Origin of the sequence: Clostridium sp. YIM B02569 (assembly GCF_022320765.1) — a bacterium.
Taxonomy (GTDB): domain Bacteria; phylum Bacillota; class Clostridia; order Clostridiales; family Clostridiaceae; genus Clostridium; species Clostridium beijerinckii.
In genome coordinates this window covers 57672-115342 of record NZ_JAKJJX010000007.1, presented here as the reverse complement: position 1 = coordinate 115342, position 57671 = coordinate 57672, and the positions used below count along the sequence as shown (strand labels likewise).

At 30.9% G+C, this 57671-nt stretch carries 47 protein-coding genes and 2 pseudogenes (1 of these 49 only partly in view); 38 read left to right on the top strand and 11 right to left on the bottom strand.

Annotation, left to right across the window (positions count from 1 at the left end; translation table 11 throughout):
• Nucleotides 1-33: 33 nt before the first annotated feature.
• The 4 genes from L3B96_RS08415 (at nt 34) to L3B96_RS08400 (ending at nt 7451) form a co-directional block, all read left to right on the top strand.
• On the top strand, nt 34-993 hold the full coding sequence (locus tag L3B96_RS08415; RefSeq protein ID WP_238860249.1) for a tRNA-dihydrouridine synthase family protein: 960 nt from the start codon (nt 34-36) through the stop codon (nt 991-993).
• Nucleotides 993-5033: a leucine-rich repeat domain-containing protein gene (locus L3B96_RS08410; RefSeq protein ID WP_238860247.1), complete on the top strand. Its 4041-nt coding sequence runs from the start codon at nt 993-995 to the stop codon at nt 5031-5033. The genes L3B96_RS08415 and L3B96_RS08410 overlap by 1 nt, the downstream gene beginning before the upstream one ends.
• A 50-nt stretch (nt 5034-5083) precedes the next feature.
• Nucleotides 5084-6160 (top strand): aldo/keto reductase, encoded by a 1077-nt coding sequence (locus L3B96_RS08405; RefSeq protein WP_238860245.1) that lies wholly within the window; start codon nt 5084-5086, stop codon nt 6158-6160.
• A gap of 628 nt (nt 6161-6788) precedes the next feature.
• The gene (locus L3B96_RS08400) at nt 6789-7451 is read left to right on the top strand and encodes a CAP domain-containing protein (RefSeq protein WP_238860243.1); all 663 of its coding nucleotides are present in this window, start codon (nt 6789-6791) and stop codon (nt 7449-7451) included.
• Nucleotides 7452-7614: 163 nt separating this feature from the next.
• Here L3B96_RS08400 and L3B96_RS08395 read toward each other — a convergent pair whose 3' ends face one another.
• The gene (locus L3B96_RS08395; RefSeq protein WP_238860241.1) at nt 7615-8331 is read right to left on the bottom strand and encodes a TetR/AcrR family transcriptional regulator; all 717 of its coding nucleotides are present in this window, start codon (nt 8329-8331) and stop codon (nt 7615-7617) included.
• Nucleotides 8332-8355: 24 nt separating this feature from the next.
• On the opposite strand from L3B96_RS08395, the gene L3B96_RS08390 reads away from it, so the two are divergent.
• A complete protein-coding gene (locus L3B96_RS08390; RefSeq protein WP_238860239.1) occupies nt 8356-9573 on the top strand; it encodes an alpha/beta fold hydrolase in 1218 nt (405 codons plus the stop codon).
• A 65-nt stretch (nt 9574-9638) separates the two neighbouring features.
• Nucleotides 9639-10190 (top strand): flavodoxin family protein, encoded by a 552-nt coding sequence (locus L3B96_RS08385; RefSeq protein ID WP_238860237.1) that lies wholly within the window; start codon nt 9639-9641, stop codon nt 10188-10190.
• Between the two features lie 171 nt (nt 10191-10361).
• Here the strand turns inward: L3B96_RS08385 and L3B96_RS08380 are convergent, their stop codons facing one another.
• A complete protein-coding gene (locus L3B96_RS08380; protein WP_238860235.1) occupies nt 10362-11813 on the bottom strand; it encodes an MFS transporter in 1452 nt (483 codons plus the stop codon).
• A 74-nt stretch (nt 11814-11887) separates the two neighbouring features.
• Nucleotides 11888-13189 (bottom strand): glycoside hydrolase family 28 protein, encoded by a 1302-nt coding sequence (locus L3B96_RS08375; protein WP_238860233.1) that lies wholly within the window; start codon nt 13187-13189, stop codon nt 11888-11890.
• Nucleotides 13190-13291: 102 nt separating this feature from the next.
• On the opposite strand from L3B96_RS08375, the gene L3B96_RS08370 reads away from it, so the two are divergent.
• The 3 genes from L3B96_RS08370 to L3B96_RS08360 all read left to right on the top strand — a co-directional run bounded on the left by L3B96_RS08370 (nt 13292) and on the right by L3B96_RS08360 (nt 16481).
• Nucleotides 13292-14275, top strand: a complete 984-nt coding sequence (locus L3B96_RS08370; RefSeq protein ID WP_171788198.1) for a helix-turn-helix transcriptional regulator — start codon at nt 13292-13294, stop codon at nt 14273-14275.
• Nucleotides 14276-14441: 166 nt separating this feature from the next.
• Complete coding sequence (locus L3B96_RS08365) at nt 14442-15413, top strand: AraC family transcriptional regulator (protein ID WP_238860231.1); 972 nt, start codon at nt 14442-14444, stop codon at nt 15411-15413.
• A gap of 186 nt (nt 15414-15599) precedes the next feature.
• Nucleotides 15600-16481, top strand: coding sequence for an SDR family oxidoreductase (locus tag L3B96_RS08360; protein WP_171788200.1), 882 nt, complete (start codon nt 15600-15602; stop codon nt 16479-16481).
• Nucleotides 16482-16805: 324 nt separating this feature from the next.
• Here the strand turns inward: L3B96_RS08360 and L3B96_RS08355 are convergent, their stop codons facing one another.
• From L3B96_RS08355 to L3B96_RS08345, 3 genes are read right to left on the bottom strand one after another with little or no spacing between them, the layout of a single operon-like run.
• On the bottom strand, nt 16806-17570 hold the full coding sequence (locus tag L3B96_RS08355; protein ID WP_238860229.1) for a class III extradiol ring-cleavage dioxygenase: 765 nt from the start codon (nt 17568-17570) through the stop codon (nt 16806-16808).
• 50 nt (nt 17571-17620) lie between these two features.
• Nucleotides 17621-19615, bottom strand: a complete 1995-nt coding sequence (locus L3B96_RS08350) for a methyl-accepting chemotaxis protein (protein WP_238860227.1) — start codon at nt 19613-19615, stop codon at nt 17621-17623.
• Nucleotides 19616-19637: 22 nt separating this feature from the next.
• Nucleotides 19638-20111, bottom strand: coding sequence for a winged helix DNA-binding protein (locus L3B96_RS08345; RefSeq protein WP_017210098.1), 474 nt, complete (start codon nt 20109-20111; stop codon nt 19638-19640).
• A gap of 318 nt (nt 20112-20429) precedes the next feature.
• Between L3B96_RS08345 and L3B96_RS08340 the strand changes: the two genes are divergently transcribed.
• A complete protein-coding gene (locus tag L3B96_RS08340) occupies nt 20430-21632 on the top strand; it encodes a plasmid pRiA4b ORF-3 family protein (protein WP_238860225.1) in 1203 nt (400 codons plus the stop codon).
• A gap of 187 nt (nt 21633-21819) precedes the next feature.
• Here L3B96_RS08340 and L3B96_RS08335 read toward each other — a convergent pair whose 3' ends face one another.
• A complete protein-coding gene (locus L3B96_RS08335; RefSeq protein WP_238860223.1) occupies nt 21820-22584 on the bottom strand; it encodes an EFR1 family ferrodoxin in 765 nt (254 codons plus the stop codon).
• A 204-nt stretch (nt 22585-22788) separates the two neighbouring features.
• Between L3B96_RS08335 and L3B96_RS08330 the strand changes: the two genes are divergently transcribed.
• The 4 genes from L3B96_RS08330 (at nt 22789) to L3B96_RS08315 (ending at nt 28538) form a co-directional block, all read left to right on the top strand.
• Nucleotides 22789-23346, top strand: a complete 558-nt coding sequence (locus tag L3B96_RS08330) for a TetR/AcrR family transcriptional regulator (protein ID WP_238860221.1) — start codon at nt 22789-22791, stop codon at nt 23344-23346.
• A gap of 452 nt (nt 23347-23798) precedes the next feature.
• Nucleotides 23799-24638, top strand: a complete 840-nt coding sequence (locus tag L3B96_RS08325; RefSeq protein ID WP_077831141.1) for a PRD domain-containing protein — start codon at nt 23799-23801, stop codon at nt 24636-24638.
• A gap of 293 nt (nt 24639-24931) precedes the next feature.
• Nucleotides 24932-26824, top strand: a complete 1893-nt coding sequence (locus tag L3B96_RS08320; protein ID WP_238860219.1) for a beta-glucoside-specific PTS transporter subunit IIABC — start codon at nt 24932-24934, stop codon at nt 26822-26824.
• 298 nt (nt 26825-27122) lie between these two features.
• Nucleotides 27123-28538: a glycoside hydrolase family 1 protein gene (locus tag L3B96_RS08315; protein ID WP_238860217.1), complete on the top strand. Its 1416-nt coding sequence runs from the start codon at nt 27123-27125 to the stop codon at nt 28536-28538.
• Between the two features lie 289 nt (nt 28539-28827).
• Here L3B96_RS08315 and L3B96_RS27220 read toward each other — a convergent pair whose 3' ends face one another.
• On the bottom strand, nt 28828-29778 hold the full coding sequence (locus L3B96_RS27220; RefSeq protein WP_275297135.1) for a carbohydrate-binding protein: 951 nt from the start codon (nt 29776-29778) through the stop codon (nt 28828-28830).
• A 74-nt stretch (nt 29779-29852) separates the two neighbouring features.
• Entirely contained in the window at nt 29853-31616 is a 1764-nt protein-coding gene (locus L3B96_RS08300; RefSeq protein ID WP_238860215.1) for a glycosyl hydrolase family 18 protein, read from the bottom strand.
• A 483-nt stretch (nt 31617-32099) separates the two neighbouring features.
• On the opposite strand from L3B96_RS08300, the gene sigI reads away from it, so the two are divergent.
• Both sigI and L3B96_RS08290 read left to right on the top strand, forming a co-directional pair.
• Entirely contained in the window at nt 32100-32852 is a 753-nt protein-coding gene (sigI, locus tag L3B96_RS08295) for an RNA polymerase sigma-I factor (protein ID WP_077830100.1), read from the top strand.
• 292 nt (nt 32853-33144) lie between these two features.
• Nucleotides 33145-34377, top strand: coding sequence for a family 16 glycosylhydrolase (locus tag L3B96_RS08290; protein WP_238860214.1), 1233 nt, complete (start codon nt 33145-33147; stop codon nt 34375-34377).
• A 219-nt stretch (nt 34378-34596) separates the two neighbouring features.
• Here L3B96_RS08290 and L3B96_RS08285 read toward each other — a convergent pair.
• A pseudogene (locus L3B96_RS08285) lies at nt 34597-34689 on the bottom strand (IS3 family transposase); the annotation flags it as partial.
• A gap of 134 nt (nt 34690-34823) precedes the next feature.
• Between L3B96_RS08285 and L3B96_RS08280 the strand changes: the two are divergent.
• Nucleotides 34824-36656, top strand: coding sequence for a glycosyl hydrolase family 18 protein (locus L3B96_RS08280; protein ID WP_238860212.1), 1833 nt, complete (start codon nt 34824-34826; stop codon nt 36654-36656).
• A 188-nt stretch (nt 36657-36844) separates the two neighbouring features.
• On the opposite strand, the gene L3B96_RS08275 is transcribed toward L3B96_RS08280, so the two are convergent.
• Nucleotides 36845-37324 (bottom strand): beta-1,3-glucanase family protein, encoded by a 480-nt coding sequence (locus tag L3B96_RS08275; protein WP_238860210.1) that lies wholly within the window; start codon nt 37322-37324, stop codon nt 36845-36847.
• A 259-nt stretch (nt 37325-37583) separates the two neighbouring features.
• Between L3B96_RS08275 and L3B96_RS08270 the strand changes: the two genes are divergently transcribed.
• From L3B96_RS08270 to L3B96_RS08170, 21 genes and pseudogenes are all read left to right on the top strand, one after another.
• Entirely contained in the window at nt 37584-38915 is a 1332-nt protein-coding gene (locus tag L3B96_RS08270) for a nuclease-related domain-containing protein (RefSeq protein ID WP_238860208.1), read from the top strand.
• A gap of 210 nt (nt 38916-39125) precedes the next feature.
• Nucleotides 39126-40256, top strand: a complete 1131-nt coding sequence (locus L3B96_RS08265) for a GGDEF domain-containing protein (protein WP_238860206.1) — start codon at nt 39126-39128, stop codon at nt 40254-40256.
• A gap of 162 nt (nt 40257-40418) precedes the next feature.
• Nucleotides 40419-41786, top strand: a complete 1368-nt coding sequence (locus tag L3B96_RS08260; RefSeq protein ID WP_238860204.1) for an AAA family ATPase — start codon at nt 40419-40421, stop codon at nt 41784-41786.
• A 160-nt stretch (nt 41787-41946) separates the two neighbouring features.
• A complete protein-coding gene (locus L3B96_RS08255) occupies nt 41947-42519 on the top strand; it encodes a DNA-3-methyladenine glycosylase I (protein ID WP_238860202.1) in 573 nt (190 codons plus the stop codon).
• A 119-nt stretch (nt 42520-42638) separates the two neighbouring features.
• Nucleotides 42639-43112, top strand: coding sequence for a YbaK/EbsC family protein (locus L3B96_RS08250; protein ID WP_238860200.1), 474 nt, complete (start codon nt 42639-42641; stop codon nt 43110-43112).
• Nucleotides 43072-43197 carry a hypothetical protein gene (locus L3B96_RS27215; RefSeq protein ID WP_257792335.1) on the top strand — a complete coding sequence of 42 codons (126 nt, stop codon included), beginning with the start codon at nt 43072-43074 and terminating at the stop codon, nt 43195-43197. Before L3B96_RS08250 ends, L3B96_RS27215 begins: the two co-directional genes overlap by 41 nt.
• 105 nt (nt 43198-43302) lie before the next feature.
• On the top strand, nt 43303-45177 hold the full coding sequence (locus L3B96_RS08245) for a sensor histidine kinase (protein WP_238860198.1): 1875 nt from the start codon (nt 43303-43305) through the stop codon (nt 45175-45177).
• 82 nt (nt 45178-45259) lie between these two features.
• Complete coding sequence (locus tag L3B96_RS08240; RefSeq protein WP_238860195.1) at nt 45260-46801, top strand: response regulator; 1542 nt, start codon at nt 45260-45262, stop codon at nt 46799-46801.
• Nucleotides 46802-46964: 163 nt separating this feature from the next.
• Nucleotides 46965-48194, top strand: a complete 1230-nt coding sequence (locus tag L3B96_RS08235) for a sugar ABC transporter substrate-binding protein (protein WP_078115332.1) — start codon at nt 46965-46967, stop codon at nt 48192-48194.
• Between the two features lie 82 nt (nt 48195-48276).
• On the top strand, nt 48277-49155 hold the full coding sequence (locus tag L3B96_RS08230; RefSeq protein ID WP_017210699.1) for a sugar ABC transporter permease: 879 nt from the start codon (nt 48277-48279) through the stop codon (nt 49153-49155).
• Between the two features lies 1 nt (nt 49156).
• The gene (locus L3B96_RS08225; RefSeq protein ID WP_017210698.1) at nt 49157-50002 is read left to right on the top strand and encodes a carbohydrate ABC transporter permease; all 846 of its coding nucleotides are present in this window, start codon (nt 49157-49159) and stop codon (nt 50000-50002) included.
• Between the two features lie 88 nt (nt 50003-50090).
• Entirely contained in the window at nt 50091-52133 is a 2043-nt protein-coding gene (locus L3B96_RS08220) for a glycoside hydrolase family 31 protein (protein WP_238860193.1), read from the top strand.
• Between the two features lie 168 nt (nt 52134-52301).
• Complete coding sequence (locus L3B96_RS08215; RefSeq protein ID WP_238860191.1) at nt 52302-52547, top strand: hypothetical protein; 246 nt, start codon at nt 52302-52304, stop codon at nt 52545-52547.
• Nucleotides 52548-52639: 92 nt separating this feature from the next.
• Complete coding sequence (locus L3B96_RS08210) at nt 52640-53533, top strand: AraC family transcriptional regulator (RefSeq protein ID WP_238860189.1); 894 nt, start codon at nt 52640-52642, stop codon at nt 53531-53533.
• Complete coding sequence (locus L3B96_RS08205) at nt 53506-53721, top strand: hypothetical protein (RefSeq protein WP_238860187.1); 216 nt, start codon at nt 53506-53508, stop codon at nt 53719-53721. The genes L3B96_RS08210 and L3B96_RS08205 overlap by 28 nt, the downstream gene beginning before the upstream one ends.
• A gap of 416 nt (nt 53722-54137) precedes the next feature.
• Nucleotides 54138-54950, top strand: a complete 813-nt coding sequence (locus tag L3B96_RS08200) for a phage replisome organizer N-terminal domain-containing protein (RefSeq protein ID WP_238860185.1) — start codon at nt 54138-54140, stop codon at nt 54948-54950.
• A gap of 14 nt (nt 54951-54964) precedes the next feature.
• Nucleotides 54965-55258, top strand: a pseudogene (locus tag L3B96_RS08195) (hypothetical protein); the annotation flags it as partial.
• Nucleotides 55259-55654: 396 nt separating this feature from the next.
• A complete protein-coding gene (locus L3B96_RS08185) occupies nt 55655-56068 on the top strand; it encodes a hypothetical protein (RefSeq protein WP_238860182.1) in 414 nt (137 codons plus the stop codon).
• Nucleotides 56049-56543 (top strand): HNH endonuclease domain-containing protein, encoded by a 495-nt coding sequence (locus L3B96_RS08180; protein ID WP_238860180.1) that lies wholly within the window; start codon nt 56049-56051, stop codon nt 56541-56543. The genes L3B96_RS08185 and L3B96_RS08180 overlap by 20 nt, the downstream gene beginning before the upstream one ends.
• Nucleotides 56544-56558: 15 nt before the next feature.
• Nucleotides 56559-56990 carry a hypothetical protein gene (locus L3B96_RS08175; protein WP_238860178.1) on the top strand — a complete coding sequence of 144 codons (432 nt, stop codon included), beginning with the start codon at nt 56559-56561 and terminating at the stop codon, nt 56988-56990.
• Between the two features lie 28 nt (nt 56991-57018).
• Nucleotides 57019-57671, top strand: the 5' portion of a protein-coding gene (locus tag L3B96_RS08170; protein WP_238860176.1) for an ATP-grasp domain-containing protein. It continues 484 nt past the right edge of the window; 653 of the gene's 1137 nt are visible here — the first part of the coding sequence; its start codon is at nt 57019-57021; its stop codon lies beyond the right edge, outside the window.

Here is a 57671-nt window from a genome sequence, read left to right as displayed (position 1 = left end):
TTGAAAAATTTGGTTGAAGGAGGATAATACCATTTGGAGATAAAAGAATTAAGAGTTGGAAATATAACTTTGCCAAACAATGTTCTTATGGCACCATTAGCTGGATATACATGTTACCCTTTTAGAATGCTGTGCAGTGAACTAGGTGCAGGGCTTTGCTATACAGAAATGGTAAATTGTAATGCACTTAAATATAAGGATGAAGCAATGCATAAATTGCTTTTTACAACATCTCATGAAAAGATAAAGGCAGCTCAATTAGTTGGGTCTGATCCAAGGATAATGGAGAAAATGGCTAGAAGTGAATATCTTTCTGAATTCGATATTATAGACATAAATATGGGCTGTCCAGTACCAAACGTATTTAAAAGCGGGCAAGGAAGTGCGCTACTTGGGGATCTTAAAAGAGCAGCCTCCATTATTAAAGGCTGTAAAAAGAGCGGAAAAGTAATTACAGTTAAAATCCGAACAGGAATAAAGGAAGATGCAATGATAGCTGGTGAATTTGCAAAAATGTGTGAGGATTCAGGATCAGACATGATTGCAGTGCATGGAAGAAGCAGGAATATGATGTATTATGGTACTCCATATTATAATCAAATTGAGCAGGCAAAGTCAGTAGTTAAAATTCCTGTAGTTGCAAATGGAGGTATCTTTTCAGTAGAAGATGCTGAAAAGATGATGTGTCTTACGGGAGCTGATGGAATTATGATAGCAAGATATGCTCTTGAAAATCCATTTATTTTTAGTGAGCTCATACATAAAGAGATTACGAAGAGTAAATATAGAGTAATATCAGAACAGATTGATTTAACATCAAAATATTACGATGAAATGTTTACGATTTTATATATAAGAAGGCTTGCAGCTTACCTTATGAAAGGAAACACAGCCGCTAGACAATATAAAATTGAATTATATAAATGTGGAAATATAGAAGAACTTAAACTCATTGTTAAAAAAATATTTTGTGAAGAAAGAGAGAATAGTTGATGGAAGAAGGATTTATTATTAATGAAGGGATTTTAGCAGCATATACACTTAGGGATGCAGTGGTTAGAGTTCCAGATACAGTTCATGTAATAGGAAAAGGAGCCTTTAAAGGATGCGCTTCTATTGAAGAAATAATTCTTCCTGAAACAATAACAAGCATTATGGACACTGCCTTTAAGGGGTGCAGGAAGTTAAGAAAAATAAATTTTCCTTCAGAGCTTACGTATATTGGGGAGTATGCTTTTCATCGTTGCCATTCTTTAGAGAGTATAGAGCTTCCCAATTTAGTGAAGAAGCTTAATAGTTGTGCTTTTTTATATTGCGATAGTCTTGAATATGTTTCTATGCCTGGAGTAATACATTTAGACAGACATGTATTTTCAAATGATGAAAATTTGAAAACTATTGAGGTTTCAAGCGAATTAGATATATCAAGTATTTGTGATGTTTTTACAGGCTGCGGAAAGGTTTCAAGAATAAGCCTAACAGACGGAAATACCTTTGAGATTGAAAGCGTAATTGATATTATAGCATCTCATTCTGATATGCATCCTGTAGTTAAAGCTATTGCTACAGATATATACAGGATGATGGAAATTGACAATGGGATTCTTACAAGATTTCTTATAAATGCTAGGGAAATCGGAGTGCCAAAGGGAATAACAGGGATAGGAAAAAGCTGTTTCTTTGATAAGAAAGGTGTAGTGTCTGTAAAGTTTCCTGAAACCTTAGCTAATATTGAAAGTAGAGCCTTTAGAAATTGTATTAGTTTAGAAAGGATAGAATTTGAAAGTGAGAAGGTAGCTATAAGTTCTGATGCCTTTAAAAACTGTACAACGCTAAAATATATCACATTATCTGATGGAAAAACATATGAACTAAAGGGTCTGCCAAATAGAGATGATGATGGGATGCCGGAAATAGTAAGAACAATTCATTCCCAAATACTAAATAACTTTTTTATTAGCGGAACTACCTTAATGAAGTATAGAGGGAGCGAAGAAAAGGTAGCTATACCAGAAGGCATAACTGTAATTGGAGAGAAAGCATTCGCAGGCAATGAAGCAATTGGAAAAGTCATTTTACCACAATCTATAAAAGAAATTCGTGAAGAAGCTTTTACTGATTGCCTGCTTTTACAGACAATTAATCTTAGGGAGGGACTTGAATATATTGGTGAGTCCGCCTTTGAAAATTGTGTAAAGCTTATACGTGCAGATTTTCCAGAATCTCTTACTATAATAGAAAAATCAGCCTTTAACAGGTGTAGAAAATTGAATGAAGTGTTTTTTGGAAGCGGAGTTAAGGAAATAAGGAACTTGGCTTTTTATGGATGTAATTCACTAAAAAATGTGCAGCTGCCAGAAAAATTAGAGAGTATAGGTGATATGGCATTTTATAAATGTCTATCTTTAACTGAAATCCATTTACCAAAGTCTTTAGGTAAGTTAGGGAATAATGTATTTACAGCTTCTGGCATAAAATCAGCAGAAATAAATTGCGATTTAAGAGAGTGTGGAACAGATATTTTTTCAGAGTGTAATAAATTAAGAAAATTAACTTTCGGCGAAGGAGTTAAGGAGGTTTTCGATAAATTTGCATTTAAATGCCCTTCACTTAAATATGTTAATCTTCCTACTTCAATTGAATGTATTGGTAGAAATGCCTTTGAAGACAGCATTTACATGAAGGATAAGACTCAAAGTGCTGAAATCAGCCATATATTTATGGATGGAACTAACTTTTCGGGGGATATTATAATTCCTGAGGGAGTAACTGCCATTGCAGGAGGAGCATTTTATGGTAACACTCAGGTTACAGCTATAACACTCCCAAAATCCCTTAAGAGAATTGGCTCAAGAAGTTTTTGCGGCTGTACATCTCTTAAAAATGTCATAATTCCAAGCAGCATAACTGCGTTGGACGAAGGCGTTTTCGCATATTGTACATCTTTAGAGACTGTTGAGTCTTATGGAAAAATAAAATATATAGCTGATAATGCTTTTTACGGGTGCAGTGCTTTAGGAAAGATTCCTTTAATAGAGGCAGCTTATATAGGACAAAATGCATTTAGTGGTTGCACAAATCTTTACGATATGGATGTAAAGTGCACTAATATACAAGCAGATGCTTTTAAAAATACAGGATTCTTGGAAAACTTAAAAAATAGATCACATCTAGCTGTAGTATCAAATACTGTTGTTGATGGTAAATCTTGCTATAAAGAGGTTACTATACCAGAAGGTGTAGTAAACATTGCACCATATGCTTTTGCAGGCAATGAAAATATAACTAGTGTAGTACTTCCTAAAAGCCTTGTTTTTATAGGTGAAGGGGCATTTGGATGTTGCAAAAATCTAAAAGAGGTTATCCTTCCAGAAGCCTTAAAATATGTTGGAAGGAAAGCTTTTCAAAAGTGCATATCTATTACAAGGGTTTCAGGTAAGGCAGAGGAAATTTTAGAAGGAGCATTTTCCTATTGTATTAATTTAAAAAATGTTGCTCTTGAAGGGGTGACTTTCTTTGGAAACGAAGCCTTTTGTGGATGTGCAGGGCTTGAGATTTGTGAGTGTAAAGCGCTTAGAGTAATAGGAGACAGTTGCTTTGAAGAATGTGAAGCCTTAAGAAAATTCGATTTTACAGAGGTTAAAAAAATAGGAGTTAACGCTTTTAGTGATTGTAATTCAATTAAAAATATATCACTTAAGGCAGAGACTAAAGTTTATGCTCATGCTTTTGAAAATTGCGGAAATCTAGAAGAAATAATGGTGTCTCATGAAGGTTTTAGATATGGAAGCTATGCTTTTGCAGGATGCACGGCACTTAAAGTAATAGGTATTGGTGATAATAGATATTCTGTAAAAAACTATTCAGTTATTTTTAAAAGAAGCCTGCCAGATAGCGTAAAAGCAATATATAATAGCGCAATGAGCTGCTTTAATATAGATGAAAATCTCTCTTTGTTTGGGTATTTAAATAAAGGACGTTTTATACATATTCCAAAAGGAATAAAGACAATCGAACGTGAAGTGTTTAAAGATGCCATGAATCTCGAAGAAATATATATACCTGAAAGTGTAGAGTATATTGGTGAAAGAGCTTTTCATGGGACAATGTGGTTAGAGAAACAAGGTGAAGTTTCGCCTATGGTAATTGTTAATAACATACTAATAGAGGCAGCTTCCTGCAAAGGAAAAGTAGTAATTACTGATTATATTAAAATAGTTTCAGGCTGGGCCTTTGCAAATTGTTTTGAACTTGAAGAGGTTGTCTTTTCTTCTGATAAAACAGTTATAGAAGAATACGCCTTTAGAAACTGCATTAATCTAAAGAAGGTTATTACGCCAGATGGAAAAGATTATAACTTAACAAAAATTACAGATAGAAATGATGAAATGCTGCCTAAGAGTGTAAGACAGATTTTTATGGATTGTTTGAATTGCTTTAAAACAGATGAGAATAATGCTCTTGTTGAATGCACAGGTAATATAAACGACTTGATATTAATAGATGGAATAACTGAAATTCATAATGAGGTATTTAAAGATAGCAATTTACTAACCTATATAACTTTAACAAAAGATGTTAAAGCAATTGGTAAAAATGCCTTTGAGAATTGTAAATGGCTTAGGTCTGTAAAGAATGCTTACAATGTAAAAAGGATAGAAAAATTCGCATTTTCAAGCTGTTATTCACTAGAGAGTATAGAGCTTTCAGACAAACTTGAATTTATAGGAATGAGGGCCTTTGAAAACTGCTCTTCCTTAAAAAGTATTGTAATACCAGAAGGAATCACAGAAATTCCTGAAAAGGCATTTTATAGATGTAAAAGCTTAGAGAGAATTTTCCTTCCATCAACGCTTAAGACTATAGGAAAAGAGGCCTTTGCATTTTGTTATGAATTAACAGAGATAAACTTCCCAAAGAAGCTTGAAATAATAGATTCAAGAGCTTTTGCCTGGTGTTCAAAAATTGATAAAAAACATATATCAGAAAATGTTTTAATAAGTGCTGATGCCTTTAACTTTGGTAGCTTCTAATCTATGAAATCTAAGAAGTGTAAACAAGAAAGCAAGAGAGGAGTTAAAGGATGAAATACAGAAATTTGGGAAGTACAGGACTTAAGGTATCTGAAATAGCTTTTGGAACAATTCCTATCCTTAGTGGGAATGCGCCTGTGCTTCCAGATTACTTTAGTCCAGATGAAGAAACTGCAATACAAATCATGGAATATACCTATAGCCTTGGCTGCAATCTTTATGATACAGCAATTGTGCCTGAATATGGAGATGCAGAGATTAAACTTGGCAAATTTGCTGCTCATATAGGCAGAGAAAAAATTATCATTTCAGATAAGTCAAGATTTTTTAATGGAGATGAGATGTATAAAGCGGTTAATCAATCCCTTAAAAATCTTGGCACTTATGCAGATATTTATTTTGTGCATCAAGTAGATGAAAGCAATGAAGATATTACTTTTGGAAGATATGGTGCTGTAGATGCATTAAAGGAACTTAAAGCAGAGGGGAAAATTAAATTTACAGGGGTTGCCACTCACTACTATGACATATTGTTAAGAGGTGCAAAGGATAAGAGAGTTGATGTGCTCCAAGGAAGTGGAAATATTTTTGAAAGAGGCATGCTTGATAGAATAGAAGCTGAGGCTTTATTTAGGCGAAAGGGATTTATTCTAAATAAAGTATATGCAGCAGGCATACTACCAGCCTTCTTTCCGATTAAAACACTTTTATCAGGTGCACTTTCATACCCAGTATCAAGTGCCTTAATAGGCATGGGGAATATTGAACAAGTAAATCAAGCAATGCTTAGTGAACCTAATAATTATGAAAGACCGACTTTTCATCAAGTAATGTCACAATTAGAAAAGAGTTTTAAACCAATTCCGTGTGATAGGTGCCAGAGATGCAGGTGCATATATGGAACTGAAATACATGTGGTCTTTAGACAATACAATTACTATTTTCTTGGTAAAGATTACTGGGCGCTTAGAAAACTAGATCTTGGCATAAGAGAAAGTGCTGGTAAGTGTAAAAAATGTATAGATTTATCATGTTTAAAAAAATGTCCCAAGGCAATAAATATTCCTGAAATTATGCAGATGATAAAGGAGCTAGTAGAAATTCATGTTAGAAAATCTTTAATATAATACAAATGTTTGATGAATAGTAAATTTCTGGGAGCTTATGTAAATAGGCTCTTATTTTTATAGGAAGAGACAAAGATAACACATAGACATCCCTTATAACATTCAACTATAAAACTATTAAAGGCTGAAGATAAGCAATTTCATCAGCCTTAAAAATATTTATAACGTTTTCTTTGAAAGTTTAGAAGTAAGATTAAGCTATGGTACTTAGTCAGTCTTTATTGATACATTTTAAGAATGGAAATATGATGTTTGGGTTAACAGTGCTAAATGAACAAGTATTTATACAATTTAACCATCTAAAGGCAATGAATGAATTTTTAAATAAATCACAAATAAGAAAATAATAAATACTAAAGAATATAGAAAAATATAGGGGAGTATCCTTGGCACTTTAAGATGTTAAATGAAATCATTGTGCATAAAGAAGCATAAGATAACATACTGAAGCATGTCTAATTCAATATCGTTTAAATCAATAAATTGAGAAGAAATCGTGTTGAATATTGTCGAAAAGATGATAAGATAGAGACATGTCCTTACTCGAAAGCAACAAAAACTTAAAAAATAATTTTTGTTTAAATAAAAATTATAAGGACAAATAAAACATATAGAAGGAGAAAAACTAATGAGAAAGAATGGTTTAAGAAGAATAGTAACTACAGTTATTGCAGCTACAACAATAGGGAGTTTCTCATCATTAGGAGTATCTGCAGCAACAATTAATTCAAATGTTAATGATTATAATAATGTTAATATAAATAATCTTTTAAATACAAACTTATTTATGAATACTTCTAATGGAAATAATGTTAATAATACAGATGCAGTTTCAAAAAGCGGCACAAATGCAACATCAGTAAATGTACAGGGGCTACCTAATCTACCGACCAATTATTCAATCAGCATGCAAAATTCTGCTGAGGATAAGATTCTTCAATTAATGAATGAAAAAAGAAAAGAGGCGGGGCTTCAGCCATTAACTATAGATAATACATTAGTACAAGTTGCACGATATAAGAGTGACGACATGATTCAAAATAACTTCTTTGATCATACAAATCCAGACGGAACAAAGTGGACAAACTGGTTACACACAATAGGATATACTTATACTACAGCAGGAGAGAATATTGCATATAACACTTCTGACCCAGTTGAATTATTTAATCAATGGTGGAACTCACCAGGTCATAGAGCAAATATGATGAATGAAAAATATACTAAGGTTGGTATAGGTGTAATCTACGGAAATAACAAATACATGGGAACTCAAGAATTCTCAAACTAATTATTTATTAATAAAAATTAAAGAGTAATAGCCTTAATTTGAGGCTATCCAAATTAAATATAAATTTAAACCACTACATTTTGTAGTGGTTTAAATTATTTTACATGTTTCAATCATTAAACTAACGACATAATTTTATAAATGCAAAATTTGAGTCGCAACATTAATTTTTATTCAACATTCCTACATAGCCATTCTTAAAATAAGATCTAAACAAATAAGACATTTTTTCTGAATCAGGAGTACATTTTGACTTTAACCACCAATCAATAGTACCGATTAAAGCATTAGCGGTAAATAAGAATGCCATTTCCTGTATCTCAGGGGAGCAGTCTTCGTTGCTTACAATGAAAGAGCTTCGTAAATTTTCACGTTCTCTTAACATTGAGATGATGTAGCTGCGCAGTCTAGATATAAACCATATGTTACATGAATCATCAAGCATTGCCAGATATAATCTACTGTTTTCAGCAAAGTGATCAAATAGTTTCACCCATGGATCAGATCTTTGTTCTTCATTAAGATACTTAAGGCTGGATTTTGGAAGGCCTAAATCTTTCTTCATTTTTTCCATTGCGTCTTCAAAGATATTTAGTACAACGTCGTATTTATCCTGATAATACCTATAAAAGGTAGAACGATTAATCATAGCTCGATTAGTGATATCACCAACTGTAATATTATCGAAATGTTTTTCAAAAATAAGATCAATAAGTGAATCTCTTATCTGCTGATGTGTTCGTTTTGTTCGAATATCATGTTTATTCTGCAACATTTTCACTCCTTTATTGTATATAAAACGAACTATAAGTATTGTTGGTTGAATATAAATTTGTATCTGATATATTTTAATTATAGCAACAACGTGTTGTATAAACAATAAATACTGTAAAGGAGAATGACAATGAATAATTTAATTTTTGAAGATGATCAATTTGCATCCAAGGTATTAGGACTTCTTGGAGATACTGCCTTCAAAGCTGCAGATATAGGAGAAGTAGTTTCAACAGCAGAGAAAATTAAAGAAGGAGACTATCAAAGCTGGTGCGAAGAATGGACTAAAACAGCTAAGCGTTTGCAAAAAGTTGCAGAGGATAGCTACTCAGATGGCCACTTGATCAGTGCAAGAAAAGCCTATCTTAGAGCTTCTAATTATTATAGAATTGCAGAATTCTACCTTCATGAAAATCCAGAAGACCCAAAGATAGAGAAATTATATAGTGCAAGCCTAGAGTGCTTTTCACATGTTATGAAGCTGAACAAGCCTCTTATTGAAGAAGTGAAAATTCCTTATGAAAATACAACACTTCCGGGACATTTTTATAAATTAGAGGATTCAGATGAACCAAAACCAGTTTTAATTGCTATGACTGGCTTTGATGGAACAAAGGAAGCATTTTACGGAGTGGCAATGGATGCACTTGAACACGGTATGCATTGTATTACTTTCGAAGGGCCAGGACAAGGAGAAGCAGTACATAAGCAAAAACTATTTTTTAGACATGACTACGAAAAAGTTATAACTCCAGTTGTAAACTATCTGCTTACAAGAAGAGAAGTAGACCAAAAGAAAATTGTCTTATGGGGACAAAGTTTAGGCGGGTATCTTGACCCTAGAGCAGCAGCTTTTGAAACTAGGCTTGCAGCTTGCATTGCAAATGGAGGAGTATATGACTTTTTGGGAGGATTTACAAGTATATTTAATATGCCAAGAGCAGAATTTTTAAATTTCGCACGTTCTGATTCAGAAAGACTTAATAAAGCTATAAAAGAAATAATGGAACTAAGCTCAAAAGCGAAATGGAGTTTTTCACAAGGCATGTATGTATTTGGTGTAAATACCCCTGCTGAATTCATCCTAAAAGTTGGTGATTTTTATATGAAAGGATTGGCAGAAAAAATACAATGCCCTACCTTAATCGTTGATTCAGAAAATGACAAACTTCTTAGAGATCAAGCAAGGCAATTGTATGAGGAGCTTAACTGCTATAAAGATTTTACTTTATTTACAGCTGAAGAAGGTGCTGAATTCCACTGCCAAGCTGGAGCTAAATTAATCGCAAATGAACGTATTTTCAGTTGGATTGAAAAGATTCTTAGGGATATAGATAATCAACTTTGAACTTAGACTTATGTGTTAATAAGCCGAAATTATATACATTTTTATATTATAAGGAGAGATGCGAAATGTCAAAAGTGGTTATTTTTAAAGGTAGTCCAAGAAAGAATGGATATACAACAAAATTATTAGATCAAGTAGCAAAAGGAGCAAAATCAAAAGGCGCTGAGGTTATTGAATTTGATTTAAATAATACTGGAATTCGTGGATGCCAAGGATGCTTTTATTGTCGTACTCATGATGGATGTGCTGTTAATGATTATTTACAACCAATGTATAAGGCTATTGCTGAGGCAGATGCCATTGTATTTGGTTCCCCAATATATATGTACCAAATTACAGGTCAGGCAAAAACTTGGTTAGATCGTACGTTTCCAATGGTTGAAGAGCTTCTCAATAAGTTTATTCCTAGACATCCAGGTAAAAAGTTAATAACTATATTTGCTCAAGGAAGCTTAGATCCTAAAAAAGGTGCAGAAGCCATTAAATATGTTAATAATATTTTTGACGTATTTGGTTGGAAATTAGAGGATTGCATTCACTACTGTGGAACTGATGATGAAATTTTTAATGAGTTATCTTTAAGCGCATTTAAAGATGGGGAAAATTTAGTTGGATAAATGCATCATGAATTAATGTTAGATAAACTGAATTGATCCTTGAAAATTGAATAATGTGTCTGCTAATAGTCTTGTATCATTTTTAACTATAAAACTATAAAACTATTAAAGGCTGAAGATAAGCAATTTCTTCAGCCATAAAAAAATATTTATAACGTTTTCTTTGAAAGTTTAATTAGAGACATTCCATATCTTTTCGTATTTATATCCAGTTAAATCTTCAACAACACGCTTTGTTTCAATAGTAACGTCATTCTTTGAACCACCTGATTGAAGACGGTCCATTTCATCTTTGATAATTTTATGTGTATGTGGATTAAGATTAAAGGTGCGTATTAAATACATTGAATAAATAAAGCAAATAAGAGGAATGATGGCAAATGAAATCATAATTCCAATTTTAGCAGGATCAGTTTGTGTGCTTAGATGTTTGTCAAAGCCACTGAAATCTAAAATCCATCCTATCATTGCTGAACCTATAGCACCTGTTATTTTACGTGTAAAAGTTTGAACAGCTGCAAAAGTTCCTGCTCTTAACTTAGTAGATACAATTGTATCTACATCCGGTACTAAAGGTATAACATTCCAAACGGTGTATTCTGCAGTTTGACGGCCAACCTGCCAAAGTGCTGATAAGATAAAAATTAAAACAAACATAATTTTAGCATCTAGGTGTGTTCCTGAAAAATATAGTATTAAATATATTAATAGAACGAAAATCTGTATTGAAAATGCTGAAGTCCAAAGGAATCTAGGTCCTTTTTTATACATAAAAACGGTTGCAATAGGTACAACAATCATCCCTAGTATAGACAGACTTGAAGCAGCTTGGGCATCTGATTGGCTGATTCCAATAAGAAACATTGTATAGAAGAAGAAAGCTGTATTAAAGCAGTCTTTTCCAAAATAAGATACAAAGTAAATAATACAAGTTCGTCTGCAAGACTTTGTTTTTAATACTTGACGATAATCATTTATTACTTCAAAAAAGCCTTTTTTCTCTTTTTTCCTATTTACTGACTCAAAATTTTCAACGTGTTCAGGAGAAAATTCCCATGTTGAAAAATATGTTATTAAAGTTCCAATAGAAAGGGCTATTCCAAATATAATACCAGAAATAGTATAAGCGCTTCCATTATTATCTCCTAAAACTTTTAAAAGAATAGCAGGAAGACCTGTTACAGCAAAGGTTCCAAAGGCTGAAACAAACATTCTTACAGAAGAAAGTTTAACACGCTCTTCAGCGTTTGCAGTCATTTCAGTTGCGAGGGTTTCATAAGCTATATTATCAAAATCTTGAGCAATTTCAAGAAATAAGAGAACTAGAAAATACCAAAGATAAGATCCAGGATGAATTGTAAATAAAAGTGGGAAACATATAGCTGTTAAAATTGCGCCAAATAAGAATAAAGTATGACGGCGGCCAAGTTTTCGTCCAATGGCAGTTGAAAATAAATGGTCGCTTATTCCACCAAGCACACCGCATATTATCATATCAAGAAGTTTTAATATAAGTAGCATTGTTCCAACAATACCTGCATTTAAATTTGCATAAGTTGTTAAAAATATCATTAAGTATGATCCGACTAAAGTTCCCCATGCAGATCCATTTAAATCGTTCATTCCATAACCTAGGCTTCTAAGAAAGGTGATTTTTTTAGGAGTATAAACCCACGGTTGTTTTTTTGATTCCATAATTATATTTCCTCCCCGTTAATTAATAAGTTTTTTACATTTATCGTTTTAATCCCTCGATTTTCATCATGAAATAAGCCCTTTGTAGGCTCAGTATTCCAGGTTTCAAGCAGATTATCATTAGATGCAAGACTCCAGTTAAAATTATCAATTTCAACATGCTCAATAGGGCTTTCTGGAAGACCTACTATAAAAGCTGCTGTTGATCTGATATTTACCGCATCTATATTTTTTATTTTAATGTTTTTAATATGAGGTGTAGTAGATTCTACAGGCTGATTATTAACACTTAAAATATATTCTTCCTCATGTGAAAGAACTCCGGGTGCAAAATACATTCCTAAAACAATAGGGCACCAGCATCCGTCCATTTTAAGATTTTCAAGATTTATATTTTCAATAGTGCCTCCACGTCCACGTCTGCTTTTTAGGCGAATTCCACGTTGGGTTCCAATGAATTCACAATTTTTCACATCAACATCTTTAATGCCTCCTGCAGTTTCACTTCCAATAGCAATTCCTCCATGGCTGGCTAAGATCTTGCAATTACGCACTTTGACTTTTTCAGTTGGAATATTTACTCTCAAGCCATCTATGCCACTACCTGATTTTAAAGTAACTGCATCATCACCTACATCAAAGAGACAATCTTCAATAATAACATTTTTACATGAATCAATATCAATTGCGTCTGTGTTAATAGCATCAGCAGGATTTTTTATAATCATGTTCTGTATAATTATATTTTCACTGTAGACAGTATGTAAAGTCCAGAACGGTGAATTCTTAAGAGTAAATTTCTGAGCTTTAATATTTTTACATTTCCAAAACTGAATGAGAGGTGGACGGAGAAACTGTGTAGAAGGTCTTGCACCGCCGCCTGTACGATTTTTATAATCAGGATTAAGCTTTGCTAAGCGTAATTCATAGTTTTCTCTAGGTTCAAGCCTGTCCTCTTTTTCGATATTGGAGAATTTCTCCCACCAGGATTTACCGTTTCCATCGATTGTACCTGAACCTGTGATTATAATATTCTCACATTCAGCTGCATATAGAAGGGGATGCATTGCATAACATTCAACTCCTTCCCAGCGTGTCCAAATAGGTTCGTAAATGTTTGGGTCATCAATAAATTTTAGAACAGCACCTTCCTCTAAGTTTAATGTTAAGTCAGAAATTAAGTTTATAGGTCCAGTTTCTGTTACACCTTTAGGAATTATAAGTTCCTTTTTCCCATCCTTTTTACTTAGGAAATCGATAGCTGATTGAATGCTTTCGAAATCACTTGCAATAACTTTTATCATAATAATTATTCCTCCTTTTGGTTAAATTCTATAAAAATACGATAGCGTTTTCAATGACGTTATGTTACAATGGTGGTAACAAAATTACAGGTGGTTTTATTTATGCAGAAAAATGTTGAAGAACTGTTGTATAATATGAGTTTAGACGAACTTGATAATATTAAAAACTTTAGAAAAGTAACAAAAGTTAAGAAAGAGACTTATACAAATATCGAACGTAAAATGATTATAAAGGATGAGTACTTTTTAAAAAATCGTAAAGTATATATAAGCAAACACTCACGCTTTGCGGATTTCCCTGAGCACAGTCATAATTTTTTAGAGCTAAATTATATGCTTTCAGGGTCAGTTAAGCAGATTATTAATGGCAACGAAGAAATATTACATACAGGGGATATTCTTCTCATGTCTAAAAATGCTGTTCATTTTGTAAGTGCCCCAGGAGCGTCAGATCTTCTTATAAATTTGATGTTTCCAGTTGAAAACATTGATTTTGAAAGTTTAGAGAGCATTATGCATAAAAATAATTATGTTTTTAACTTTTTACTTGAGAATATGACAAATAAAAAGGATTCTGCTTATATCATTTTTAGAAGCTCAAAACATGATGCCATAAAGCATTTGTTAGATCAGATTATTGATAAATATTACTCAAATAGCCACTTTGCTAATGAGATTATAAGATTAGATATTTCAATTTTATTTATGGAACTTATTGAAAACGTTCCTTTTGAAATCCATAAGAATACATATCAGCAGAAGGAGAACAATCTTATATTTAAAATTCTTAGGATGATACATGAAGAATTTAGAACAATTACGCTAAGTAAGCTTGCAAAAGAGTTTAACTATAACGAAAATTACCTTAGCAATTTGATAAAAAATAAAACAGGTAAATCCTTTAAAGAAATTCAGACCAAAGAACGCTTAGAAAGGGCAAAACTGCTTATTGAAAGTACAGATTTAACTATTGATGAAATTATTTATGAAGTAGGGTGGTTAAATAAAAGTCATTTTTATAAGAAATATAAAGAATTTTATGGAGAGCCTTTGAAAAAGTCAAGAAATAAAGAGTTAACAATGTAAAAATGAAAGAATTTAAGCAAAAGATATTATTATTTGTGAGAGTTTTTGTAAAAGTGAGCTCTCATTTTTTATGAAATATAATCTTGTATCTGTTACTATAATAAATATTACTTATATTTAAATAAATTTAGATAGATGATTGGTATTTAGGAAGGGCGATTTAGTAATGTTAGATAAATATTCTGAAGAACAATTGATAATTAAAGAGCAAGCATTAAATAAAACAGAAATAAATAGGTTGATTCAATTAATATACAACCATTCTCCAAAGAATGGTACTTTTAGTCACAGTATTCCTGGCTTGCATACCAGGCGCTACTCGAAAATAAGCAAAGATTGGGAAAAATCATTTTACGCTCCTTCTGTGATAATTGTTGCACAGGGAGTAAAGGCTGTTAGGATAGGAAAGGAAACTTTTCAGATAGACAAAGGATGTATGCTCATGCTTCCAGTTGGGGTACCTGTTGCGCTAAAGACTATACAAGCAAGTTATGAAAAGCCTTTTCTAGGAATTGGATTAACTCTCGAACCGGAAAAAATAGCAGAATTTGTTCAAAAAGTTTATCCAAATGGTTTGCCATCTGTTAAGACGAGGAATGTTGGATATACAACAGATGCAGATGAAGGTATCATAAATTCAGTTACTAGACTTTTTGAATGTTTGGAAAATTCTAGTGATACAGAATTACTTGCGCCAATTATTAAGGATGAAATCTTGGTGCGTCTTTTACGCAGCTCAATTGGCATTCAAATTGCTGAAATAGGCTTTGCAGATTCTAAGGTTCGGCATATTGCGAAAGCTATTCAATGGCTGTTAAGTAACTTCTCAATGCCAATGAAGGTTTCGGATTTAGCAATGATTTCAAATATGAGCGTTTCTGTTTTTCACAAGCATTTTAAAGAGGCAACATCTATGAGTCCATTGCAATATCAAAAGATACTGCGCTTACAGGAAGCTAGACATCTTATGTTATCTAGGAAAATGGATGCAGCGACTGCATGTCAGTTGGTAGGGTATGCAAGTGCATCACAATTCAGTCGGGATTATAGCAGTTATTTTGGAAATCCGCCAAGAAAAGATATTGATATATTATATAATCAGCTTAAAAAATCTGATGAATCAAAAGATACTGAATAGGAGAAGTATATTTACGGCAAGAGAATCAGGCAATAAGTTGAGAGGAAGTGGCAACAATTTTTTGAGTACTTATTCTATAATAAATCCAGAGTAGTTCATCTGACTAAGTTAAATACTACTTATTTTAATGAATTTTATATAAGGATGATGTGACTCTAAATTAATAGGATTTAGGAGGAATTTATAATGCGTGTTTTTGTTACAGGAGCAACAGGGTTCATTGGTTCTGCTGTTGTTAAGGAATTGATTGGTGCGGGACATCAGGTTGTTGGACTTGCACGTTCTGATAAGGCAGCTGAAGCACTTTTAGCTGCAGGTGCTGAGGTACATCGTGGTTCACTTGAGGATCTTGATAGTTTGCGAAGTGGAGCATCTGCTGCTGATGGTGTTATTCACTTAGGATTTAGCAATGATTTTTCAAACTTGGCTGATGCAGGAAAAAAAGATTGTCTTGCCATAAAAACACTATGTGAAGCTTTAAAAGGATCAAATAAACCTTTAGTTACTACTTCAGTTATTACGCTTCTTAAGTCAGGGCGTATTGGAACAGAAAAAGATGAAGCTGATCCAAATTCTGTAGGAGCACCACGTATTGCTTCGGAGGAAGTTGCACTTTCATTTGCTGATCAAGGTGTACGTGTTTCAGTTGTGAGGCTTGCGCCATGTGTGCATGACGAAAATCGTCAAGGTTTTGCTACAGCTTTGGCATATATTGCTCGTGAAAAAGGAATTTCAGCTTATGTTGGCGATGGACTTAACCGCTGGCCAGCTATACATAGGTTAGATGTGGCAAGGTTATTTAGAATGGCATTGGAATCTGCCTCTGCTGGTTCATGCTTGCACGGTGTTGGTGAAGAAAGCATACCTTTTAGAGATATTGCTGAAGCAATTGGAAGCCGCCTGAACTTACCAGTAAAAAGTATTTCTAAAGAAGATATAGATAAGCATTTCGGATGGCTTGCACAGTTCGCAATAACTGATAATCCAACGTCAAATGTGCTTACACAAAAGTGGTTAGGGTGGAAGGCTGAAGGATCAACATTGATTGCGGACTTAGAAAAGAAATAAATCTAATATACTCTTTTTAATAAAATTTGGTAAACTAGGCGTTTAAAAATGAATATTAGGCGAATAGTTATATCCAGTTAAATCTTCAACAACATGCTTTGTTTCAATAATAACATCATTCTTTTAAGAATTAGATTGAAGACGATCCATTTCAGTTTTGATAACCTTATGTATATGTGGATTAAGATTAAATGTACGTATTAAATATAAATATATTGAATAAACAAAAAAGATAGGAGGATTAATGACAAATGAAATCATAAATCCTCTTATCAAAAGAACTAAAATCTAAGCTGAAAAAGCTGAGATTCAAGGCAGAACTGTCTAAAATTCATAGCAAAGATAACTTAAGTTTCCTAATTGATAATCTCTAAATATAACTCTAGGGGTTAATTCTGAACTGCTGCCTAAAGCTATAAATAGTGGGACAAGATGATCTGCAGTTGGAACTGCTAAGTTAGCATGAGGAGCATATTTTTTATAGTTATTAAGGGCATTTATGTCCTTGTTTCCTATCTTATCAATCAACCAATCATCAAATTCTTTAGACCAAGAATCAATTGCCTTACTATCAAAATTAACCAATCTTAGATTATGAACTGTATTTCCACTTCCAAGAATCAAAATATCTTCAGCACCAAGTTCTTTTAGTGCATTGCCTATTTTAATCTGCTTATCAATAGGTAGAGTATAATTTATAGAAACTTGAACAACTGGTATATTAGCTTTTGGATAAAGATGCTTTAAAAGAGTCCACGCACCGTGATCCAAGCCTCTTGTTAGATCTGTTTTTACATCAATACCTGAATCTATTAATTTATTTTTAATTTTTGTTGCAATAGTGCTAGAACCTCGTGCAGGGTATTTAATTTTATAGAGTTCTTCTGGAAATCCATAAAAATCATATACAGTATCATATATATGATCAGAAGCAGAAATAGTAAGTGTTTCAGTTGTCCAATGGGCTGTGAACACAACTATAGCTTTAGGATTAATAGATCTTCCAAGGTCATTTAAAAATTTAGTATACACGCTTTGCTCAATTGCCATCATAGGTGAACCATGAGCTAAAAATAAAGGTTTAATCATATAATAAACACCTCCAAATATTTTGTTAAATTAAATATATTCCATAATAATTAAACTATAAATTTATTTTGCTCAGTGATTAATTTTTTTGTCATATTATTTAAGGTAGCAGAAGCTTTTGCTACTTCATTAGATAGCTTGTACATTTCGTCAGTAGAAGCAGATATTTCTTCAGATGAAGCTGATATTTCTTCGGCTATAGCAGATGTACTTTCAATCTTATCAAGAATATCATCCTTTTCTTTATTTATTTCTATAGTCGCCACATTTACAGTTTGTACTTTTGGAATTACAGTTTTAATAACATCAATTATATTTTCAAATGAGTTTATAGTTTCATTTATAATGCTAACTTGATTGTTAAGATCTGTGGTCATGCTATTTGTATCATCTTTTATTACAGTAGTATCATTAGATATATCAGATACTAATTTACTAATATTTTGAGATGAAGACTTTGTTTGCTCTGCCAAGACCTTCACTTCATTTGCTACCACTCCAAAACCCTTTCCGGCTTCACCAGCATTTGCAGCTTCTATAGATGCATTTAATGCTAACAAGTTAGTTTGATCAGCTATTGAATTAATAATTTGTACTATGTTATTTATTTCTTTTATATTGCTGCTAAAAGTAATAATTTTATTAGATAAATTTTTAAAGGATAAACTTATACTGCTTACTGTATCCATTAATAACTTCATGCTTGAGCTGCTATTATTTGCAAGCTCATTCATTATTATTGTATTTTTATCTATATCTTTAGTGTTAATTACAATATCTTCAAGTTTACTACTGAAGATATTTAAAGTTGTAGTGATTTCCATTAGGTTATTCGCTTGAGAATTAATTCCACTTGCTACCTCTTGCATTGAATTGGCCACATTATTAGAAGATAAGACCATATTTTGAGATATAGTTGATAAATTACTTGAGTTTTCATCTATTATTAGAGAACTGTCCTTAGACATTTTAATCATATCTCCAATTGAGTTTTGCATAGTATTCATAGAGTTAGCGATATCACCAATTTCATCTTTAATGTATAAATATTTTTCACTTATCTTATTAGTGAAATTTCCAGTAGCCAATATGTTTAAGGAGTTAGAAGCATATTGGATTCTTTTAGATAGTCTATTTGAAATAATATAAATTACAAGAATTCCAATAACCAAAAACAATATAGATGTAAGGGTTATTGAGAATTTTAGGGAGCTAAGTTCTGATAGAAGTTCAGATTTCTCTAAAATAACAACTACAGACCATTTTTCTTTTTCGATTGGAGCAAAACCTCCATAAGATTCTTTTCCACCAAAAGTATATAAACTCAAACCAGTTTCGCCAGCTATCATTCTCTTTTGCATATCAGCGATACCTTTTAGGCTAGGATCTTTTTCTGCTTCTTTTATAGAATTATATTGATTTAATGGCATACTTGAATCCTTATAAGCAATGCTATTGCTTTGACTGTTAATCATATAGGCACTTCCAGTTTCACCAAAAGAGATCTTCTTAATCATTTCACTAAGTTCCATTCCATCTCTAACTGATACTAACACGCCTATAATAGAGTCATCATTTTTTATTGGTACTGAATATACCATTGTCATTGCAGTTTTGTCTTCATTAACTTCAGGATCATTAATAAAATTTTCTCCAGACATTGATTTTTTAAAATAAGTAGTATCTTTTATATTAGTTTGTTCACCAGTAGTATATATAATGTTTCCATTCATATCAGCGTATCCCATTTTAATACTGCCATTTCTTTTTGCTTCAGCTTTTAAAATAGTCATTAATTTATCTGGAGTATCATTGCTTAATGAAGCAGTCTTAGCAGTAACTTCCAGTGAATTTAATTGATTATCTAAATTAGCTTGAACAGTATTAGAAGCCTGGATAGCTATTTCTGGTAATGTCTTTTTAATATTTGATATTAAAGCGTTAGATGCATTAATATAAGAAATAATTCCAAATCCAGTGCTTACAACTAAGAGTAATATACTTATCAGAATAATTAATTTTGATTTTATAGTTTTTAAAAACATAATTTAATCATCTCCTTAATATTTATTTCATAGTTTTCTTATCTTCATATAGATCTCGCATTTTTATAATCAAGTTCTGAGCTTTTAATAGTGATTGAGATAACTCAGCTATTTCTTCATTAGAAAGAACATTAAATCGTTCTGAAAAAATATCCTCTCCAGCTGCAGCAACAGATGAAATAAGATTTAATGATTTATTTGATAGTGATAAATAAACAATTCTTTTATCTTTTTCATCTTGTTTTTTTATCAAGTAACCAAGATTATATAAAGCATTAATACTTCTGCTTGTATTTGGTACAGATATGTTTAATTTTTTACTTATTCTTGATGCTGTAGTAGTACCTTCAAAATGAATAAAATTCAGTATTTTTGAAAGAAGGGGAGTTATTTCTGTATTAGTTAGGTCTGGAATTAGATCTATAAACTCAACATTAAATAAACTATAAAAGTTAACCATATTTAAAATTAATTCTCTATTATCTTTTTTAGTCATATGAAAACTCCTTTGATAATTATTATTAATTAAGATATATTATAACAATATAGTTATCATTTGACAACTACTTTATAAGTTTTATATAGAAATTATTGACAAAGACAAAGTGGAAAAGATTTATTCTAAAAAGTCGCAGATTTTCTTAAGATTTCAGAAAAAGAACTTATGAATATGTATATTGAAGAAGATTTTGGGAAATATGAAATTAAGCAAATACTATGTTCTTTTTTAGAAAAGATGGAAGCTGTGAAGTTTAACCTGATAAATAAAATTCAATCATAAATAAATATAAAAACTGAGGATGGATCAATAAAAATGAGTAATATTAACAGTTCAATAAACGATTTTGAAAAATTTATAGAATTTATAGAAAATGAAAAGCCTATACTCTCAGCGACTCAGGAAGTATTAGGCAGAAAGGATTGCTATAATCTAAACATGATCCTTGAAAATAAAAAAGATGTAATAAATCCTAGTTATAATCAAGATAAATATTTTGCAATAGACTTGATGTTTTCACTAGTTCTTGCAAGTAAGCTTTATATAAAGGCTAACGATGAAAAGGGAAAAGTAAGACTCTTTAAAACAGATAAGTTAGAAAGCTTTCAAAATTTAAATGAAGATGAAAAATATATTTTCTTACTCCAAACTTATTGGACTAAATATGATTTTGAAATAAAATTTGATAGAACTCATAATATAGCAGCTTTTTACAATATTTTAGCTGAGATAGCTAGTGCTAAACAAGGAGATATAATTGTAAAAGATGAAATGGATATTTCAAATGTAATGTATTCAACTGGGGCTGCATTTTTTCATCATTTAAAGTTCTTTAGTTTTGGTGAACTGGAATTAATTAATGGTGCAAAAACAAGGTATGAAGATACGATAAAAAGTTTTTCTCCAAATGAATTTGGGATTAAAACAAGTATATTACTTCTAACAAAGGCTATTCTGTATTGGAATAGAGAAGATGTTCCAGTATTACTAGAGCATTATAATTTAAAAGTTACAACTAACAAAAACGAAAAAGCATTTGACGTTTTTAAAACCATCTTTAAAGGGAACACTGTTAAAAATACATTAGAGGAAGAAAGTAAGATAAATAAATGTGGAACGTATATTTTTAAAGTAAGTTTATCAAAGACTGTATGGAGAAAAATAAATTTAGCATATAAGCATACTTTTGGAGATTTACATAATGCCATTCAAGAAGCCTTTGAATTTGATAATGATCACTTATATGCATTTTTTATAGGAGGCAACAGAAGAAAAGGAATATACTGTAAGTATGCAGAGTATGAAGGACCTGTAGCGGAAACTACAACTATAGCAAGTTTAAATCTTTATAAAGGAGAAAGACTTCTATACTTATTTGATTTTGGGGACGAATGGGAATTTAATGTGGAGCTTGCCGAAATAAATAAAGAAACACCAGTTCCTTTAAAACCTATGATTATAGAATCAAAAGGAAAGTCACCTCATCAGTACAGTGGAGGCTGGGGACTTTACGAATAACACAATTGTAAATAGATACTATTATTCTAATAATAGTTTTTCAATACTAGGGGTGCACGGATAATTTAAAAGCACCCCAATGTTAGGAATCAAGATGTATTTTAATTTTAAACTAAGGTTAGCCTTGATAGGTTTCTTAAGGCAGCACATAAATATCTAACCAGCATTAATTACATTTTCTACTTTCTTAATTAGTTTGATTATTAGAAGCAATTATTTCTTTAAGCTGTACATTTTGATTTATGAATCTAGCTTTGCTTTTCTCAGATTTCAAATGAATTGCATTTTGAGGGCAATGATGTATACATGCTAGACATACTTCGCATTTATGAGAAAACGTAGGTTTGTTATTAACTTTAATATTATTTGCAGGGCAAACCTTTTCGCATACCTTACAGCTAGTACAATTATCAGTAACAATAAATCTCTTAGCTGCAAAATTATTGCTGATTTTATCTGCAAAGCCACGGCCGTATTTAGATAGAGTATTTGATACGATTCCTTTTTTCACAAGAGAATTTCGTCTATTTGTAATATCAGCTATTATTTTACTCAGTTTTTCATCAATAACTTCTGGATTCTTATTTATTATCTCATCCTCCATCTTAAAGGCTGAAAGAAAATTATCAACCATCAGTATTTCATTTGTATAGTTGAACTTGATTCCAGATTCCTTGGCCACAAGCTCCATATGCCTTAACCCAGAGAATGCATTACCACCATATGTCATAATTGAAAAGAAGTAATCAGCTTTAAATTTTGACTTTTTTATAAAGTTACTAACTATTTTCGCCATTCCGAATCCATGACAAGGAAATACAAATCCTATAGCATCATCCTCAAATTCATATTTACATTCTTTTATCATTTGAGGTATTGAATACAATTCTCCACCAATCTTTTTTGCAACATATAAACTATTTCCTGTAGCAGTAAAATAAAATATTTTCAAACTAATTCCGCCTTTCATTATTTCAACGAATATTGATTTTTCAACACTTGTTCAATATAATAAATTTATCAATTAAGTTAATTCAATTCAATAGTTAAAACAATGAGATTTGTTTATTAATGAACAAAACACATATAAATGTTGATTATTATAAGATAAATCAGTTTACAGGAAGTAGATTAGGTACATAAAGGAGATATTTTTATGGATAGACGTATTGAAAAATCAAAACAGGCTATTATGGGTGCTTTTATCAAACTCATGTCGGAAAAAGATTTTGAAAAGATAACTATTAACGAAATTGCAGAAGAGGCAAATGTAAACCGTGGCACTGTATATCTGCATTATGAAGACAAATTTGATTTGATGAATAAATGTATAGATACTCATTTAAATCAATTATGTGACAGTTGTATTTCAGATGGAGAGAGCAGCAATTTTGACTCCAAAGCTTCGCTACTTCAGACGTTTCAATATCTAGAAAAGCATGCCATTTTCTATTCAAATATGCTCACTAACAAAGCTATGTCTGCTTTTAGGGAACGTATTTTAACAATGGCTCTTAAAAGTATGGAAGAGCATCTTGACATGACTGGAAGTAATGAAAATATAAGCAAGGATATAATTGCTCAATATGTTGCTTCAGCTGCTGTTGGTGTAATGGAATGGTGGATTGTAAATTCAATGCCTTATCCAGCAGCATATATGGCGGAGCAGTTGTGGCAATTATTAAAGCGAGAACAAATAGCGGGATACATATGATTATTTGGTTAAATTGCTATATTCAATGAATCATTTAATGAGTATTTTTTCGGAATTACTGTCTGGTCAGCGGAACTTATTGAAGCGGGTTATTATTTTAAAGAATTAAAAGCCTATCTGATTTTTCTAAATAGGCTTTTGGAAATAATATTAAATTATAAGAATTCTAATAGTTAAAAAGAAACTATATATAGAAGTTATTGATAATTCATGGAAAACGATTGACAGGCTAAGAATCTTATGATATCCTTAACATAAATTAAAAGGAATGTTACTGGTTATGCAGGCTTTACCATTTTATAGATAGTATTTAGTAGTATTATCTGTTGTGGTATGGTCTTTTTTTGTGTCACAATAATAAAAGCTACTTTAAATAAAGCACTTTAAATTACAATTTACTAATAGCTAGTGTGTCTTTTAAATTAATTAACTTATGCCAAAGGGGAATATTTATGAAGATAGAGAAAGTAATTAATAACAATTTAGTTCAATCTTTTGATAATAACAATAAAGAAGTTCTTGTTATGGGATGTGGACTTGGATTTAAGAAAAAGGCTGGAGAAATTATTGATAAAGATAAAGTTGAAAAGATTTATTCTCTTGAAGATAAAAACTATTCAAATAAGTTAATAGAATTGTTGTCAGATATTCCTTTAGAAGTCATACAAACAACTAATGAAATAGTATCTTATGCAAGATACTCTCTAGGTAAGAAGCTTAATGATAATATTTATATTCTATTAACAGATCATATAAGTTTTGCAATGGAAAGAGTTAATAAAGGATTACAATTTAAAAATGCGTTATTATGGGAGATAAAAAGATTTTATAATCATGAGTTTTTAATTGGTAAAGAGGCTCTTCAAATAATTGAAAAAAGATTACATGTTGATTTACCAGAAGACGAAGCTGCTAATATAGCATTACATATTGTAAACGCTCAATTAAATTCTAGTAATATAGATGATACTATGAGCATGACTAATATGATTCAAAATATTTTAAACATAGTAAAATTTCATTATAAGTTAGAATTGGATGAATATTCACTTCATTATGAAAGATTTATTACTCATTTAAAATTCTTTTCACAAAGAATTTTTAGAGGAAATGAAATTGAAGATGAGGATACAAGCCTTTCTAAAATAATGAGAGAAAAATATAAAGAAGCATATAAATGTGCAGAGAAAATTAAAAAATACGTAAAGAGTGAATTTAATTCTGAGCTTACTGATGAAGAAATGATGTATTTAGCAGTTCATATTAACAGAGTTACAAAGCAAACTGAATAAAAAACGGACTGTTAATTTGCAATGCAATCTATACCTGAGAAGTGTAAAATGAGCGCTCTTTTATGATTCTTAGATATTTTTTATAAAATTATAAACAAAATAAATCTAAATGCAAGGTAGTTACTGTAAGCAGAAAAACTGTGTTACGGGCTTTACTTCATTAAAATTAATTCCAAAAAATTTATCCGGTAGCTAGTATCTGTAATACTCTAACTTTTAAGTGAAGTTAACGGCTACACGCTAATGGATAAGTTAATCTAAAAATAACTTAATTTTAAATGGAGGATTATACTATGGATTATTCAATAGTTGCAAAAGAAATAATAGAAAAAATAGGTGGAGTAAATAATGTAAGTAGTGTTATACACTGTATGACAAGACTTAGATTCACCCTAAAAGATGAAAGTATTGTAAATGATGAACAAGTTAAAAAAATAAAAGGTGTAATGGGCGTTATGAAAAAAGGCGGTCAGTACCAAATAATTATAGGAAATGAAGTTTCTAAATGCTATAAAGAAGTATTGAAACTTGGTAATTTTAGTGATAGTGCTAATAATACTGAAAATTCAAATGAAAAGCAAAATATAATTACGAAAGTTTTAGATGTAGTATCAGGAAGTATGTCAGCTACTATGCCAGCAATAATTGGCGCAGGTATGGTAAAAGTGCTAGTAGTGTTACTTACAACTATTGGATTCTTATCGAATACAACCCAGACTTATACCATATTATCAGCACTTGGAGATGCAACGTTTTATTTCTTGCCGATGATACTTGTAATCTCAACTTCTAAAAAGTTTAATATTAATCCATACACTTTTGCAGCAGTAATAGGTGTTATGGTATATCCTGATTTTGTAAAATTACTTGGTGCAGGATCACCTGTATCATTTTTAGGATTACCAGTTACAACAGCAAGTTATGGGTATTCAGTTATTCCTGTTATCCTAATGGCTTGGGTAATGAAATATATAGAAGAAATTGTAGATAAAATTACACCAGCAGTTACAAAGAACTTTTTAAAACCAATGTTAATATTACTTATAGCTATGCCAATTGCAATAATAGTTGTTGGACCACTTGGATTCTTAGTAGGTAAAGGTTTATCAACAGTTATGTACACAATTCAAGATAAGGCAAATTGGATTGCATTACCTTTAATGGCGGCGTTTATGCCACTTATAGTTATGACAGGAATGCATTGGGCATTCGTACCTATGGCATTAACAGCTTTAGCAAACCCAGGATACGAAACATTATTATTAGTAGCAATGCTTCCATCTAATTTAGCACAAGGAGCATCAGCACTTGCAGTATCACTAAAGTCTAAAAATAAAGACTTAAAACAAGTTGCAAGCGCATCAAGTATTTCAGCTTTACTTGCAGGGGTAACAGAACCAGCAATGTACGGTGTAACTATAAAATATAAAAAACCTTTAATAGCAAGTATGATAGCAAGTGGTATAGCAGGTCTATATGCAGGAATTGTAGCTTTAAAAGTTTATGTTTTTGCAACACCAGCACTTATATCAATAGTTCAGTTTATTGATCCAAATGGTAGCTCAAACTTTATTAATGCTTTAATAACAGCAGCTATTGCAATTGTAGGTTCATTTGCATTAACATGGATTATTGGATTTGATGATCCAGCAAATGAAGAAATTGAAGAAAGCTTAATTGAAAACAAAATGGAAGTTAAAGAAGCTGTCTTAGATAAAGCTGAAACTAAAAGCGAAGCAATAATCTTAGCTCCAATTGAAGGGAAATCAGTTTCATTAAGCCAAGTAAATGATATAACATTCTCAGAAGAAATAATGGGAAAGGGTGCAGCTATAATACCAAGTAAAGGCGTAGCAGTTTCACCAGTTAATGGAGTGATTTCAGCATTATTCGAAACAAAACATGCTATAGGAATTACAGCTGAAGACGGAACAGAAATTTTGATACACATAGGATTAGATACAGTAAAATTAGGTGGAAAGCACTTTACAGCTCATATTAAGAGCGGAGATAAAGTAAAGATAGGAGACTTATTAGTTGAATTTGATATTGATGCAATAAAAAGAGAAGGATATGAAGTAATAACTCCAGTTCTAGTTACTAATTCAAGTGATTACAAGGATGTATTATCATTAATAGATAAAGATGTAAAAGAAAAAGATGAGTTAATAAAAGTAATAATGTGAAACTTGATTTAGATGAGGTTTGATCCTCATCTAAACCTTAGTTGGACTATACCCTCAAGGGGTACAATGTATAGGAGCGTGCAGCCTTAGATCTCTCTTAAATAAGCGAGAGTGTTACGTATGCTAGCTACTGGATAAAATAAAATCAACAAATAATGCTAGTTAAGATATTTTTGGATATGCTTACTAGCATTATTACTAAAGTAAATTTTGAAAATTTAGTATTCAATACAGAGTATATAAACATTTTATAGGAAAATATAAATATTATAAATTATAAAACATAGGAGGAGAAGTTATGTCAATTAAATTTCCAGAAGGATTTTTGTGGGGAGGAGCTACAGCTGCTAACCAATCTGAAGGTGCATATAACGAAGACGGAAAAGGATTATCTACTCAGGATATAGCACCTAAAGGTGTGATGGGAGCTTTAACAGATGAACCAACAGAAGATAATATGAAACTTATAGGAATTGATTTTTATCATAGATATAAAGAAGATATTAAGCTATTTGCAGAAATGGGCTTCAAAGTTTTCAGACTATCTATTGCTTGGTCAAGAATATTTCCAAATGGTGATGATAAAGAGCCGAATGAAAAGGGATTACAATTTTATGATAATGTATTTGATGAGTTAGCTAAGTATGGAATAGAGCCGCTAGTAACAATTTCACACTATGAGACACCACTTGCACTAGCTAAGAATTATGATGGCTGGGTAAATAGAAAGCTAATAGGCTTTTTCGAAAACTATGTAAGAACCATATTTAACCGATATAAAGATAAAGTAAAATATTGGCTAACTTTCAATGAAATAAATTCTGCAACTCATTTTCCTTATATGAGCGCTGGAATATGGACCCCAAAAGAACAATTAAACAAGCAGGATTTATATCAGGCTATGCATCATGAACTAGTAGCAAGTGCACTTGCAGTAAAAATTGGTCATGAAATAAATCCAAAATTCAAAATTGGCTGTATGATTCTTGGAGTACCAAACTATCCATTAACACCAAAACCAAGTGATGTACTTAAGGCAATGGAAGCAGATAGGGAGAATCTTTTCTTTGGAGATGTTCATGTAAGGGGAGAATATCCAAGATATATGAATAGATTTTTTAAGGAAAACAACATACAAATAAAAATGGAACCTGGTGATAAAGAAATACTAAAGAATACAGTAGATTTTGTTTCGTTTAGTTATTATATGAGCTCGTGTGCAAGTGCAGATCCTGAAAAGAATATTAAAGGAAAAGGAAATCTCATTGGTGGAGTACCAAATCCATATTTAAAGGCTTCAGATTGGGGATGGCAAATAGATCCAGAAGGATTAAGATACATGCTTAACTTATTCTATGATAGATACCAAAAACCATTGTTTATAGTTGAAAATGGTTTAGGAGCTGTTGATGAATTAATGACTGATGAAAATGGAAATAAAACAGTAAATGATGATTATAGAATAAACTACTTAAACGATCATTTAGTTCAAGTAGGAGAAGCAATTGAAGATGGTGTTGAAGTTATGGGATACACTACATGGGGTTGCATAGATTTAGTCAGTGCATCAACAGCTGAACTTAAAAAGAGATACGGATTCATCTATGTAGATAGACATGATGATGGAAGTGGAACTCTAGAAAGATATAAGAAAAAGAGCTTTTATTGGTATAAAGAAGTTATTGCTACAAATGGAGCTCATTTAAAAAAATAATAATTATAAATGAAATATATAGGGCAGTGTAGGAATTAAATTTTCTACGCTGCTCTTTTGGTTAAATTTAAGCAATTAAGAAAGATAGCATTACTCATTTTTGTTACTCTACTTGGTATTGTAACATTTGCAAATTGTCCACCATTTAGCCCATAAATTTAAAGAAACACCCTTTTCTCAAAGAGGGTGTTTCTTTAAATTTATAAGTTAACTGTATTTTCTAATCAGTTGCTATATATAATTCTAAAATACTTTTGATTCTAATGGACTTGTCCATTTACTTTGCTTACTAGTTTTTTCCACCATAGCTTTTATATGTCGCATACACTGCATTTGCATATTGATCTGCTAGAATTGGACGGCCATATGAATCTGTAGCTCCTGGATACCAGTTTGGTCCTCCATTGTAATGTAATAGACCATTGTATATATTACCAAATTGCTTAATGTTATCATTTATAATCATTGATCCCATATATACTTGGTCTTGAAGATTACTATGATTGTAGGCATGTCCATATGTTGAACTGAACTCACTTGAATAAGCATTTCTAGTATTTGGTTCTACTTGCATTAATCCGTCTCCAGAAGATGGACTACCACCTAAACCTGCTCCATAATTAGATTCTTTTTTAATAACAGCACATATTAATAAAGCAAAGTCTCCATTTTTACCAAATTTCTTATCAGCATTAAGTGCATATCCCCATATATCATTTGGAGCTTCAGCAGGCTTTGATACTGAGGGGTTTGTTGGATTTGTAGGGTTTGTTGGATTTGTTGGGGTTGTAGGTCCTGCTCCAATCAATTCCCAAACATCAGCTGAACCAGGCTTATCACCTTGAGTCCACCATTTAGCTTTGTAATTACTGTTCTGATAAGAAACAATATCACCAGATACATAAGCTTTACTACTGTCCCAAGCAGCATAAGTATTATTACTAGGGTTAGATGGTGCTGTTCCAATCAATTCCCAAACATCAGTTGAACCGGGCTTATCACCTTGAGTCCACCATTTAGCTTTATAATTTTTACCTTCATAATTAACAGTATCTCCACTTACATAAGCTTTGTTGGCATCCCAATTAGCATAAGCTACAGATGCAGAGACAATCACTGTGGAAGCCTTTGTTGTTGTTGTTGTTGTTGTTGCTGTCTTGGCTAATGCTGACATTTGTGGTAATGCAAACGATAATACTACAGCGAAAGCAAATAACTTTTTTAATTTCATGTATTTCATAATACATCAACTCCTTCTATATATTTTTGAAATGTATATAAATTATACGTTCCCACTTAAATGTTATTATTTAATTAGTATTTTGGATTACTTGGTGTAGCGGCTCCAATTAATTCCCAAACATCAGAAGTACCGGGTTTATCACCTTGAGTCCACCATTTTGCTTTGTAATTGTTGTTGTTATAAGAAACAATATCTCCATTTACATAAGCTTTACTACTATCCCATGCAGGATAAGAAGTACCAGGATCACTTGGGTTTGTTGGATCCGTTGGATTACTTGGATTAGTTGGGGTTGTTGGATTAGTTGGTGTAGCGGCTCCAATTAATTCCCAAACATCAGAAGCACCAGGTTTATCACCTTGAGTCCACCATTTTGCTTTGTAATTGTTGTTGTTATAAGAAACAATATCTCCATTTACATAGACTTTACTACTATCCCATGCATGATAAGAAGTACCAGGATTACTTGGGTTTGTTGGATCCGTTGGATTTGTTGGGTCGGTTGGAGTTGTTGGATTACTTCCGCCAGAAAGTTTATTTGCCATTAAAGTAGTTAATGGGAATCCATTTGGGTCGTCTCCTGAAACTTCCCAAGCAATCATTCCGCCATAACCGTTATTTAATACGTAATTACATCTTTCTGTAAGAGATTCTTCATCTTCATATGTGTACATAATTCCTTGTGATGCATTATATAGATAAGGAACTTTAGCATATGGATCTCTATATTTTACGTAACCTGATGTTTTTTCCAATTCCTTCATTTTGAAATAAGGGTTTTGTCCACCTGGAGATTGTGCATTATCCCATGTACCTACTGGTGCACCATTTGCAGAAGCAAATAATCCAGGTAGGCTTCCACCATTGTTCACAACATTTTTCCATCCTCTTGAATAGAATGGTGTTCCAACATTTAGTTTGCTTGCAGTTATATTATAAGTATCCCTGTACAATTTCATTGCTGAATCAGTATTATATTTATTTTTTATATCTACAGGAGAAGTTCCAGATGGATCATTAGGATTTGGATATATTGCAGCATGATGATTAGTAGTTGTTTCCCAAGCCCCATGCATATCATAAGTCATAACGTTTATAAAATCTAAGTATTGAGCATAAACGTTAGGTTCAGTATATTGTGCTTTATCATATCCAGATGGTGCTGCTATTGTAAGCATTTTATTAGACAATCCATTATCATTGTAAGCTTTACGTATTTCACGAAGAAGTGAAGTAAAGTTTTGTTTGTCCTCTGGTCCACCTGGGCAACCTTTATCAAATTGGTCGTTTGGATCTGCTTTTCTATCAATACCAGGGAATTCCCAATCGATATCAATTCCATCTATGAAGGGATATTTTTTTAGAAAATCTACCACACTGTTTATAAATACAGCACGAGAACTAGAACTTGATGCTATTGCATGGAAATTAGCACCCCTTGTCCATCCACCTACTGATATAAGCACCTTTACATTTGGATATTGAGATTTGTAATACTTATATTCACCCATGTGTCCTCTAAGTTTATCTGCATCCCAACCTTCAGAATGTGGGAAAGATTTATCAAAATCTGCATAAGAATCAGTAGAATTGAGTTTAAAGCTTGAATCTACTTCAAAGAATGCATGATTGATTACAGTGACCTTGTCCCAAGGTAATTGATCAACAGATATGCTGCTGTGAGCTGCGTTGTAGGTACCCCAATTAGGAAAATAAACTACAACATTTTTTTTATCAGATTTTTCTGCTGCTTTAGGCATTAGTGTTATTTGCGTGAATGTAAGTAGAAAGACTACAAAAAAAGCAAGAAATTTTTTTAATGTTACGTGTTTCAAAACACATCAACCCCTCTCATATAATCATTAAAATTTTTTGGAAAGTAATTTTAATAATAAATTGTTCACCCCCTTTAAAGCAGTAATAGAGAATTTTTTCTTGCGTAATAAACAATAAAATATTTCACGCCTATATTTACTGTCTATTACTTTGTAAAAAAGTAAAACTGTAGGAAATTTATAGAATATATGACTGTACTATATTCAATACGAGAAATGTGTAATTTTTGTGTGGGACAGAATTAACTTTTTTTAGTAAAACATTAAAATTTAACCACAACAATATATACAAATGTAATAAAATGTAATATAATTACTTATATTGTAAAATATAAATATTTATAAGAGAGGAGTGTAATAAATTTTATTTTATTATTTATAAAACCTATATATTAGAGCAAAGTTAAGTATATGAGAATGGTATATTTTGGTCGTTACGGTAATTGGTATAAAGAGGTATTTATTATGTAGGGGGGAAAAGTATTGTCAGATAGTAAACTATTTTATGATGATACTAAAGATAACAAATCAATATATGGATACATAGAAAGAATTAGAAACGGTGACGTTAAATTAAAAGATAAATTAATAAAAGACTATTTACCATTTATAGGTAAGTCTGTGTCTAAAGTATCAAAAAAATATGAAGATATAAGGTACAGCGATATATTTAGTATAGGAATGATAGCTTTTAATGAGGCGTTAGATAATTATGATGAAAATAAAGGAAAAAACTTTTTCGCTTACTGTGACATGATAATAAGAAGTAGAATTATAGATTATTATAGAAAAAGTGAAAAAGAAGAAAAATCATATCCATTTACTTATTTTGAAAATGAAGATGAAATTAATTTTGAGGAAAAATATTTAAGCTCTAATTCGTTTAATCAATATGAGAATATAGAAACACAGGATGAGATGGAATTCTTTCAAAAAAAGTTGAGTGAGTTTAATATAAACATATATGATATTGGAGAAGAAATTCCCAAACACAGGGACTCTATTATTATGTGTATAAAAATTGCAAAAGAATTATGTGATAATGATTACTTATATGGAAAATTGATTCGAAATAAATCCATTCCGTTAAAGGAATTAGTGTCAATGGTTCAGGTACATAAAAGAACCATTGAGAGAAATAGGAAATTCATAATTGTAGTGAGCTTGATATTTAAAACAGAATTTACGTATTCAAAGGAATATATACAAGATTTTTTTAATGGATCTAATGTATAGGTAATTGTAGTAATAACAATTTTATTCAAGTGTGTCTCAGAAAGAATAATGATCTTTCATGCATTCGATTATACAATAAATGTATAATTTGTTCTAATTTATAATTTATCCCACTTAAATAGAATCTTTTTACGTATAATATAGTGTACGTTAAAAGTAATTAATTTAGGAGGTGATATGAAAAAAGTTCAGCAAAAAGGTAACAAAGTTTAATAAAATATTTATGTAAATAAGGGGGGAGTAAACTACTACTACTACTACTACTAAAAATAGAGGTATAGGGGGAATTTTTATGAAAAGAAAAAAACAACTAATTATGTCATTAGTTATTTCTTCACTTATGGTTTCATCATTTATTCCAACAGTTACAGCGAAAGCTGATACAGGATGGAATCTTGCATGGAGTGATGAATTTAATGGAACAAATATAAATACGTCAAATTGGAAATATGAAACTGGCGGAGACGGTTGGGGTAATAATGAACTTGAATGTTATACCAATCGTTCTGAAAATGCAAGAATTGAAAATGGAAATCTTGTTATAGAAGCAAGAAAAGAAAATTATAATGGGATGAATTATACTTCTGCCCGCTTAAAAAGCCAAGGATTAAAAAATTGGACTTATGGAAAAGTAGAGGCAAGAATGAAGTTACCAGCTGGACAAGGTGTATGGCCTGCATTTTGGATGTTAGGAGAAAACATTTCTCAAGTTAGTTGGCCAAAATGTGGTGAAATAGATATTATGGAACATATAAATAATGAAAGTGCAATCCATGGAACTATACATTGGGATAGCACTGGTAACAATACGCATGCACAGTATGGCGCTGCTTCACCTAATATCGATGTAACTCAATATCATGTATATTCAATTGAATGGGACGTTTCATCAATAAAATGGTTTGTAGATGGAACACAATATTTAGAAGCTAACATAGCAAATAATATTAATGGTACTGAAGAATTCCATAAACCATTCTTTATATTATTTAATCTAGCAGTTGGAGGAAATTGGCCAGGTAATCCTGATGGATCAACTCCATTTCCAGCTAAAATGTATGTAGATTATGTTCGTGTATATCAGCACGGGGATAATAATCCAACACCAGCACCTACAGCACCAGCTGTTCCAAGTGGATTGTCTGCAGCTGCTAGCAATCAATCTAGTATTAATGTGTCTTGGAACGCATCATCAGGTGCAACAGGTTATGATTTAAAAGTTGATAATAACATTATTAGTAATGTAACATCACCTTATGTTAATAGTGGTTTAACTGAAAATTCAACACATACTTATGCTGTTAGAGCTAAGAATGCTAATGGAACAAGCAGTTGGAGTAATTCTATCAGTGCCACTACTAAGGCTTCAAGCAATCCTACTACTGGAAGCTGGGCTCCTAATACTGCATATAAAGTTGGTGATATAGTTTCTTATAATGGTAAGAATTATAAATGCATTCAAGCTCATACTTCATTGGTAGGATGGGAACCATCAAATGTTCCTGCTTTATGGGTATTAATATAAATGCATAATATGTAGACTTGGTATTCCATGAAAAGGATACAGCACTTACAACTAATCAAGTAAAGGCTAAGGTTGATAGTTATAGAAATCAAGTTGTTACATTTAAAGATACTGTAGATTAATATTTTAAGTTACGTATAGTAATGGATAAATATTAATAGATTAAATGTATATAAAAGAGAAAGCATACACCTTAAAATAGATCTCTATAAAAAGGGGCTATGCAGCTTCTAAAAGATGATTTCTGTACTTTTCAGGAGTCATCTTTTTTAGATTTAACTGTGAATGGCTAGTATTATAGTAGATTATGTATCATTATGCTTCTTCATATGTTCGAATTGCAATATGAATATTAATAGGGAAATTAAATGTTTTATAAAAGGGTTCCAGTTTACTGATATTTTTGGCAAAATAAATAAAATCTTAAAGTGAGGGAGAGAAAAGTATTGAGTAAAAACAAGTTTTTTAAAAAGGTAGTTTCAGTCATGGCTATGGCAAGCCTTATGGTTACAGGAGTGGTATTAGGTAATTCAAATAGTGCATCAGCGGTAACAAGCAGTAGTATTCCCAATCATGTACTAGTAGGCTACTGGCACAATTTTAATAATGGGTCAGGAGACATTAAACTCAAGGACGTTTCATCAAACTTTGATGTTATTAACCTTTCATTTGGAGAACCAACATCTGTTACTTCGGGGGATATAAGGTTCACCCCATATAATGAAACAGAGACTGAGTTTAAAAGTGATGTTCAATATCTTCAAAGTAAAGGAAAAAAAGTATTGTTATCTATTGGAGGACAAAATGGTGAGGTTCAACTAACAAGTTCCACATCTGTTAATACCTTTGTTAATTCTGTAAGTACTATTATTGATAAGTATGGATTGGATGGATTGGATGTAGATTTTGAAGGACATTCGCTATATTTAAATGCAGGGGACAAAGATTTTAAAAATCCAACAACACCTGTTATAGTTAATACAATTAGTGCTTTAAAACAATTAAAGACTAAGTATGGTAGTAAATTCGTATTAACTATGGCACCTGAAACATTCTTTGTACAACTAGGACATACGTACTATGGTGGATTAAATTCATATGTCGATAACAGAGCTGGAGCATTTTTACCAGTAATCTATGGACTTAGAGATGAGTTGAACTGGCTTCAAGTGCAATATTATAATTCAGGTTCAATAAATGACATTAAGGGTAAAGCTCAATCAATGGGAAGTGGAGAATTCTATGCTTCTTTAGCAGATATGCTTTTAACAGGTTTTAATGTAAATAATGATTCTAATTATTTCTTCCCAGCATTAAGACAAGATCAAGTAGTTATTGGTGTTCCATGTTGTAATTCTGCTGGAAATGGATATGTTTCAAATGCTGAGGTACAAAGTGCTTTAGATGGATTAATCAATGGTGGAACAGTTGGAAGTTATAAGATTAACAATAAATATCCTAATTTAAGAGGTCTTATGACTTGGTCAATAAATTGGGATCAATATACAAACTTTAATTGGTCTAATTATTTTAGAGGTTATTTTAATAATTTAACTCCACCTTTAAATAAACTTAATGCAGCAGTACTAAGCTCTTCAGAAGTTATTAATGGAAGCTATTCTATATCAGCAGTAGTTCCAGCTTATAATACTGCAACTTCTTATAAGATTTATGAGGGAACAACAGTAGTAGCTTCAGGAAATTTAACAGCTGGACAACCTACTAAGACGCTTAACTATAATGCCATATCAAAAGCTCCAGGGGCATACATCTACAAAGCTGAATTAAGTGATGGAAGCAATACAGTTACTTCAAATCAAATAACTGTAACAGTTCCAAAAGCAGGAGATAACACATTACAACCAGCAATATTATCTGCTAGTTCAGTAAATAATGGAGCATATACTTTAACGGCTGTAGTTCCAAAAAATAATACTGCAACAAGCTACAAGATATATGAAGGAACAACAGTTGCTTCTACGGGAGCTCTAACTTCAGGTGTAGGAGAAGTTAGCATTTCTTATGCTATTACTAATAAGGCTAAGGGAAGCTATGATTATACAGTGGTTCTATATGATAGTACAAATTCTATTAACTCTAACAAAGTTACAGTAACTGTACCAGATTCTGAATCTAACAATGCATGGGTTGCAAATCATGCATACAAAGCTGGAGATATTGTAACTTACAATGGCGGTACTTATAAATGTATTCAGGCTCACACTTCATTAGTAGGTTGGGAACCAAGTGCTGTACCAGCTTTATGGCAAATTCAATAATAGATAAAGGGAGTTGTAGTTTTATGTAAAAGAATGAGCTAAGATTATCTTGGCTCATTTTTTTGAATTTGCATGTAATATAAAGTATTTTAGTTTGATGAAAGTAGTTAAGAAAATAAAAAAGATGCTGCATCAAATTTTGATACAGCATCTTTTTACAAATCTTATGGTCTAATTTATTTAATTTATTACCAACCTACATTAATTATTGCATACTTAGGGTCAGCTACATGCAATGTGCTGCTGAAGTCGAAAACATCATCATAGCAGAAGCCATATGATTTGTTTTCATAAGAATGATCATGCCAGAATTTTGCGAAGTAATTAGCAGGAGCATCTTTATAGAAATAGGCTGAGTTATTCCAGTGTGCAGGATCAAGCATAACATGTCTGTTAAAGGCTGCACAAACCTGTGCTTTGATGGCTTTTTCATCATCATTTCCACCATCAAAGATTCCATTTCCTAATAAAACTTCTTGTGTACTTGGTTTCCCATGTATATAAAGATTATATGCACCACCATTTTTATTAAAGACAAAATCATTGCCTACAACATGTCCACTATAAGTTCCTCTGTCACATGTAAAGGTTAATTCATGGGTTGCGTAATAGTTATATACTATAGAAAATCTATGGTAAGACTTAAATATAGTAAATATAAAAATCATGGGCGATTATGAGATATAAAATGTACCGTATAGGATAGATAATTAAAAACACTAAAATGTCTACCCATAGGCAATGTGGTACTGAGCACAAGCAACAGCGTTATGAGTTGTAGTAAATATGAGGGCTTGAGGGCAAAATGATTTTTTGATAAAACTTTATATAAGCATCAATTATTTATGTTAAAATATAGTTACTATGTATAGAATATGTAATTTGATTATTTGATTGCTAAATTAAGGGTAAAGGGAGAGAAATTATATGATAGAGTTATATATTATAATAATTTTAGTAATTATTATTTCTTTAACATTAAAGAAGAGTAAGTATGATAAAAGCAATTACAAAAAAGAATCAGGCAATGGTTTCTTTGGAGTTATGATGGACAAGGGCAAATATGGAGAGTATCTATCCTTCAATGTTTTAGAAAAAATAAAAGGGGAGCATAGAATACTTACTAATGTATATTTACCAAAAGAAAATGGAGAAACAACAGAGATTGATTTAATATATTTGCATGAGACAGGAATTTATGTTTTAGAATCAAAAAATTATAGTGGATGGATTTTTGGAGATGAAAAAAGTAAGTATTGGATGCAAACTTTAAAGAATGGACAGAAGGAAAAGTTTTATAATCCAATAAAGCAAAATAATACTCATATAAAATACTTAATAAAATTATTGAAAGTAGACGAAAAGTTAGTAAAGTCAATTATAGTTTTTAGTGAGAGATGCATTATAAAGAAAATGGAAGTTCATTCAGAGAATGTAAAAGTTATTAATAGATATACCTTAAACAAAGCGATAGAAAAGCTTATAAGTAATTCTCCTAAAGTATTTGCAGCAGGTGAGATTATTGAGCTATATTATGAATTAAAGTCTTATACATGTGTTGGTAAAGATGTAAAAGAAAATCATATAAAGCAGATTGAAGAAAAACAGAATTTGAAATGCAATTCAATGAATTCGGGTCTAATAAAAGAAGATATTAAAAGTAAGAATATTGATAGAGAAATTATAAATAATGTAGAAGAAATTAAATTAGTGGAAAAAGAAATTAATAATAAAAGTGAAATTGAAGAAAAACAAGATAAAGTGACCATAGATATAAATAGAAATGATGTATGTATAGGAAATCTAGTTACAAGAAGAATTAGAGAAAAGTTAGATGAATCTGGTGGACATGCATCTATTAAATTATTTAGAGGTGATTCTTGTGAAATAAGTTACGATTCAAATAAAAATGGACTTGTTTCACCTAAGATACCTGTTCCAGATCAATTAACATGGGAAGCATTTAATGCAGCCGTAGAAGTTGTAATAAATAATGGAGGGAAAGCGCCAAAAGGAAGTGCCAGATCAAAGGGAGCTAGACTTGGAAATGATAAGCTTCCAATGAATTCGGTGGAAGGCTATGTTGCACATAAGGTACATGGAGTTAAAGAAGGGCAAAGCGCATTTGGCCCAGGCTTTGTAATATTTGCAATTTTAGATTGGGCAGGCATATGCAATAATGAAAAAGGGTTCTTAACTATAAAGTCTTCATTCTTGATGGAACTTGAAGAAAATAAAATTGAAAAGAAATTAATATAATGATTATTTATTTATATTTTAAAATATAAAACTGAATCGAAACTTATCTGTATTAGTATTATTGTAGTGGTATAATATGATAAAGGTAATTTTATACACATTAAGGTCGAGATATTTTTAAAAATTGGAGTTATAAAAGAATCATTAAGTATGATCTATGAATAATTATAAGTATATCCTATATTTTAATAGAAATGGAGTTAATATATTATGGCAATTTTTTCACCGGTTCAAGTTAATATAGTTTTATTTATTTTATTGCTTATTTTATTTGGACATACTTATTTTAATATGAATAGAAAAAATATAACCAATAGATTATTTATGTGGACCATGGGGTTAACAGCATTTGCCATAATGCTAGAGATTTTAAGCGTTATATTAAATAATCCAAATTTAAAACAATTTATGGTAATGCAAAAGATTGTCAATGTTCTTGGATTTTCAGTGACTCCTATCATTCCATTTCTAGGATATATATTCAGTAAAGAATGGGTAAATAGGTATCAGAAAGATAAAATCAAACTAAATAAAATACTTTTATTACCGCTACTCATAAATGGGATAATGGCATTTATAAGCTATAGTGTAAACGTGCTTTTTTATGTAACTAGTGAAAATACTTATGAACGTGGACCTTTATTTTTTATATTACCTTGTGTAAGTTACTTTTACTTTGGGTACAACTTATATTTTATTTACAAACAGCGTAAAAGGTTTTCTTGGTGGGAGCTTCGTATATTTAATTTATTCTATATTGCAGCAGGAGTATTTACAGGTATTCAGGTTGTATATTCTAGTTATCTAACTATTTGGAATGGAACTGCAATGATGATAGTTATTATTTATATCTTCATATTAAATGATCAGGTACATAGAGATAGGCTGACGGGATTAGAAAATTATTCATCCTATGAACGCTATATTGAAAATATATCTTTTAAGAGGATTAATAAGCTTTTTATAATTAATATTGATATAGATGATTTTAAAAGTGTTAATGATAAATTTGGGCATAAGGAAGGCGATGAAGCACTTAAAATGTTTGCTAATCTACTAATTGAGAGTTTCTCGCTAAGAAGAAAAAAATTAATACGTGTGGGCGGAGATGAATTTTTAATTTTATTAGAAGTTGAGCGGCAAGAAATAGTTGATAATTATATTCAAAATTTAAATAAAAACATTGAGGCATATAATAAAACTAAAGAGAAACCATATGAACTTAAATTCAGTTATGGAGTGGCATGCTGTAGTAACGCTAAGGAAGATATCCATGACATTTTGAAATGTGCAGATAAATTGATGTATGAGCAAAAGAAAAGTAGAAAGATGAAGCTATAATTTGACACGTAAAATTAAAAAAGATAAGAATTTAGAAAATTACAAGCTTTATTGCTGGTATATTTAAATAGTGGTAAAATTATTATTGAAAAATAAATTTTAAGATATAATTTAGTAGAAACTAGACAAGATTATAGCTTGAATTGTAAGGAAGTGAGAAACGTGGAAAAACAAATAATAGATCTTAAAAGAGATGCATATAAGAAGCTATTAGAGTGGAAAAATAATCATAATAATAAGGTACTATTAGTAGAAGGTGCAAGACAGGTAGGAAAAACTTATTTAGTGAAAAAATTTGCGAGAGAAAATTATAAGCATTTAATATATATAAATCTGTTGGAAGAAACAGGAGAGGACTTACTTACAATTTATAATATAATAAAAGAAGAACGTCTATCAGGAAAATTAGACAGGGAAAAAACAAATACATTAAAAGAGATGTTTAAGAGATTCTCTAATAATTTTGAAGACAATGAAGAATGCATAATTATAATAGATGAAATACAAGAATCTTATAAGATTTATAATATGATAAGGCAATTTGCAAGGGAATTTAAGGCACATTTTATCATGACTGGAAGTTATTTAGGAAGAGTTGTTATGCAGAAAGAGTTTTGGTCTCCAATGGGTGATGTAGACTTCCTTGAAATAAAGCCATTATCATTTACTGAATTTGTTAATGCGCTTAATTTAACACAATCTTATGAGTCATTAGATTTGTATGGAGATGGCGATAAAAAGGATTATGATTTATTTTATGATAAATATAAAGATTACTTAGAAGTTGGCGGTTATCCAGAGATAGTATGCGAATACTTAAGAAACCATAAGGAAAATATTAATGATTTGTTTGAAAAATTATTAAGAGTATTTTGTGAAGAATCTTCAAGATATTTTGATGGAGATATATTGACTACAAGAGTGTTTGAAGACTGCATAAGCGCAATAATTGAAATTCTAGCTAGAGGGAAAAAAGGCATTAAGGAAAGCAGTTATACGGAAGAATTACAGCAAATAATAACCAAACAATATTCAAGTAATATCACGAAGGAAAATTGTAATAGAGTACTTCAATGGTTTTACACGTCAAAATTTGTTAAAGACTGTGATAAGCTTATAGATTTTGAATTTACCAATATAAAAAAGAGGCAAAGATATTTTTTGTCAGATGTTGGTATGGCAAATTATGTGATGAAAAAAGCAAACCTATTAGCATCGGAATCTAGCGGGTTATTAAATGAAACGTTTGTTTACCACTGTCTTTTGGATAAGATATCTACAGTTCCTATGTTTGGGATTTATGGTGATGGAGAGCTTGATTTTGTCTACAGAGATAGGGAAAACGGGCATGTTTACGGAATAGAAGTTAAGGCTGGTAAGAATCCAGGTAAAACTATAACAAAATCATTAGCTAATGGAAAAATTAATTTTGCAGTTTATCTAAAAGGGGTAACGCAAGGTGGAATTGCAAACAAGACTTATACAATTCCAATATTTTTATTTCCAAGATTTGAGTTTAGAAAAATATGAAGATATTTATGATAAGAGTTTATGTAATGTAAGCTCTTATTTTATGGTAAAATATACTTATAATATAGATTAATTAACACTTCTACGTGTTTATAAAGATTGGATTTATGTAAAAAATGGTGAAAAATACAGCAAGGTTTGTGATTTAGCTTAAAAGGAAGTGATTCAAATTATTAAAAGATGTGAATGGGTGACAAAAGAAGAATTATATATTGAATATCATGATAAGGAATGGGGAGTGCCGGTATATGATGATAGGAAATTATTTGAAATGTTGTGCTTAGAAGGAGCTCAAGCAGGCTTAAGTTGGTGGACTATTCTTAAAAAAAGAGAAAACTATAAAGAAGCTTTTGATAATTTTGAAGCTGAAAAGATAGTGAAATATACTGAAGAAAAATTAGAACAATTAATGCAAGACAAAGGTATTGTTCGTAATAGAAGAAAAATTGAAAGTGTTGTAACTAATGCAAAAGCATTTCTGAAAATTAAAGAAGAGTGTGGATCATTCTCAAATTATATATGGAAGTTTGTAGATAATAAGCCTATTATTAATTCATGGGGAAGTATAGGAGAAGTTCCGGCTTCAAATGAATTAAGTGATAAAATGAGTAAGCAACTAAAAAAAGATGGTTTTAAATTTGTTGGTAGTACAATTTGTTATTCATTTATGCAAGCAGTAGGAATGGTTAACGATCATACAACTGAATGCTTTTGCTATACAAAATTAATTTAGTTAAAAATATTATTAATAAGAATCATGTAAATTAAATAATATGATTTTTATATAATACGCTGCAATTAAATGGAATAAAAAGTGTAATTTTAAAGTAGAAAACGAGGAGGATTTTACATATGGCAATAGAAAGAGTTAAAGCGTATTTCAAAAAATATGGTATTGATAATCGTGTGCAAGAGTTTGACGTGTCAAGTGAAACAGTAGCACTTGCAGCAGAAGTATTACATTGTGATCCATGTAGGATTGCAAAGACGCTTTCATTTATGGTAGCTGAAAATCCGATTTTAATTGTAGTTGCTGGGGATGCGAAAATTGATAATCCAAAGTACAAAGCACACTTTAAGGCAAAAGCCAAAATGCTTACACTAGAGGAAACTGAAAACTTAATTGGTCATGCCGTTGGTGGAGTTTGTCCTTTTGCTATAAATGAAGGTGTAAAAGTCTATCTTGATGAATCATTAAAAAGATTTCAAACTGTGTTTCCTGCTTGTGGAAGCGGTAATAGCGCAATAGAGGTGACCATAGAAGAATTAGAAAAGTATTCTGGTTATGATGAATGGATTGATGTTTGTAAAGGTTGGAACAATTAAAGAAGTTGATTATAATATAGGGATTTTAATATCAACATATGAAACTTGTGGTAAAATAAGTAATTTAAATAAAAATGTTATATAATTAGAGATAGAATATTTAAAAAGTAAATAATCTATCTTTTTTATATTTTAGAAATAAATTATTAAATATAGAGTCTGATAATTCGTAAGAAATGAGATGAATATTATGAGTAATAAAAAGTATTTTTACAATATGGGATTTAATCATATAAAAAAGGCTAGTTTTAAAACAAAATTAATATCATCATTTTTGATTCTGTCTATATTACCAATCATATCTATTGAGATATTTTCTTATTATTATTCTACTAATAAAATAGAAAATAAAATATCCAGGCTAATGGATTTCAGTCTTACACAATCTGCTAAAAGCATAAACACAACTCTTTCGTCTTATGAAGATTTAGATATGCAGATTGCCAGCGATGATGAACTCACAAAACTGATTGATAAATATGATATTGGAAGTAATATGGATATAAATACCCAAGTGGCATTGAATGATATTAAAGGCAAATTAACTGTTTACGCTTATTCAAAACTGGGAATTGTTAATATTGATATACGCACTAATAAAAATCATAAGATAGCTTCATATAACAGAATAAATGGACATGCAATACCAGATATCTGGAAAAGGTATGACGATATAATTGAAAAAAATGATTATGAAGATGAGACTAGCAGATACGGAACAATATGGAGCGGAATGTCATATACGCAGCCATTGGTAGAAGAAACGTATAATTTGATCAATGTGTATTCAAATATAATTGACTTTACAAGTGACAGAATAATTGGAGTTCTTTGTATAAGCATAAATGAAGACGTTTTACAAAAGACTTATAACTTAAATTCAGATGATCTGCATGCCAATAATATCAACGTATATTCATTAATTATAGATAATGAAGGTACAATAGTATCTTATGAAGATAGAAATTATATTGGGAAAAATATATATTATTTAGCTAATAAAAAAGATAGAAATTCAGAGGACCTAAACAATACTATAATTAATTCTCATATTGTAAAAGGAAATTCACTAATTGTAAACACTAAGAGCTTAAAAATAAGTAACTGGTATATTGTTAATATAATTGATGAAAATAAATTATTTTCCGAAGTAAATCTGAGCATAAGAATTATTATTATAGTTATTTTTATAGTAATACTCTTTTTCATATTTTTTATAGTGCTAGTTTCAAATAGGTTGACAAGCTCCATAAGAGAAATTGTTGCGGCAATGAAGAAAGCTCAGAAAGGAGAATTATCTGTAAGGATAGAGGAGGATATAACTGATGAGTTTTCTATAATTGCACTAACCTTTAATAAGATGATATCTCATATTAATGAGTTAGTTGAAAAACTTAGAATTCAGATGAATTTAACTTCTGAAGCAGTAAAATTGCAAAAAGAAGCAGAAATAAGAGCAATTGAGGCTCAGATTAATCCACATTTTTTATATAATACTCTTGACTGTATCAATTGGATGGCAATTGAAAAGGAGGAGTATGAAATTAGTAAAATGCTTAAAAGCTTAGGTCAAATATTAAGATATTCAATTAATCAAAGTAATAAAATAGTTTCTTTTTCACAAGAAATTCAATGGCTTAAGCAGTATTTATATCTTCAGGAAAGCAGATTTGATAATTCCTTTAAAACTGAAATTAAGTTCGATAAAGAAGTTCCGGAATTTAAAATACACAAGCTTATGCTGCAGCCACTAATCGAAAATTCTATTATACACGGCTTTGAGGGTTATACATCTGGAGGTATTTTAGAAGTGTCAATTGAAATGAAGGAAGCGGATATAGTGATTTTTATAAAAGATAATGGAAAAGGAATGGATGGTGAAAAAGTAAAATATATTAATAGCCTTGTAAGTGAAGCTAAGATTATTAATAAAGGAGAGCATATTGGAATAGAAAATGTAATATCAAGACTTAGAATATATTATGGAGATTATTATAAGTTCAATATAGAAAGTGAAATTGACAGAGGGACAAGTATTTGCATTAGAATACCTAAAATAAAATAATTATATAAGATATTTCTTAGAGTTTCTATTCATAATATATGTTGGATATATTAAAAATAACTAAGTTTTCAGGGGGAAGTATATGAACATTGTTGTTATTGAGGATGAGATTAGGACTAGAAGAGGAATTATAAAATTATTACCTAAAATCAACGAAAATTATCATGTTATAGGTGAAGCAAATGATGGCTTAGAAGGTTTTAATATAATAGAAAAAACAAAGCCACAGGTAGTTATAACAGACATTAAAATGCCTGGATTAAACGGATTAGAGATGCTTAAGAAGCTTAATGAATCTGAAATTAAGGTTAAGATGATAATTATTACAGCGTATTCAGAATTTGAATTTGCCAAGAAAGCTATTTCAGTTGGAGTTACTGATTATTTATTAAAGCCCATAACAGTTGAAGACTTGAAAAATGTCTTTGAAAAAATAGAAAAAGATATTGATAGGGAAATAGAAAAAGAAAGTTATCAAAGAATTAACATAATGACTTTTGAACAAATGATAATAGACATAATAGAAGGGAAAATGAAGATTAATAAAATATATGAAAGCTATTCAGATAAGATAAAAGAATATAATTTTAATTATGTTATGGTTGTTAAATTAATTAATACCACTATTGAGCGATATAATTTGTTAAAAAAATGTTTAGATAATTTTTTCAAGCACATTGAAAATCTAAAATATATATATTTAGAGTATGAATATAATAATGAAATATTAATCTTATTTACATCAAAAGATTCGGAAGTAAATATTGAAAAAGAATTAAATAAGAAATTATTTGATTTATTTCGTGATAATGGATTTGAAAACTGTATTGTTGCTGGTCTTTCTAAATTAATCTCAATTGATGAAGTTGCGAGTAAAGTGAAAGAAATAAACAGGAATTTAAAATGGTCATTGTTATTGAAAAAGGATGTTATAGTTACTGATAATGCAACATCAAGCATATGCACTAAAACTTTTAAATATCCTAAGGAAATTGAGCAGTTAATTATGGCTGCAATTGGTGAGCAGGACTATATTAAATTAAGCAATTTAATAAATAAGTTTTTAAGTTATTGCAAATCAGGCAAATATCATCCAGATAGTATCATAGATGGTGTAGATTGTTTCGTGATTTCAATAATTAACATAATGAAAGATATTAATTATGAGTTGTTTATTAAAATTAATAATGAAAGGATATTAGAAAAAGTTAAAAATAGTACAAGCTGGTGTGAAATAGAGGATATTTTAAAAAATATAATAAATATAGTATCTGAATTAAATAATAAAGATTCAAAGGCATCATACAGTTTAATTGTATATAAGACTATTAATAAAATAATAAATGAGTATGCAGAATGCATTTCATTAGAAAATATAGCAGCAAGCCTTAATGTCACCCCTGAATATCTTTCTACATTATTTTATAAGGAAGTAGGAACTAATTTTACAAGCTATTTAAAGGAATACAGAATAAATAAATCCAAGGAATTACTTATTAGTAGTAATTTAAAAATAGGAGAGATTGCTAAGAGGGTTGGATACAATGATCCAAAATATTTTTGTAAAGTCTTTAAAAGCGTTACAGGTGTTTGTGCAGGAAAATACGTTACAATGCATAAATAAAATTGATTAGTTTTTTACACTTTTATTAAAACTTTGGAATTGGATTAGAATATTGTAAGAAATATAATGATAGTAACAGATGCGCATCCTGTATTGTATATGTTTACATTTATCTAAGTGAGTTTATGTCGAAGATATGAATTTTAAAGTTGGGGGGATTAAATTGAAAAAAACCATATCATTAATAATAAGTGCTGTACTTTCTTTAAGTTTGATTGGCTGCGGATCATCAAGTACTCAACAAACTGCTAGCAATACTAACGGGAAGGTTACGCTAAAAGTTTGGAGTTATTATAACGACAATGAAAAAAAATCATTTAATAATTTAGTTGATAAATTTAATAAGTCTCAAGATAAAGTAGAAGTAGTAAATGAATATGTACCATTTGCAGACATAAAGAAGCAGTTTTCAGTAGGAATAGCAGCACAAAATCTACCGGATCTTGCCGTTATAGATAATCCTGATCATGCAGCATTTGCAGCAATGGGAATGTTTGAAGATATAACAGATAAAGTTAAAGACTGGGATGAAAAAGATAATTATTTTGAAGGTCCATGGAAGTCAACAATGTATAACGGCAAAAATTATGGAATTCCTATGGATAGCAATTGTTTAGCGTTATTTTATAATGAGGACCTTCTTAAGCAGGCAGGAGTTACTCCTCCTCAAACATGGGATGAGCTTAGAACAGCTGCGAAGAAACTTACAAAAGATGGGGTTTATGGTTTGTCATTATCTGCTGTGAAAAGCGAAGAAGGTACATTCCAATTTATGCCTTTCTTATTATCTTCAGGAGGAAGTGTAGAAAAAGTTAATTCTCCAGAAGTAGTAAAATCACTTCAATTGTGGACAGACCTACTTAAAGATGGGTCTTTAAGTAAAGAATGTATTAATTGGGATCAACCTGGTGTTGAGAAGCAGTTTGCTACAGGTAAAGCAGCTATGATGATAAATGGACCATGGCAATTTTCAACACTTAAGAGTGATGCTCCTAATATGAAGTGGGCATGTGTAAAAATTCCTAAAGATCAGAAATATGCTTCAGTCCTTGGTGGCGAGAATATAGGAATTGTTAAAGGGCACCATCCTGAAGAAGCATGGGAATTTTTAAAGTTTATTGGAAAGGCTGATAATGTTAGAGACTTCATAAATAATACAGGATATTTTCCACCTAGAAAAGATTTAGCTAACGATAAAGTTTGGACTGAAGATCCTAATAAAGCAGTTTTCATGGATCAAATGCAGTATGCTATGCCTAGAGGACCACATCCAAAATGGCCTCAAATTTCTGAAGCAATTTACACTGCATACCAAGAATCTTTGACAATGCAGAAGAGCCCTCAAGAAGCATTAGATGAAGCTCAAACAAAGATTGATGCGGTATTAAAGTGATTTTTGTAAATGTTAATATGGTTGAGGTGCTTTAATAAAGCCCTCTATCCATATTAAATAGAAAATGAAAAGAGGTAGAAATATGCATAAGAATAGAGTAGGTTATATGTTTATTGTACCAGCCGTTATATTTATGCTATTATTTGTTGGCTATCCAATAATATATAATATTTTACTAAGTTTGCAAGACGTTAATGTTATGACTGTAAACAGTCCAATAAAAGAATTTGTAGGGTTTAAGAATTATATAGAATTATTTAAAAGCTCTGTGCTTCTGGTAGCTATCGGAAATACTCTTTATTATACTGTTGTGTGCATAATTTTTCAATTTGTACTAGGTTTTGCATTTGCATTGTTCTTTAATATAGAATTCACTTTTTCAAAATTTATAAGAGGTTTGGTTATGGTATCTTGGTTAATACCAATGACTATTAATGCATTATCATTTAAATTTATGTTTAGTCCAAGTGGTGGAGTTATTAATCAAATACTTATGAATCTTCATGTTATAAATCAGCCTTTGGACTGGCTTATACAGCCTAATAGTGCAATGTGGGGACTTATTATAACTAACGTATGGGTTGGAATCCCTTTTAATATGATTCTTTTAACAACTGGATTGAGTACGATTCCTAAATCTATTTATGAAAGTGCCAGTCTTGATGGAGCAAATTGGTTTCAAAAACTATTTTATATAACTATTCCATCTATAAAACCTGCAATTTTGTCAGTGTTAATGCTCGGATTTATTTATACATTTAAAGTATTTGACCTTGTTTTTATAATGACAAATGGTGGACCCGTAAATGCAACAGAAGTTTTGTCTACTTTATCATATAAGCTATCATTCAATCAATATAGCTATAGCCAAGGTTCAGCAGTAGCCAATATTCTGTTCTTAACTCTATTTATAGTAAGCCTATTCTATGTAAAATTAATAAAAGAAGATGAGGTGATGTAATTTGGAGGAAAGAAGATATATTAAACCGAGAACTAACATTATTTTAAATATTATAGCTGTAATAGTTGGAGCAATATTCCTATTCCCTTTATATTGGGTAATTATAAGTTCATTTAAAAGTGATGCTGAAATATTTAGAAATCCTCCGACCTTTTTTCCTGAACAGCTTACATTAAGTGCATATGCTGCTCAAATAACTGGTGAATATAGTATATTCAAAGGTTTTTTTAACAGCTGTTTCATAAGTTTTTCGGTTCTTGTGATCACATTGCTCTTTGCAGTGCCATCAGCATATGGTCTTGCAAGGTATAGAATTAAAGGTAAAAAACTATTTATTCAATCATTTCTTATTACTCAGATGCTTCCGGCAACTTTATTATTAACACCAATGTTTATAATATTTGGGAGATTTAGAATATTAAATACGTACTTATCACCTATTCTTGCTGACTGCACAATATCTATACCATTTGTTGTAATTATACTAAGAACGTATTTTTTATCCATACCTAAGGAGCTGGAGGACTCTGCCAGGGTTGACGGGTGCAATACATTCCAGGCTTTTATAAGAATTATACTTCCAGTATCTTATCCAGGTATTATAATGGCTGCAGTATTTTCATTCTTATTTGCATGGGGGGATTTGATTTTTGCTTTAACATTTATGAATGAGCAAAGCATGAGGCCAATGACTGCAGGAATTTATAATTTTATGGGTCAATACGGTTTAGCTTGGAATAAAATAATGGCTTTTGGTACACTCACTATAATTCCGGTAGTAGCAATATTTATATTCATGCAAAAATATATAATCGGTGGTCTAACTAGTGGTGCAGTAAAAGAATAATTAAAATATTACAGGAAAAAAGTTAGGTAAATAAATGCTTGAGGAATTCACAATAGACTGAGAAGAATAATAAATAGGAGGGATTAATATGGGACAATTTGATGATAACAGAGAATTTTTATTAGGATATTTTGAGGAAAAGGATGGAGCTCTTTGCTATAGATATGATGCAGAACGTCTTATTATCATGCCGTGGGGGCCAAATAGTTTAAGGATTAAAGCCACAAAAGAACCAGATATGCCTATGGAGGATTGGGCGCTTATAGAACCAAAAATATCTAATGCTAAGATAAGTATTGAGGAGTATAGTGCAAAAATCGTAAATGGTAAGATTACAGCAGTTATTAATCAGATTGGAAAATTGGAATTTTATAATCAGAAAGGTGAATTGCTGTTAGAGGAGTATGTTCGTAATCGTAAGGATATGTATAGTTCTACTTGTAGTTCTCTTGAAGTCGAAGGAAGAGAATTCAAGCCGATTATAGGAGGAGATTATCATCTAAGTATGAGGTTTGTTTCTAATCCAGATGAAAAAATATATGGTATGGGGCAATATCAACAGCCGTTCTTAGACGTGAAAGGAGCAGATTTAGAGTTAGCCCACAGAAATTCTCAGGCTAGCGTGCCATTTGCTCTATCATCTTTGGGTTATGGATTTCTTTGGAACAATCCAGCAGTTGGACGTGTGAATTTTGGAAAGAATATTACTACATGGGAAGCATATTCTACAAAGAAGCTGGACTATTGGATTACTGCAGGAGACACTCCAGCAGAGATTGAAGAAGCATATGCTGATGCAACTGGAAAAGTTCCTATGATGCCAAAATACGCTATGGGATTCTGGCAATGTAAGTTACGTTATCAGACCCAGGAAGAACTTTTAGAAGTAGCAAGGGAATATAAGAAACGCAATCTTCCTATCTCTGTTATTGTGGTAGATTTTTTCCACTGGCCACTACAAGGCGAATGGAAGTTTGATCCAACATACTGGCCAGATCCAGATGCTATGATAAAAGAACTTAAGGATATGGGAATTGAATTGATGGTATCTATTTGGCCAACTGTAGATTATAGAAGTGAAAACTTTGATGAAATGATGAATAAGGGATTGCTCGTTAGAACAGATAAAGGTTTCCGAATTTGTATGAATTTCATGGGAAATACTATACATTATGACCCTACTAATCCTGAGGCAAGAGAGTATGTATGGCAGAAAGCTAAGAAAAATTACTACGATAAGGGTGTGAAGATTTTCTGGCTTGATGAAGCAGAGCCTGAATATAGCGTTTATGATTTCGAAAATTACCGATATCATTTAGGACCAAATGTGCAGGTAGGAAACATTTATCCTATGATGTATGCAAAAACATTCTTTGATGGTATGAAAGCAGAAGGACAGGAAGGTATAATTAATTTGTTACGCTGTGCATGGGCTGGATCTCAAAGATACGGTGCATTGGTTTGGTCAGGTGATATACATTCTTCCTTTAAAAGTCTCAGAAATCAGTTTGCAGCAGGATTAAATATGGGACTTGCAGGAATTCCTTGGTGGACTACAGACATTGGAGGATTCTTCGGAGGACATATTGATGATCCAGATTTCCATGAGGTATTGATCCGTTGGTTTGAATACGGAACTTTCTGCCCAGTTATGAGACTTCATGGTTATCGCTGGCCTTTCAAACCTCAGTATGGAACAACAGGTGGAGCTGAATGTGTATCTGGTGCTGATAATGAAGTATGGTCTTATGGAGATAAGGTATATGAAATCTGCAAGAAGTATTTGAAAATAAGAGAAGCAATGATGCCTTATATTACTACTTTAATGGAAGAAGCACATAAAAAGGGAACTCCAGTCATGCGACCAATGTTTTATGATTTTCCAGAGGATAAACTCTGTTGGGAAAATGAATCGCAATATATGTTTGGGCCCAATATCCTAGTTGCACCTATTATGGAAAAAGGTCAGACTGAACGTGAGGTATATCTACCAGTAGGTTCAAATTGGACTAATGCATGGACAAAAGAAGAAATGGAAGGTGGGAAAACAATACTCGTAGATGCACCAATTGATCAAATTCCATTATTTTTAAGGGATTATAAGGAAGGATCTTGCATTATAAATATTTAAAATTAATATTATAAATCGGCAGTTTGGGGGTATAATCCCAGCTGATCGAATCGGTTGATTTTTATCATTGTTAAATAGGATGTATTTAGATAAGAGTTTATGTAATGTAAGCTCTTATTTTTATGGTAGAATGTATTTATATTGTATTTTGTTGGGTGGAATTAAATTATGAAATATAAATATGAATTTAGTTTTATAGAACTAGCAAATGATAATAAACGTTTAGTTATTAATCTGCCTAAAGAAATTGAATTAGTGGAAGCATTCCTATTTCAAATGTGCAAAAATGAAAAATGGTTTATTGATGGTATCATGAATGTCTTATCTGGTAGTAATCAATATGAGGAAAGGGATGGGGAATTCTATGGTTTAGAGATTAGAAAAGATTTTACTAGAATACATGATGTTTTTTAACAAAAAGAACATACAGGACAAAATACTGCAAACTAGGACAGGAATATTCTTACAAGGAATTTTATAATACATAGTGAAAGGGGAGAGGATAGATGAGTTTTGGAAAGTCATTACAAAGCGCAATTGATTATATGGAGAGTCATCTCCTAGAGAAGATCAATTACGAAAATGTAGCAAAAGAAGTGCATATGTCATGTTACAATTTTCATAGAATATTCAGCTTAATGGCTGGAATAACAGCAAATGAGTACATTCGTAATAGAAAGTTATCACTAGCAGGACAAGAATTACAGCTAACTGACAGTAAGATTATTGATGTTGCCTTTAAGTATGGTTATGAAACACCAGAAAGTTTTGCAAAAGCTTTTTATCGGTTTCATGGTGTATCACCAAAGTTAGCTAAAAGAAAAGGAACTCAACTCTGTCTCTTTAACCCTTTAGCCATTAAAATTATATTGGAAGGCGGAAACACTATGAATTATAGGATTGAAGAAACAGGCAAACAAAGATTTATTGCAAAGGTACGAGCATTTAATAATGAAATTATGAATGAGGCTGGCAATCATGACATTCCTGATTTTTGGGGTGAATGTCATAAAGAACATTTAGTAGAAGAAATTAGGAATATGAGGCCAGATGGTAAAAAAGATTTATATGGTCTATGCAGCCCTACCAAAAAGAATGAAACAACTTTTGATTATGGAATTGGAGTACTTATTGATGAAGATACTCATATAGATAATGAAGAAGCAATGCTTAAAAAAGGTTACCGTATATGGGAAGTTGACTCGGCAACATATGTGGTTTTTAAATGCTATGGTAATAATGGTGATTGTATCAGTGAAATGTGGAGTAGATTTTTTAAAGAATTCTTACCACAGTCTGACTATGAACAGACAGAAGACACTGACTATGAGATTTATCTCGATGAAGGGGAGCCAGGTTTATTTTGTGAATTGTGGATTCCTGTAATGAGAGCATCATAATAGATGAGGAATATGTGCAGCAACTTAAGCAAAGCATTGAGGCGCAGAAGAAACTTATTGAGAAAAGAAAAAAACTAAGAGAAGAAAAATTGATGATTAACATATATGATGATTATGAATATATGTTTTGGGAGCTTGAAGATGAGGCGCAAGGAAAGTCTATGGAGAATAAAGAAGTACCATTTTAGAGCTTATGGAAATAAGCTCTTATTTTATGGCGAAATATACTTATAATATAGATTAATTAACACTTTTGCGTGTTTATAAAGATTAGATTTATATAAAAAACGATGAAAAAATACAGCAAGGTTTGCTATTTAGCTTAAGAGGAAGTGATTCGAATCATTAAAAGATGTGAATGGGTAACCATAGAAGAATTAGAAAAGTATTCTGATTATTATGAATGGATTGATGTTTGTAAAGGTTAGAACAATTAAAGTAATTAATAATTTTAAAATTGATTTCAGAGGTTAAAATGAAAAATACAATCTTTTAGAAGCTAAATTATAGGAAGAATAAAATAATTTTTAATTTATATTAGTAACTTTCATTTTTAAACATATATCCTATATAGATAAATTATTTATATAGGAGCGTGTTAAAAATGAGAGAAAGAAAATGTGTTAAATTTAATGTGAATATGTATGAGGATACAAAGTTCAAAATAATAGATAGAATGGAAAAAAGAGATCTTATAAATTATGTTTGGACTAGGCTTGTGGTTCTTGCCGGAAAGGTCAATTTAGAAGGAGAATTATTTTTATCTAGAAATATACCATATACTCTAGAGACTTTGGCTATAGAGTTCAATAGAGAAGTATCTGAAATAGAATTAGCTATAAAAACTTTTATAGACTTAGAAATGGTTGAATTTACTCAAGATAAAATATATAAAGTAAAAAACTTTGTAAAGCATCAAAATATTAAAACAAAAGAAAAAGTTCAAAATAAACATAAGGCAGAAGAAGTTGAAATTAGCGAGAAGAAACAGCTAAGCAGCAGCTGTATAGAGAATATCAATGTGGAGAGTGAGAATAAACATAAGGATAATAAAGTAATTGATATAAAAGATAATATTGCAAATAAAAATGTCACTACTGCTGATAATAAAAGCTGTATGGAAACAAGTACAAGTGTACATTTAAACAGCTGTAATAAAAATGTAACGGAAGTAGATAATGAAGCCACTCAGAAATTAAATATGGAAAAATACAAAAGTAAAGATCATTTATCCAATGAGATAGTAACTACATTAGAGAAGAAAGCGGTAAAAAATAAAAGTAAGCCTAAGAAAAAAGAGAAGATTAATGAAATTAGTGTTGTTGATGAAGTAGAAAATGATGATCTGATGAAGATTACTGAAGGGGAGCCGGTAATAGGAAAAGATGAGGAGATTGTTTTGGCATTTAGCTTTTAACAGAAGGAAAAACTTCAAGTATATTTAATACTCCATGTAGGCAAGCTGTGTATGCTGAAAACTACACAAAAGATATTGAAGAAAATAAAGCAAATTTAGAAGTAAGCTTAAGTCCATTATCTTATGGAATATGTGGCAAAATCCCTGAAATAGATGATGTTATAGATGCATTATGTTTAGCAATTACAGGAGTTATTGGATTAGAAAATGGATCTGAAACAATATCTGAGGTGCCTATGGACGATAAAAGAGGGATAAAAATGCAAATGGTTTATGGTAAATTAAGTAAATATAATAAAATAAATTAAAATAATGAAAAAATATACAATAAATTAATAAGAAATAAAATATCAGACATAATAAAAGCAGATGGCCGCGAATGCAATACTTCAAGTTTAGCTGGAGATGAAAAATACAAACTTTTAAAAGCTAAATTGCAAGAAGAAGTTAATAAATTTTTAGAGGATAAGAATTAGCTGATGTAATGTAAGTATTGTTTAGGTTTGTAAATAGTTTAGGTTAAAGTAAATAGGATCTTTTTAAGTCTAGAGATTAAGAAGAGACAGAAACGAAGGAGATTTAGGAAAGGGATTGGACTTGAAACTATTGAGTAAATAATTGGATTAAAATGATAGTTTATGTAGAGTAAAGTCTTATTTTAATGTTAGAATGTAGATAGATTGTATTAAAATGGGTGAGGTTGAATGGATAAAGTATATATGCCACAAGAAACTATAATATTTCCAAAAGAAATATGTGAAGTCCCTTATAGTAATGAAGTTGATTATGCTGCGTTTTCTAGAGCACTTAGAGATGATAAGGTTGTAGCAAGTTATAAGATGTATTGGCTGCTGGCTTTATTAGATGAAATTTCTTTGGATAATTTTGAAATAGAATTTAGGACTCTAATCTGTAAAATGGTAGTAAAAGCTTGGTATCCTCTTTTGAAATATAAGTTAAGTTGTGGATTATGTGATAATTTAGCAAAAGTAGCTACTTACATTTCAGATACATATAACTTGGAAAGCAATTATGATGAACGTAAGCTCTTTGATTTTATATATTCATCACAAGATAAAACATTAAATAAAATGCTTAATGAAATTAGAAGCTTCTAAAAATAGAGACTTGAGAGAGCAGACAAAGATATGGAAGCAAGTTATTGAACAAAGGCATATAACTGACTTATATACAGGCTTAGATTTCACAGAAAGAAATTATAATGATTATGGAGTTTTAAGCATAGATCACTTTATACCTTGGAGCTTTGTACTTCATGATCAAATGTGGAATTTGGTACCTACTTTTAAGAATATAAATAGTAAGAAAAGTGATAATTTACTACAATATGATACATATATTGATAGGTTTTGTGAAATGCAATACGAAGTCTTTTGCTTTGTGGTTGATGAAAACAGAAAAAATCAACTCGAAGAATATGGACAAGTGCTTAAGGTTGATAATCTTAGGAAGTTTAAAAAAGAAAATGGTGAAGAGGAATTCGTTAGGAGAATGAAACAGGAGATTGGGCCGGTTTATGGAGTAGCGGTTAATCAGGGGTTTGGTGTTTTGGCGAAATTTATTATAAATTAGTGTTGGAGTGAATTCATGGGGAGCAAGTGTTATACGAAATTTGGAATGAGAGCAAGTGGTGAATTAAGATTTGAGATCAATTGCAATTTGGCTACGAAAGAATTATCATATATATTTGAAAATTGTATAGATGAGGATATAAATTGCATTGCAATACAGTTAACTTATGATGACATAGAATTGATGAAACCATACATAAATGTAGATGATTTTGAAATATATAGAAATGTATCAAGACACGTATCTAGCGATATGGCATTACTATTGTACTTAGATGGCTGGACAATGGAGTTTGAGGGAATTTCAGAATCTGAAATTCCAATTATAAGACTGTCTAGTGATTATTATGGGTATGACATGCAACCTCCTGTAGAAAAATTATATAAATTTTTAGTAGATGAATATTTATCTAAAAATAAAATATATAGAAATTATTATGGTAAGTGATTAAATATTTATGAGAGGAAATAAAGGAATGGAGAATACGTTTATTATTAAAGTTGAATATGAGTTTTACATTAAAGGGCGTGGAACTGTTATAGTTGGACAATATAAAGGGCCAATAAGAGTTGGTGAGGAATTAGTATCTTTAAATGGGGAAAAGATTAAAATTTTAGATATGGAATTATTTAAACCTTGCTTTGTAGATAAATGTAATAATATAGGGTTGCTAATTAGTAAAAATGATTGCACAAAATTGGAGCTTATAGGCAAAGTTTTCTTTAATACATATAATACTTCTTTCTTATTTTGTAGTGACCCGCTTAATAAGAAAAAACCAGATATTGATTATGCGGAAGAATATGAAGAAGCTAAAGCAAGTGGGTTTGATGTACTTTTATTTACTTATGAAGATTTAATAGAGTTTGGTAAAGTAAATGTGCCATTAAGTGAAAAAAATTGCAAAGTAATTTATAGAGGGTGGATGCTTAAACCTAAAAATTACGAATGTCTTTATAAGAAGCTTGCAAAGAAGAATTATTATCTTATTAACAATCCAGAAGAATATGTAAATACACATTACTTGCCTAAATGGTACAAGCATCTAGAAGGACTTACACCTAAAACAAAATGGAGTAATAGTGCACCAAATAAAGAAGAGACAATAGATATTTTAAAGGACTTTGG

What these genes read in the sequence shown, in the direction of transcription:
- L3B96_RS27215 (WP_257792335.1), top strand. Translation starts at nt 43,072, where the DNA reads ATGATGAATGGATTGATGTTTGTAAAGGTTGGAACAATTAAAGAAGTT.
- L3B96_RS08390 (WP_238860239.1), top strand. Translation starts at nt 8,356, where the DNA reads ATGAATAATTTAATTTTTGAAGATGATCAATTTGCATCCAAGGTATTA.
- L3B96_RS08185 (WP_238860182.1), top strand. Translation starts at nt 55,655, where the DNA reads ATGGATAAAGTATATATGCCACAAGAAACTATAATATTTCCAAAAGAA.
- L3B96_RS08405 (WP_238860245.1), top strand. Translation starts at nt 5,084, where the DNA reads ATGAAATACAGAAATTTGGGAAGTACAGGACTTAAGGTATCTGAAATA.
- L3B96_RS08240 (WP_238860195.1), top strand. Translation starts at nt 45,260, where the DNA reads ATGAACATTGTTGTTATTGAGGATGAGATTAGGACTAGAAGAGGAATT.
- L3B96_RS08360 (WP_171788200.1), top strand. Translation starts at nt 15,600, where the DNA reads ATGCGTGTTTTTGTTACAGGAGCAACAGGGTTCATTGGTTCTGCTGTT.
- L3B96_RS08210 (WP_238860189.1), top strand. Translation starts at nt 52,640, where the DNA reads ATGAGTTTTGGAAAGTCATTACAAAGCGCAATTGATTATATGGAGAGT.
- L3B96_RS08290 (WP_238860214.1), top strand. Translation starts at nt 33,145, where the DNA reads ATGAAAAGAAAAAAACAACTAATTATGTCATTAGTTATTTCTTCACTT.
- L3B96_RS08230 (WP_017210699.1), top strand. Translation starts at nt 48,277, where the DNA reads ATGCATAAGAATAGAGTAGGTTATATGTTTATTGTACCAGCCGTTATA.
- L3B96_RS08270 (WP_238860208.1), top strand. Translation starts at nt 37,584, where the DNA reads ATGATAGAGTTATATATTATAATAATTTTAGTAATTATTATTTCTTTA.
- L3B96_RS08350 (WP_238860227.1), bottom strand. Translation starts at nt 19,615, where the DNA reads ATGTTTTTAAAAACTATAAAATCAAAATTAATTATTCTGATAAGTATA.
- L3B96_RS08320 (WP_238860219.1), top strand. Translation starts at nt 24,932, where the DNA reads ATGGATTATTCAATAGTTGCAAAAGAAATAATAGAAAAAATAGGTGGA.
- L3B96_RS08200 (WP_238860185.1), top strand. Translation starts at nt 54,138, where the DNA reads ATGAGAGAAAGAAAATGTGTTAAATTTAATGTGAATATGTATGAGGAT.
- L3B96_RS08400 (WP_238860243.1), top strand. Translation starts at nt 6,789, where the DNA reads ATGAGAAAGAATGGTTTAAGAAGAATAGTAACTACAGTTATTGCAGCT.
- L3B96_RS08315 (WP_238860217.1), top strand. Translation starts at nt 27,123, where the DNA reads ATGTCAATTAAATTTCCAGAAGGATTTTTGTGGGGAGGAGCTACAGCT.
- L3B96_RS08215 (WP_238860191.1), top strand. Translation starts at nt 52,302, where the DNA reads ATGAAATATAAATATGAATTTAGTTTTATAGAACTAGCAAATGATAAT.
- L3B96_RS08370 (WP_171788198.1), top strand. Translation starts at nt 13,292, where the DNA reads ATGCAGAAAAATGTTGAAGAACTGTTGTATAATATGAGTTTAGACGAA.
- L3B96_RS08250 (WP_238860200.1), top strand. Translation starts at nt 42,639, where the DNA reads ATGGCAATAGAAAGAGTTAAAGCGTATTTCAAAAAATATGGTATTGAT.
- L3B96_RS08365 (WP_238860231.1), top strand. Translation starts at nt 14,442, where the DNA reads ATGTTAGATAAATATTCTGAAGAACAATTGATAATTAAAGAGCAAGCA.
- L3B96_RS08345 (WP_017210098.1), bottom strand. Translation starts at nt 20,111, where the DNA reads ATGACTAAAAAAGATAATAGAGAATTAATTTTAAATATGGTTAACTTT.
- L3B96_RS08220 (WP_238860193.1), top strand. Translation starts at nt 50,091, where the DNA reads ATGGGACAATTTGATGATAACAGAGAATTTTTATTAGGATATTTTGAG.
- L3B96_RS08385 (WP_238860237.1), top strand. Translation starts at nt 9,639, where the DNA reads ATGTCAAAAGTGGTTATTTTTAAAGGTAGTCCAAGAAAGAATGGATAT.
- L3B96_RS08330 (WP_238860221.1), top strand. Translation starts at nt 22,789, where the DNA reads ATGGATAGACGTATTGAAAAATCAAAACAGGCTATTATGGGTGCTTTT.
- L3B96_RS08175 (WP_238860178.1), top strand. Translation starts at nt 56,559, where the DNA reads ATGGGGAGCAAGTGTTATACGAAATTTGGAATGAGAGCAAGTGGTGAA.
- L3B96_RS08410 (WP_238860247.1), top strand. Translation starts at nt 993, where the DNA reads ATGGAAGAAGGATTTATTATTAATGAAGGGATTTTAGCAGCATATACA.
- L3B96_RS08245 (WP_238860198.1), top strand. Translation starts at nt 43,303, where the DNA reads ATGAGTAATAAAAAGTATTTTTACAATATGGGATTTAATCATATAAAA.
- L3B96_RS27220 (WP_275297135.1), bottom strand. Translation starts at nt 29,778, where the DNA reads ATGAAATACATGAAATTAAAAAAGTTATTTGCTTTCGCTGTAGTATTA.
- L3B96_RS08340 (WP_238860225.1), top strand. Translation starts at nt 20,430, where the DNA reads ATGAGTAATATTAACAGTTCAATAAACGATTTTGAAAAATTTATAGAA.
- L3B96_RS08380 (WP_238860235.1), bottom strand. Translation starts at nt 11,813, where the DNA reads ATGAACGATTTAAATGGATCTGCATGGGGAACTTTAGTCGGATCATAC.
- L3B96_RS08375 (WP_238860233.1), bottom strand. Translation starts at nt 13,189, where the DNA reads ATGATAAAAGTTATTGCAAGTGATTTCGAAAGCATTCAATCAGCTATC.
- L3B96_RS08265 (WP_238860206.1), top strand. Translation starts at nt 39,126, where the DNA reads ATGGCAATTTTTTCACCGGTTCAAGTTAATATAGTTTTATTTATTTTA.
- L3B96_RS08275 (WP_238860210.1), bottom strand. Translation starts at nt 37,324, where the DNA reads ATGATTTTTATATTTACTATATTTAAGTCTTACCATAGATTTTCTATA.
- L3B96_RS08325 (WP_077831141.1), top strand. Translation starts at nt 23,799, where the DNA reads ATGAAGATAGAGAAAGTAATTAATAACAATTTAGTTCAATCTTTTGAT.
- L3B96_RS08355 (WP_238860229.1), bottom strand. Translation starts at nt 17,570, where the DNA reads ATGATTAAACCTTTATTTTTAGCTCATGGTTCACCTATGATGGCAATT.
- L3B96_RS08180 (WP_238860180.1), top strand. Translation starts at nt 56,049, where the DNA reads ATGAAATTAGAAGCTTCTAAAAATAGAGACTTGAGAGAGCAGACAAAG.